The sequence below is a fragment of the Rhodoplanes azumiensis genome (assembly GCF_042682915.1).
GTDB classification, from domain to species: Bacteria; Pseudomonadota; Alphaproteobacteria; order Rhizobiales; family Xanthobacteraceae; genus Rhodoplanes; species Rhodoplanes azumiensis.
In genome coordinates this window covers 335207-390385 of sequence record NZ_JBHUIW010000001.1, presented here as the reverse complement: position 1 = coordinate 390385, position 55179 = coordinate 335207, and the positions used below count along the sequence as shown (strand labels likewise).

Annotated in this window: 57 protein-coding genes (2 of these 57 only partly in view); 50 read left to right on the top strand and 7 right to left on the bottom strand. The window is 69.8% G+C overall.

All coding sequences use genetic code 11. The features are described from left to right. From rpsC to ACFSOX_RS01675, 39 genes are all read left to right on the top strand, one after another. A protein-coding gene (gene rpsC / locus ACFSOX_RS01865; protein WP_378476078.1) for a 30S ribosomal protein S3 crosses the window boundary here: on the top strand, positions 1 to 287 show its end. Its footprint begins 424 nt before the window's first position; the window shows 287 of its 711 coding nt (coding positions 425-711); its start codon lies beyond the left edge, outside the window; its stop codon occupies positions 285 to 287. 38 nt (positions 288 to 325) lie between these two features. Further along, positions 326 to 739 (top strand): 50S ribosomal protein L16, encoded by a 414-nt coding sequence (gene rplP / locus ACFSOX_RS01860; protein ID WP_378476077.1) that lies wholly within the window; start codon positions 326 to 328, stop codon positions 737 to 739. Positions 740 to 753: 14 nt separating this feature from the next. Beyond that, entirely contained in the window at positions 754 to 960 is a 207-nt protein-coding gene (gene rpmC, locus ACFSOX_RS01855) for a 50S ribosomal protein L29 (RefSeq protein ID WP_378476076.1), read from the top strand. Positions 961 to 971: 11 nt separating this feature from the next. Then, entirely contained in the window at positions 972 to 1217 is a 246-nt protein-coding gene (rpsQ, locus tag ACFSOX_RS01850; protein WP_111355873.1) for a 30S ribosomal protein S17, read from the top strand. Positions 1218 to 1256: 39 nt separating this feature from the next. After that, positions 1257 to 1625, top strand: a complete 369-nt coding sequence (gene rplN, locus ACFSOX_RS01845) for a 50S ribosomal protein L14 (RefSeq protein WP_111355871.1) — start codon at positions 1257 to 1259, stop codon at positions 1623 to 1625. Beyond that, positions 1625 to 1942, top strand: a complete 318-nt coding sequence (gene rplX, locus ACFSOX_RS01840; protein ID WP_111355869.1) for a 50S ribosomal protein L24 — start codon at positions 1625 to 1627, stop codon at positions 1940 to 1942. Before rplN ends, rplX begins: the two co-directional genes overlap by 1 nt. Continuing rightward, complete coding sequence (gene rplE / locus ACFSOX_RS01835; RefSeq protein WP_378476075.1) at positions 1935 to 2645, top strand: 50S ribosomal protein L5; 711 nt, start codon at positions 1935 to 1937, stop codon at positions 2643 to 2645. The genes rplX and rplE overlap by 8 nt, the downstream gene beginning before the upstream one ends. Before the next feature lie 44 nt (positions 2646 to 2689). Beyond that, positions 2690 to 2995 (top strand): 30S ribosomal protein S14, encoded by a 306-nt coding sequence (gene rpsN, locus ACFSOX_RS01830; protein ID WP_111355866.1) that lies wholly within the window; start codon positions 2690 to 2692, stop codon positions 2993 to 2995. A gap of 13 nt (positions 2996 to 3008) precedes the next feature. Continuing rightward, entirely contained in the window at positions 3009 to 3401 is a 393-nt protein-coding gene (gene rpsH / locus ACFSOX_RS01825) for a 30S ribosomal protein S8 (RefSeq protein ID WP_378476074.1), read from the top strand. An 11-nt stretch (positions 3402 to 3412) separates the two neighbouring features. Next, positions 3413 to 3946 carry a 50S ribosomal protein L6 gene (gene rplF / locus ACFSOX_RS01820; protein ID WP_378476073.1) on the top strand — a complete coding sequence of 178 codons (534 nt, stop codon included), beginning with the start codon at positions 3413 to 3415 and terminating at the stop codon, positions 3944 to 3946. An 11-nt stretch (positions 3947 to 3957) separates the two neighbouring features. Next, positions 3958 to 4320 carry a 50S ribosomal protein L18 gene (gene rplR / locus ACFSOX_RS01815; protein WP_378476072.1) on the top strand — a complete coding sequence of 121 codons (363 nt, stop codon included), beginning with the start codon at positions 3958 to 3960 and terminating at the stop codon, positions 4318 to 4320. 39 nt (positions 4321 to 4359) lie between these two features. After that, the gene (rpsE, locus tag ACFSOX_RS01810) at positions 4360 to 4914 is read left to right on the top strand and encodes a 30S ribosomal protein S5 (RefSeq protein WP_111355859.1); all 555 of its coding nucleotides are present in this window, start codon (positions 4360 to 4362) and stop codon (positions 4912 to 4914) included. 17 nt (positions 4915 to 4931) lie between these two features. Further along, positions 4932 to 5123, top strand: a complete 192-nt coding sequence (rpmD, locus tag ACFSOX_RS01805) for a 50S ribosomal protein L30 (RefSeq protein ID WP_378476071.1) — start codon at positions 4932 to 4934, stop codon at positions 5121 to 5123. A 94-nt stretch (positions 5124 to 5217) separates the two neighbouring features. Further along, entirely contained in the window at positions 5218 to 5724 is a 507-nt protein-coding gene (rplO, locus tag ACFSOX_RS01800) for a 50S ribosomal protein L15 (protein ID WP_378476070.1), read from the top strand. Positions 5725 to 5786: 62 nt separating this feature from the next. Further along, a complete protein-coding gene (gene secY, locus ACFSOX_RS01795; protein ID WP_378476069.1) occupies positions 5787 to 7118 on the top strand; it encodes a preprotein translocase subunit SecY in 1332 nt (443 codons plus the stop codon). Beyond that, positions 7115 to 7735, top strand: a complete 621-nt coding sequence (locus tag ACFSOX_RS01790) for an adenylate kinase (protein ID WP_378476068.1) — start codon at positions 7115 to 7117, stop codon at positions 7733 to 7735. The genes secY and ACFSOX_RS01790 overlap by 4 nt, the downstream gene beginning before the upstream one ends. A gap of 245 nt (positions 7736 to 7980) precedes the next feature. Then, entirely contained in the window at positions 7981 to 8349 is a 369-nt protein-coding gene (gene rpsM / locus ACFSOX_RS01785) for a 30S ribosomal protein S13 (protein ID WP_111355851.1), read from the top strand. A 69-nt stretch (positions 8350 to 8418) separates the two neighbouring features. Beyond that, the gene (gene rpsK / locus ACFSOX_RS01780; protein ID WP_111355850.1) at positions 8419 to 8808 is read left to right on the top strand and encodes a 30S ribosomal protein S11; all 390 of its coding nucleotides are present in this window, start codon (positions 8419 to 8421) and stop codon (positions 8806 to 8808) included. Between the two features lie 102 nt (positions 8809 to 8910). Continuing rightward, positions 8911 to 9948 (top strand): DNA-directed RNA polymerase subunit alpha, encoded by a 1038-nt coding sequence (locus ACFSOX_RS01775; RefSeq protein WP_111355848.1) that lies wholly within the window; start codon positions 8911 to 8913, stop codon positions 9946 to 9948. A 181-nt stretch (positions 9949 to 10129) separates the two neighbouring features. After that, complete coding sequence (gene rplQ / locus ACFSOX_RS01770) at positions 10130 to 10549, top strand: 50S ribosomal protein L17 (protein WP_378476067.1); 420 nt, start codon at positions 10130 to 10132, stop codon at positions 10547 to 10549. Between the two features lie 224 nt (positions 10550 to 10773). Then, positions 10774 to 11628: a c-type cytochrome gene (locus tag ACFSOX_RS01765; protein ID WP_378476066.1), complete on the top strand. Its 855-nt coding sequence runs from the start codon at positions 10774 to 10776 to the stop codon at positions 11626 to 11628. 245 nt (positions 11629 to 11873) lie between these two features. After that, positions 11874 to 13274 (top strand): Do family serine endopeptidase, encoded by a 1401-nt coding sequence (locus ACFSOX_RS01760; protein WP_378476065.1) that lies wholly within the window; start codon positions 11874 to 11876, stop codon positions 13272 to 13274. Positions 13275 to 13425: 151 nt separating this feature from the next. Further along, entirely contained in the window at positions 13426 to 14763 is a 1338-nt protein-coding gene (locus tag ACFSOX_RS01755; protein ID WP_378476064.1) for a replication-associated recombination protein A, read from the top strand. Between the two features lie 75 nt (positions 14764 to 14838). Beyond that, positions 14839 to 15060, top strand: a complete 222-nt coding sequence (locus tag ACFSOX_RS01750) for a hypothetical protein (RefSeq protein WP_378476063.1) — start codon at positions 14839 to 14841, stop codon at positions 15058 to 15060. Next, positions 15057 to 15356: a type II toxin-antitoxin system RelE/ParE family toxin gene (locus ACFSOX_RS01745; protein ID WP_378476062.1), complete on the top strand. Its 300-nt coding sequence runs from the start codon at positions 15057 to 15059 to the stop codon at positions 15354 to 15356. Before ACFSOX_RS01750 ends, ACFSOX_RS01745 begins: the two co-directional genes overlap by 4 nt. Before the next feature lie 419 nt (positions 15357 to 15775). Further along, a complete protein-coding gene (locus ACFSOX_RS01740; protein WP_378476100.1) occupies positions 15776 to 17119 on the top strand; it encodes an RluA family pseudouridine synthase in 1344 nt (447 codons plus the stop codon). A 306-nt stretch (positions 17120 to 17425) separates the two neighbouring features. Beyond that, complete coding sequence (locus ACFSOX_RS01735) at positions 17426 to 17632, top strand: hypothetical protein (RefSeq protein ID WP_378476061.1); 207 nt, start codon at positions 17426 to 17428, stop codon at positions 17630 to 17632. A gap of 149 nt (positions 17633 to 17781) precedes the next feature. Next, positions 17782 to 18303 (top strand): YeeE/YedE thiosulfate transporter family protein, encoded by a 522-nt coding sequence (locus ACFSOX_RS01730; RefSeq protein ID WP_378476060.1) that lies wholly within the window; start codon positions 17782 to 17784, stop codon positions 18301 to 18303. Between the two features lie 33 nt (positions 18304 to 18336). Next, positions 18337 to 18957 (top strand): YeeE/YedE thiosulfate transporter family protein, encoded by a 621-nt coding sequence (locus ACFSOX_RS01725; RefSeq protein ID WP_378476059.1) that lies wholly within the window; start codon positions 18337 to 18339, stop codon positions 18955 to 18957. 189 nt (positions 18958 to 19146) lie between these two features. Beyond that, entirely contained in the window at positions 19147 to 20118 is a 972-nt protein-coding gene (locus ACFSOX_RS01720; RefSeq protein ID WP_378476058.1) for an HWE histidine kinase domain-containing protein, read from the top strand. Beyond that, a complete protein-coding gene (locus ACFSOX_RS01715; RefSeq protein ID WP_378476057.1) occupies positions 20115 to 20510 on the top strand; it encodes a response regulator in 396 nt (131 codons plus the stop codon). Before ACFSOX_RS01720 ends, ACFSOX_RS01715 begins: the two co-directional genes overlap by 4 nt. A gap of 178 nt (positions 20511 to 20688) precedes the next feature. Further along, on the top strand, positions 20689 to 23538 hold the full coding sequence (locus ACFSOX_RS01710) for a bifunctional transaldolase/phosoglucose isomerase (RefSeq protein WP_378476056.1): 2850 nt from the start codon (positions 20689 to 20691) through the stop codon (positions 23536 to 23538). 156 nt (positions 23539 to 23694) lie between these two features. Then, positions 23695 to 24705 carry a phosphogluconate dehydrogenase (NAD(+)-dependent, decarboxylating) gene (gnd, locus tag ACFSOX_RS01705; protein ID WP_378476055.1) on the top strand — a complete coding sequence of 337 codons (1011 nt, stop codon included), beginning with the start codon at positions 23695 to 23697 and terminating at the stop codon, positions 24703 to 24705. After that, positions 24702 to 26219: a glucose-6-phosphate dehydrogenase gene (zwf, locus tag ACFSOX_RS01700; protein WP_378476054.1), complete on the top strand. Its 1518-nt coding sequence runs from the start codon at positions 24702 to 24704 to the stop codon at positions 26217 to 26219. Before gnd ends, zwf begins: the two co-directional genes overlap by 4 nt. A gap of 333 nt (positions 26220 to 26552) precedes the next feature. Then, complete coding sequence (gene pgl, locus ACFSOX_RS01695; protein ID WP_378476053.1) at positions 26553 to 27299, top strand: 6-phosphogluconolactonase; 747 nt, start codon at positions 26553 to 26555, stop codon at positions 27297 to 27299. After that, complete coding sequence (locus ACFSOX_RS01690; RefSeq protein ID WP_378476052.1) at positions 27296 to 27934, top strand: MBL fold metallo-hydrolase; 639 nt, start codon at positions 27296 to 27298, stop codon at positions 27932 to 27934. Before pgl ends, ACFSOX_RS01690 begins: the two co-directional genes overlap by 4 nt. A gap of 148 nt (positions 27935 to 28082) precedes the next feature. Then, a complete protein-coding gene (locus ACFSOX_RS01685) occupies positions 28083 to 28751 on the top strand; it encodes a protein-L-isoaspartate O-methyltransferase family protein (protein WP_378476051.1) in 669 nt (222 codons plus the stop codon). Positions 28752 to 28907: 156 nt separating this feature from the next. Further along, a complete protein-coding gene (locus tag ACFSOX_RS01680; protein ID WP_378476050.1) occupies positions 28908 to 30305 on the top strand; it encodes a TolC family outer membrane protein in 1398 nt (465 codons plus the stop codon). A gap of 170 nt (positions 30306 to 30475) precedes the next feature. Next, positions 30476 to 31207, top strand: a complete 732-nt coding sequence (locus tag ACFSOX_RS01675; RefSeq protein WP_378476049.1) for a PopZ family protein — start codon at positions 30476 to 30478, stop codon at positions 31205 to 31207. A 42-nt stretch (positions 31208 to 31249) separates the two neighbouring features. Here the strand turns inward: ACFSOX_RS01675 and ACFSOX_RS01670 are convergent, their stop codons facing one another. After that, on the bottom strand, positions 31250 to 32449 hold the full coding sequence (locus ACFSOX_RS01670) for an MFS transporter (RefSeq protein WP_378476048.1): 1200 nt from the start codon (positions 32447 to 32449) through the stop codon (positions 31250 to 31252). A gap of 266 nt (positions 32450 to 32715) precedes the next feature. Here ACFSOX_RS01670 and ACFSOX_RS01665 point away from each other — a divergent pair, with 266 nt between their 5' ends. Together ACFSOX_RS01665 and ACFSOX_RS01660 are read left to right on the top strand one after the other, a co-directional pair. Further along, positions 32716 to 35481, top strand: a complete 2766-nt coding sequence (locus ACFSOX_RS01665) for a valine--tRNA ligase (RefSeq protein ID WP_378476047.1) — start codon at positions 32716 to 32718, stop codon at positions 35479 to 35481. Positions 35482 to 35814: 333 nt separating this feature from the next. Further along, on the top strand, positions 35815 to 36153 hold the full coding sequence (locus ACFSOX_RS01660) for a P-II family nitrogen regulator (protein WP_378476046.1): 339 nt from the start codon (positions 35815 to 35817) through the stop codon (positions 36151 to 36153). A 57-nt stretch (positions 36154 to 36210) separates the two neighbouring features. Here the strand turns inward: ACFSOX_RS01660 and ACFSOX_RS01655 are convergent, their stop codons facing one another. After that, positions 36211 to 36813 carry a DNA-3-methyladenine glycosylase gene (locus tag ACFSOX_RS01655; protein ID WP_378476045.1) on the bottom strand — a complete coding sequence of 201 codons (603 nt, stop codon included), beginning with the start codon at positions 36811 to 36813 and terminating at the stop codon, positions 36211 to 36213. A gap of 335 nt (positions 36814 to 37148) precedes the next feature. Between ACFSOX_RS01655 and ilvD the strand changes: the two genes are divergently transcribed. Together ilvD and ACFSOX_RS01645 are read left to right on the top strand one after the other, a co-directional pair. Continuing rightward, positions 37149 to 38873: a dihydroxy-acid dehydratase gene (gene ilvD, locus ACFSOX_RS01650; protein ID WP_378476044.1), complete on the top strand. Its 1725-nt coding sequence runs from the start codon at positions 37149 to 37151 to the stop codon at positions 38871 to 38873. Continuing rightward, positions 38860 to 39786 (top strand): tetratricopeptide repeat protein, encoded by a 927-nt coding sequence (locus ACFSOX_RS01645; protein ID WP_378476043.1) that lies wholly within the window; start codon positions 38860 to 38862, stop codon positions 39784 to 39786. The genes ilvD and ACFSOX_RS01645 overlap by 14 nt, the downstream gene beginning before the upstream one ends. 8 nt (positions 39787 to 39794) lie before the next feature. Here the strand turns inward: ACFSOX_RS01645 and ACFSOX_RS01640 are convergent, their stop codons facing one another. The 3 genes from ACFSOX_RS01640 to xth all read right to left on the bottom strand — a co-directional run bounded on the left by ACFSOX_RS01640 (position 39795) and on the right by xth (position 41351). Next, on the bottom strand, positions 39795 to 40208 hold the full coding sequence (locus ACFSOX_RS01640; RefSeq protein WP_378476042.1) for a type II toxin-antitoxin system VapC family toxin: 414 nt from the start codon (positions 40206 to 40208) through the stop codon (positions 39795 to 39797). Continuing rightward, positions 40205 to 40453, bottom strand: a complete 249-nt coding sequence (locus ACFSOX_RS01635; RefSeq protein ID WP_378476041.1) for a FitA-like ribbon-helix-helix domain-containing protein — start codon at positions 40451 to 40453, stop codon at positions 40205 to 40207. Before ACFSOX_RS01635 ends, ACFSOX_RS01640 begins: the two co-directional genes overlap by 4 nt. 103 nt (positions 40454 to 40556) lie before the next feature. After that, positions 40557 to 41351: an exodeoxyribonuclease III gene (gene xth / locus ACFSOX_RS01630; protein WP_378476040.1), complete on the bottom strand. Its 795-nt coding sequence runs from the start codon at positions 41349 to 41351 to the stop codon at positions 40557 to 40559. Between the two features lie 315 nt (positions 41352 to 41666). On the opposite strand from xth, the gene ACFSOX_RS01625 reads away from it, so the two are divergent. The 4 genes from ACFSOX_RS01625 to ACFSOX_RS01610 all read left to right on the top strand — a co-directional run bounded on the left by ACFSOX_RS01625 (position 41667) and on the right by ACFSOX_RS01610 (position 48777). Continuing rightward, positions 41667 to 42815 (top strand): efflux RND transporter periplasmic adaptor subunit, encoded by a 1149-nt coding sequence (locus tag ACFSOX_RS01625; RefSeq protein WP_378476039.1) that lies wholly within the window; start codon positions 41667 to 41669, stop codon positions 42813 to 42815. Positions 42816 to 42989: 174 nt separating this feature from the next. After that, the gene (locus ACFSOX_RS01620) at positions 42990 to 46184 is read left to right on the top strand and encodes an efflux RND transporter permease subunit (RefSeq protein ID WP_378476038.1); all 3195 of its coding nucleotides are present in this window, start codon (positions 42990 to 42992) and stop codon (positions 46182 to 46184) included. 95 nt (positions 46185 to 46279) lie between these two features. After that, on the top strand, positions 46280 to 47320 hold the full coding sequence (locus ACFSOX_RS01615; RefSeq protein WP_378476037.1) for a Bug family tripartite tricarboxylate transporter substrate binding protein: 1041 nt from the start codon (positions 46280 to 46282) through the stop codon (positions 47318 to 47320). 224 nt (positions 47321 to 47544) lie between these two features. After that, positions 47545 to 48777 carry a sensor domain-containing diguanylate cyclase gene (locus ACFSOX_RS01610; RefSeq protein WP_378476036.1) on the top strand — a complete coding sequence of 411 codons (1233 nt, stop codon included), beginning with the start codon at positions 47545 to 47547 and terminating at the stop codon, positions 48775 to 48777. Between the two features lie 16 nt (positions 48778 to 48793). Here the strand turns inward: ACFSOX_RS01610 and ACFSOX_RS01605 are convergent, their stop codons facing one another. Both ACFSOX_RS01605 and erpA read right to left on the bottom strand, forming a co-directional pair. Beyond that, positions 48794 to 49804 carry a Bug family tripartite tricarboxylate transporter substrate binding protein gene (locus tag ACFSOX_RS01605; RefSeq protein ID WP_378476035.1) on the bottom strand — a complete coding sequence of 337 codons (1011 nt, stop codon included), beginning with the start codon at positions 49802 to 49804 and terminating at the stop codon, positions 48794 to 48796. A gap of 217 nt (positions 49805 to 50021) precedes the next feature. Beyond that, the gene (gene erpA / locus ACFSOX_RS01600) at positions 50022 to 50378 is read right to left on the bottom strand and encodes an iron-sulfur cluster insertion protein ErpA (RefSeq protein ID WP_378476034.1); all 357 of its coding nucleotides are present in this window, start codon (positions 50376 to 50378) and stop codon (positions 50022 to 50024) included. A gap of 101 nt (positions 50379 to 50479) precedes the next feature. Between erpA and ACFSOX_RS01595 the strand changes: the two genes are divergently transcribed. The 3 genes from ACFSOX_RS01595 to ACFSOX_RS01585 all read left to right on the top strand — a co-directional run. After that, entirely contained in the window at positions 50480 to 51697 is a 1218-nt protein-coding gene (locus ACFSOX_RS01595) for a deoxyguanosinetriphosphate triphosphohydrolase (protein ID WP_378476033.1), read from the top strand. 37 nt (positions 51698 to 51734) lie between these two features. Further along, positions 51735 to 53540, top strand: coding sequence for an arginine--tRNA ligase (argS, locus tag ACFSOX_RS01590; RefSeq protein WP_378476032.1), 1806 nt, complete (start codon positions 51735 to 51737; stop codon positions 53538 to 53540). A gap of 82 nt (positions 53541 to 53622) precedes the next feature. After that, positions 53623 to 55179 carry the 5' portion of an SPOR domain-containing protein gene (locus ACFSOX_RS01585; protein WP_378476031.1) on the top strand. Its footprint extends 189 nt past the window's final position, so only the first 1557 of its 1746 coding nucleotides appear in the window; its start codon is at positions 53623 to 53625; its stop codon lies off the right edge, out of view.

Genomic DNA, 55179 nt, shown 5'->3' with positions numbered 1-55179 from the left:
TGCGTCTCGGTGCCGAAGGCATCCGCATCAACTGCTCCGGCCGTCTCGGCGGCGCCGAGATCGCCCGCATGGAGTGGTACCGCGAGGGTCGCGTGCCGCTGCACACGCTGCGCGCCGACGTCGACTACGGCGTCGCCACGGCGTTCACCACCTACGGCACCTGCGGCGTGAAGGTGTGGATCTTCAAGGGCGAGATCCTCGAGCACGATCCGATGGCGCAGGACAAGCGCGCGGCCGAGGCCGACGCCGGCGGCGGCTCGGGCCGTCCGCGGCGCGACGCGGCGTGACGCGCGGTCGCACAAGGACATAAGAAAGGCGACGATCCATGCTGCAACCAGCGCGCACGAAGTTCCGCAAGGCGCACAAGGGCCGCATCAAAGGTGTTGCGACCAGCGGCACGACCCTGGCGTTCGGCCAGTTCGGCCTCAAGGCGATGGCGCCGGAGCGGATCACGGCCCGCCAGATCGAGGCGGCCCGCCGGGCGATGACGCGCCACATGAAGCGCGCCGGCCGGGTGTGGATCCGGATCTACCCGGACGTGCCGATCTCCAAGAAGCCGCTCGAGGTCCGAATGGGCTCGGGCAAAGGCGCGCCCGAGTACTGGGTGGCGCGCGTGAAGCCCGGCCGCATCCTGTTCGAGGTCGACGGCGTGTCGATCGAGATCGCCCGCGAGGCGCTCACGCTGGCGGCCGCCAAGCTGCCGATCAAGACTCGCTTCATCGAGCGCATCGCCGAGTAGGGAACGGACACGCCATGGCCAAGATCGAAGACTTCCGCACCATGACGGTCGATCAGCTCGACGACGAGCTTCTGAAGCTGAAGAAGGAGCAGTTCAACCTGCGCTTCCAGAAGGCGACGGGTCAGCTCGAGAACACCTCGCGGGTGCGGCAGGTCCGCCGCGACATCGCCCGGATCAAGACGGTGGCGCAGGCGAAGCGCGCAGCCGCCGGTACGAAGTAAGGAGAACGACGATGCCGAAGCGCATGCTGCAGGGTGTCGTGGTGGGCGACAAGCAGGACAAGACCGTCATCGTGCGGGTGGAGCGTCGCTTCACGCACCCGGTGATGAAGAAGACCGTCCGGCGCTCCAAGAAGTACCACGCGCACGACGAGACCAACCAGTACGCCGTGGGCGACACCGTGTGGATCGAGGAGCATCGTCCGATCTCCAAGCTGAAGCGGTGGTCGGTCGTCCAGGGCGAGAAGCGCGCGAAGTAAGGCCGCGCGCTCCATAACGAAAGAACAAGGCGGCTCATCATGATCCAGATGCAGACCAATCTCGATGTGGCGGACAATTCCGGCGCGCGCCGCGTCATGTGCATCAAGGTGCTGGGCGGCTCGAAGCGCAAGTACGCGACCATCGGGGACGTCATCGTGGTGTCCGTGAAGGAGGCGATCCCGCGCGGCCGCGTGAAGAAGGGCGACGTCATGAAGGCGGTCGTCGTCCGTGTGGCGAAGGACATCCGTCGTGCCGACGGCTCGGCCATCCGGTTCGACCGGAACGCGGCCGTCCTGATCAATGCCCAGATGGAGCCGGTCGGCACCCGCATCTTCGGACCGGTGCCGCGCGAGCTCCGCGCCAAGAACCACATGAAGATCATTTCGCTCGCCCCGGAGGTTCTGTGATGGCTGCGAAGATCCGCAAGGGCGACAAGGTCGTCGTTCTCACCGGACGCGACAAGGGCCGCACCGGCGAGGTGATCGAGGTCCGTCCGACCGAGAACCGTGCGCTCGTGCGCGGCGTCAACATGGTCAAGCGGCACCAGCGCCAGTCCGCTCAGCAGGAGGGCGGCATCATCTCCAAGGAGGCGCCCGTGCACCTCTCCAACCTGGCGGTCGCCGATCCGAAGGACGGCAAGCCGACCCGCATCGGATTCAAGATTCTGGCGGACGGCAAGAAGGTCCGTTTCGCGAAGCGTTCGGGAGCCGAGATCAATGGCTGAGGACAAGAAGGACGCCAAGAAGGGCGCCAAGCCGGACGCGAAGGGCGCCAAGGGCGCGCATCCGGCCGCTCCGAATCCGAAGGCCGAGAAGGCCGCCGCCAAGGCCGCCAAGAGCGCCGCCCCGAAGGCGGCCGCGGCCGGCGAGGTCGAGGCGTCGAAGGGCCCGTCGCGTCTGCGGGTTCAGTACGACCAGGTGGTCAAGAAGAAGCTGACCGAGCAGTTCGCCTACAAGAACCAGTTCGAGGTTCCGAAGATCACCAAGATCGTGATCAACATGGGCGTCGGCGAGGGCGTGGCGGACCGCAAGAAGGTCGAGCAGGCGGCCGCCGATCTGGCGTTGATCTCGGGCCAGCGCCCGGTCATCACCAAGGCGCGCAAGTCGATCGCCACCTTCAAGGTCCGCGAGGGGCAGGCGATCGGCTGCAAGGTCACGCTGCGCAAGGATCGGATGTACGAGTTCGTCGACCGGCTCATCAACATCGCGCTGCCGCGCGTGCGGGATTTCCGCGGGCTCAATCCGAAGAGCTTCGACGGCGGCGGCAACTACACGCTCGGGGTGAAGGAGCACATCATCTTCCCCGAGATCGACTACGACAAGGTCGCCGAGGTGTGGGGCATGGACATCACGGTCTGCACCACGGCGCGCAGCGACGCGGAGGGCCGCGCCCTCCTGGCCGCTTTCAATTTCCCGTTCCGGCAGTGAGACGGACCGACAGCCCGTCTCAGACGCGGAGTTAGGAGCATCGAATGGCGAAGAAGAGCTCTGTCGAGAAGAACGAGCACCGGCGCAAGCTCGTCGCCCAGCAGGCGGCGAAGCGGGCCCGGCTGAAGGCCGAGGCCAACGACAAGGACAAGCCGATGGAGGAGCGCTTCGCCGCGACCCTGAAGCTCGCCGAGATGCCGCGCAACGGCTCGAAGACCCGCATCCGCAACCGTTGCGAGGTGACGGGGCGCCCGCGTGCCTATTATCGCAAGCTGAAGATGAGCCGCATCGCGCTGCGCGAGCTCGGTTCCAAGGGCCTGATCCCGGGCCTCCTCAAGTCGAGCTGGTGAGGAGGGCGTCGCCATGAACGATCCGATCGGCGATATGATCACCCGCATCCGCAACGCCCAGATGCGCGCCAAGTCGAAGGTGTCGACCCCCGGCTCGAAGCTGCGCGCGAGCGTGCTCGAGGTTCTCAAGAGCGAGGGCTACATCCGCGACTTCTCGACCACCGAGCACGCCGACGGGCGGACCGAGTTCGAGATCGAGCTGAAGTATTTCGACGGCACCCCGGTGATCCGCGAGATCGCCCGCGTGTCGAAGCCCGGCCGCCGCGTCTACGCCTCCGTCAAGGCGCTGCCGCGGATCAACAACGGCCTCGGTGTCGCCATCGTGTCGACCCCGAAGGGCGTCATGGCCGACCACGCCGCGCGCGACGCGAACGTGGGCGGCGAGATTCTCTGCACCGTGTTCTAAAGGGAGCCGGCATGTCTCGCATCGGCAAGAAGGCGGTGCCGGTCCCCTCCGGAGTGACCGCCAATATCGAAGGCCAGACCGTCAAGGCCAAGGGCCCGAAGGGGGCCCTCCAGCTCGTGCTTCCCGACGAGATCGTCGTGACGATGGAGCAGGGGTCCGTGAAGGTCGATCCGCGCAACGAGACCAAGCGGGCGCGCTCCATGTGGGGCACCTCGCGCACGCTCGTCTCGAACATGTTCACGGGCGTGAGCAAGGGCTTCGAGCAGAAGCTCGAGATCGTCGGCGTCGGCTATCGCGCCGCCGTGCAGGGCAAGAACCTGCAGATCGCCCTCGGCTTCAGCCACGACGTGCTCTATCCGATCCCGGACGGGATCGCGATCGCGACGCCGAAGCCGACCGAGGTCGTGATCAGCGGCATCGACAAGCAGAAGGTCGGGCAGGTGGCGGCCGAGATCCGCGCCTATCGGCCGCCGGAGCCCTACAAGGGCAAGGGCGTCAAGTACGCCGGCGAATACATCTTCCGCAAGGAAGGCAAGAAGAAATAGCGGAGCGCACGATGTCCAGGCTCAATATCAAGACGGCGCGGCGCACCAGCCGCGTCCGCCGGGCCATCAAGGCGGCGGCCGGCGACCGGCTGCGGCTTTCGGTGTTCCGTTCGTCCCAGCATATTTACGCGCAGGTCATCGACGACCTGAAAGGCGTGACCGTGGCGTCCGCCTCGACGCTGGAGAAGGATCTCCGGTCGAGCCTCAAGACCGGGGCCGACAAGGACGCCGCCAAGGTGGTGGGCAAGCTCGTCGCGGAGCGGGCCGTCGCCAAGGGCGTCAAGGACGTGGTCTTCGATCGCGGCGGCTACATCTATCACGGCCGCGTCAAGGCGCTGGCCGACGGCGCCCGCGAGGGCGGGCTGAATTTCTAAGGGCGATGACGGGCGATCGCCCGAGGGAGACGGTTTCACATGGCTCGTGAGCACGGACGCGACCGCGAGGAGCGGGACAGCGAGTTCACCGACAAGCTCGTCCACATCAATCGCGTCGCCAAGGTGGTGAAGGGCGGCCGGCGCTTCGGCTTCGCGGCGCTGGTCGTGGTCGGTGACCAGAAGGGCCGGGTCGGCTTCGGCCACGGCAAGGCCCGCGAGGTGCCGGAGGCGATCCGCAAGGCGACCGACGCGGCCAAGCGCGGCCTCATCCGGGTGCCGTTGCGCGAGGGCCGGACCCTGCACCACGACGTGGCCGGTCGCCACGGCGCCGGCAAGGTGTTCCTGCGTGCCGCGCCTGCGGGCACCGGCATCATCGCGGGCGGCCCGATGCGCGCCGTCTTCGAGACGCTCGGCATGCAGGACGTGGTGGCCAAGTCGCTCGGCTCGTCGAACCCGTACAACATGGTGCGGGCGACCTTCGACGCGCTCAAGCACCAGGACTCGCCGCGCTCCGTCGCCGCCCGGCGCAACATCAAGGTCTCGGCCCTGCAGTCGCGTCGCCGCGAGGGCGCCGACGAGACCGTCACCGACTGACGGCCGGGAGAACCAGCATGGCGAGCGAAACCAAGACCATCAAGGTCGAACAGACCGGCAGCCCGATCCGCCGCCGGCACGACCAGCGCGAGACGCTGATCGGCCTCGGCCTCAATCGGATCGGCCGGGTGTCCGAGCTCGAGGACACCCCGTCGGTGCGCGGCATGATCAACAAGGTCCACCACCTGGTCCGGGTGGTCGAAGAGTGAGTTCGGTCGCGGCCGGGGCGCGTCCCCGGCCGGTCCGGCCGCCCGATGCGGGCGCCGCACGACTTGCGCGACCCCGAAGACTTGAGGAATCGTCATGAAGCTCAACGAGATCGCCGACAAGGCCGGGGCCCGCAAGTCGCGCATGCGCGTCGGTCGCGGCATCGGCTCCGGCAAGGGCAAGACCGGCGGCCGCGGCGGCAAGGGCCAGACCGCGCGCACCGGCGTCGCCATCAAGGGGTTCGAGGGCGGCCAGATGCCGCTGCATCGGCGCCTGCCGAAGCGCGGCTTCAACAACATCTTCGCGCTCGACCTGAACGAGGTGAATCTCGGCCGGGTCCAGCTCGCCGTCGACAAGGGCCGGCTCGACGCGGCCGCCGTGGTCGACGTCGCCGCGCTGGTGAAGGCCGGTGTGCTGCGGCGCGCCCGTGACGGCGTCCGGCTGCTCGGCAACGGCGCCGACACGCTCACCGCGAAGCTCCAGTTCGAGGTCCACGGTGCCACGGCCTCGGCGGTCGCGGCGGTCGAGAAGCTCGGCGGCACCGTCAAGGTGCTGGCGCCGCGCCAAGGGGCCGCTGAATCGACGGGCGAACAGGCCGGCTGATCCCCATATAGCGGGACACGCCGGCCGGTCGCACCGGCAAGGGCGGCAACCGGAGCCTCGACATGGTTTCTGCAGCAGAGCAACTCGCGGCGAACATCAACTTCTCGGCCTTCGCCAAGGCCGAGGAGCTCAAGAAGCGTATCTGGTTCACGCTCGGGGCGCTGCTCGTCTACCGGCTCGGCACCTACATCCCGCTGCCCGGCATCGATCCGGGGCAGTGGGAGCAGATCTTCCGCACCCAGGCGGGCGGCATCCTGGGCATGTTCAACATGTTCGCGGGCGGCGGCATCCACCGGATGGCGATCTTCGCGCTGAACATCATGCCGTACATCTCGGCCTCGATCATCGTCCAGCTCCTGACGACGGTCTCGCCGACGCTCGAGAACCTGAAGAAGGAAGGCGAGCAGGGCCGCAAGGTCATCAACCAGTACACTCGCTACCTCACCGTGATCCTGTCGGTCTTCCAGGCCTACGGCATCTCGGTCGGCCTCGAGGGCGCGGGCTCGGTGGTCACCGATCCGGGCTGGTTCTTCCGCATCTCGACGGTGATCACGCTCACCGGCGGCACCATGTTCCTGATGTGGCTCGGCGAGCAGATCACGGCGCGCGGCATCGGCAACGGCATCTCGCTGATCATCATGGCCGGCATCGTCGCCGAGCTGCCCGGCGCGCTCGTCGGCATGTTCGAGCTCGGGCGTCAGGGTGCCATGTCGACGGGCGTGATCCTCCTGATCATGGTCATGTCGGTCGTCGTGATCGGCTTCATCGTCTTCATGGAGCGGGCCCAGCGCCGGCTGCTGATCCAGTACCCGAAGCGTCAGATCGGCAACCGCATGTTCGAGGGGCAGACCTCGCATCTGCCGCTCAAGCTCAACACCTCGGGCGTCATTCCGCCGATCTTCGCCTCGTCGCTGCTGCTGTTGCCGACCACGGTCGCCAACCTGAACGCGGGGCAGGGGCCGGAGTGGCTGAACATCATCACCACCCAGCTCGGCCACGGTCGTCCGCTGTTCCTCGTGCTGTATATCGGGCTGATCGTCTTCTTCGCCTTCTTCTACACGGCGATCGTGTTCAACCCGACCGAGACGGCCGAGAACCTGAAGAAGCACGGCGGCTTCATCCCGGGCATTCGCCCCGGCGAGCGCACCGCCGAGTACATCGACCACGTCCTGTCGCGCATCACCGTGGTCGGCGCCGCCTATCTGTCGGTCGTCTGCCTGATCCCGGAGATCCTGATCTCCTACGCCTCGGTGCCCTTCTACTTCGGTGGCACCTCGCTCCTGATCGTGGTCAGCGTCACCATGGACACGGTCGCCCAGATCCAGGGCTATCTGCTGGCTCACCAGTACGAAGGCCTGATCAAGAAATCCAAGCTGAGAGGTCGACGTCGATGAGACTGATCCTTCTCGGACCGCCGGGCGCCGGCAAGGGCACCCAAGCCCAGCACCTCGTCGAGGCGTGGAAGATCGTCCAACTCTCGACCGGGGACATGCTGCGCGCCGCCGTCAAGGCGGGCACCCCGGTCGGCCTCAAGGCCAAGGACATCATGGCCCGGGGCGACCTGGTGCCGGACGAGGTGGTGGTCGCCATCGTGGCGGACCGGATCGCCGAGCCCGACGCCGCCAACGGCTTCATACTTGACGGTTTCCCGCGGACCGTTCCGCAGGCCGAGGCGCTGGAGACGATGCTGGCCGAGAAGGGCCTTCAGCTCGACGCCGTGGTCGAGCTGAAGGTCGACGAGAAGGCGCTGCTCGACCGGGTCGAGAAGCGGGTTCGCGAGATGACGGCGCGCGGCGAGCCGCTGCGGGCCGACGACAATGCCGACGCCCTCAAGACCCGGCTGGAGGCTTATCGGTCCCAGACGGCGCCGCTCGCGGCGTATTACGAGGGCAAGGGCAAGCTGCGAACGATCGACGGCATGGCGCCCATCGCGGACGTCAGCAAGGCGATCGACGCGGTGCTGAAGACGGCGGCCGGGGACAGCCGATCCACCCCGGCGGCGGTACGATAGGGCGGGCCGGACGGTCCGGTCCCGGCGGCGGCCGGGCCGGCAGCGTCCGGACACGCGCCGGTTGGCGCGCAGTGGTTGACGGGTTCCGCAGGAATCCTTACATACTGCGTTCCCAGTCGGAAGAACTCATGGACGGCGCCGCGCCCCGGAGGTCGGGGAATGGCGTCGTTTTCGCGCTTATCGGCGGCGCGTGACCGAATCGGAACACACCGGCCGGTGAGCCGGGGGAAGAAGGAGCTGCGGCCTTGGCCCGTATCGCTGGCGTCAATATTCCGACCAACAAGCGCGTGCTGATTGGTCTGCAGTACATCCACGGGATCGGGCCGGCGAAGGCCCAGGAGATCATCGAGAAGGTCGGGATCCCGGTCGAGCGCCGGGTGTCGCAGCTGACCGACAACGAGGTTCTGCAGATCCGCGAGGTGATCGACCGCGACTACCTCGTCGAGGGCGATCTGCGGCGCGAGGTCTCGATGAACATCAAGCGGCTGATGGATCTCGGCTGCTATCGCGGCCTGCGCCATCGGCGCGGCCTGCCGGTGCGCGGCCAGCGCACCCACACCAATGCGCGGACCCGCAAGGGCCCGGCGAAGCCGATCGCCGGCAAGAAGAAGTAAGCGGGACCGTAGGTCTTCAGGGATACTTGACGGGCCGGGCGTCGAGGCCGGGCCGCAGAAGGATCGACAATGGGAAAAGAAGCCACGCGCGTCCGCCGTCGCGAGCGCAAGAACATCGCCTCGGGCGTCGCGCATGTGAACGCCTCGTTCAACAACACGATGATCACCATCACGGATGCCCAGGGCAACGCGATCGCGTGGTCGTCGGCCGGCACGATGGGCTTCAAGGGCTCGCGCAAATCGACCCCCTACGCGGCTCAGATCGCCGCCGAGGACTGCGCCCGCAAGGCCCAGGAGCACGGCATGCGCACCCTCGAGGTCGAGGTCGCCGGTCCCGGCTCGGGCCGCGAGTCGGCGCTCCGTGCGCTGCAGTCGGCGGGCTTCACGATCACCTCGATCCGCGACGTGACGCCGATCCCGCACAACGGCTGCCGGCCGCGCAAGCGACGTCGCGTCTGACATTTCGAACGCTCCGGCGGACCGATTGCGGTCCGCCGCCGCCTTTTTCGTCCCGCGGGCGGAGCGGGACGCGCGGCGTAGATGCCCCCGCGCCACCTACCGATGGGTGATGACGTGACAATTCAGAAGAACTGGCAAGAGCTGATCCGGCCGAACAAGCTGCAGGTCACCCCGGGCGCCGATCCCAAGCGCCTCGCGACCGTCGTCGCCGAGCCGCTCGAGCGCGGTTTCGGCCTCACTCTCGGCAACGCGCTGCGCCGCATCCTGCTGTCCTCGCTGCAGGGCGCGAGCGTGCAATCCGTGCACATCGACGGCGTCCTGCACGAGTTCTCCTCGATCGCCGGCGTGCGCGAGGACGTCACCGACATCGTGCTGAACATCAAGGACATCGCCATCAAGATGCAGGGCGAAGGCCCGAAGCGCATGGTGGTGAAGAAGCAGGGGCCGTCGGTCGTCACGGCCGGCGACATCCAGACCGTCGGCGACGTGGTGATCCTGAACCCCGAGCTGATCCTGTGCCATCTCGACGAGGGCGCCGAGATCCGCATGGAGTTCACGGTCAACACCGGCAAGGGCTACGTCCCGGCCGAGCGCAACCGCCCCGAGGACGCGCCGATCGGCCTGATCCCGGTCGACAGCCTCTACTCGCCGGTCAAGAAGGTCTCCTACAAGGTCGAGAACACCCGCGAGGGCCAGATTCTCGACTACGACAAGCTCACTCTGTCGATCGAGACCAACGGCGCCGTGACGCCCGAGGACGCGCTCGCCTACGCGGCCCGCATCCTGCAGGACCAGCTCAACGTCTTCGTCAACTTCGAGGAGCCGAAGCGGGCCGAGCAGCCGATGCTGCTGGCCGACGACCTCGGCGGCATCCCGCCGGCCTTCCTCAAGAAGGTCGACGAGCTCGAGCTCTCGGTGCGTTCGGCCAACTGCCTGAAGAACGACAACATCGTCTACATCGGCGATCTCGTTCAGAAGACCGAGGCGGAGATGCTCCGCACGCCCAACTTCGGGCGCAAGTCGCTCAACGAGATCAAGGAGGTGCTGGCGCAGATGGGCCTGCATCTCGGTATGGAAGTGCCCGGTTGGCCGCCCGAGAACATCGAGGAGCTCGCCAAGCGCTTCGAGGACCACTACTGAGTGGCTTTTCACCTCTCCCCTGTGGGGAGAGGTCGGACCGCGAAGCGGTCCGGGTGAGGGGGATCCGGCGTCGAAATCCGTCGAGGCCCGTCCCCCCTCACGCTAGCCCTCTCCCCGCAGGGGAGAGGGGATATCTCTGAATTCTGGGCCGGTCGAACGGGCCCAAATAGAGGATACGACCATGCGCCACGGCTCCGCCCACCGGAAGCTCAACCGCACCTCCGAGCATCGGCGCGCCATGTTCGCCAACATGGCGGCGGCGCTGATCAAGCACGAGCAGATCGTCACGACGCTGCCGAAGGCGAAGGATCTGCGTCCGATCGTCGAGAAGCTCGTCACGCTCGGCAAGCGCGGCGACCTCCACGCCCGCCGCCAGGCGATCGCCGAGCTGCGCGACGTCGCGATGGTGAAGAAGCTCTTCGACGTCCTCGGCCCGCGCTACAAGGACCGTCAGGGTGGCTACACCCGCGTCCTCAAGGCCGGCTTCCGCTACGGCGATTCGGCCCCGGTCGCCGTCATCGAGTTCGTCGACCGCGACGTCACGGCGAAGGGCAAGGACTCCGGCCCGACCGCCGAGGCGAGCGAAGCCGAAGCGGCCTGATCATTTTCAAAAGGCGCGGGTCGTCGCGCCTTTCGCCTGGACGAACGGACGCGCCCGGACCTTTGTCCGCGGCGCGTTTTTTCATGCAGGCGCGGTGCGGCGCGCCTTGCTTGGCCTCCGGTTCGCACGGCGGGCCGGAAAGGCATGGACGAACCGTCGCCGATCGCCGAACCTCCCTGCCATGAGCCACGCCAATCGATCATAACGGCAAGGGGAGATCCGCGATGCTCGGACGACAGACGGTGCTCGGGGGGCTGGCCGTCGCCGCGATGGTGGCCGGGACCGCCGGGGCCGCGGCGCAGACCGCCGTCGAGCGCGGCGCCTACCTCGTCAACACGGTGATGACCTGCCACAACTGCCACACGCCGATGGGGGCGAACGGCCCCGACCTGGGGCGGGCCTTCTCGGGCGGCACGCCGGTCTTCGACACGCCGGCCTTTCGGGTGCGCGGCTCGAACATCACCCCGGACAAGCAGAACGGCATCGGCACCTGGAGCGAGGCCGAGATCGAGACGGCGCTGCGCCGGGGTGTGCGGCCGAACGGCGTCCCGCTCGCGCCGCCGATGCCGACCGGCTTCTACGGTGTCCTGACGCCGGCCGACGGCAAGGCGATCGCCGTCTATCTCAAGAGCTTGAAGGCGTCGCCCAACAAGGTCGAGGCCCCCGTCTACAACGCGCCTTTCGAGCGCGAGGTGTTGCCGGGCGCGAACAAGCCGGCCGATCCGGCGAGCTTTTCCGACAAGGTGAAGCTCGGCGAGTACCTCGTCACCATCGGCCACTGCATGGAGTGCCACACGCCGCGGATCGACGGGAAGCTCGACGTCTCCGCGATCGGCGCCGGCCGGCAGGAGTTCGCCGGGCCATGGGGCACGTCGATCGCGCGCAACATCACGTCGCATCCGCAGAAAGGCCTCGCCGCGTGGAGCGACGACGAGATCAAGCGGGCCATCACGCAAGGCGTGTCGCGCGACGGCGCGAAGCTCAAGCCGCCGATGGGCTACGGCTTCTACGCCCGGATGACGCCTGGCGACCTCGACGCCATGGTCGCCTATCTGCGCACCCTGCCGCCGCGGGAGTGAAGGCCGCGTGCTCCGGATGCCGCGTGCCGCGGACAAGGGGTGACAGCCCGCGGGCCTGACGCGTCCGGAGCCGGGGCCGAGGGGCGGCACGACGAGGACATCGCGCTCGTCACCCTGGATCCCGCCTTCCGCTGCGTCGCACCGCGTCCGCAACACGGAGCGGCCCCCGGCGGAGCCGTCGCGGCCCTTCATTTGAGCGGTTCGAGGCTCTATGGTTCGCGGAATTTCGACTTGGGAGTCGCACCATGCCGTCCATCCTGCGTTCGGGTCTCGGATCGCTCGCCGTCGTTCTCGCCGTGCTGGCGGCCGGGCCGGCGGCCGCCCAGGAGGGGCGCGTCCCGACCTCCGTGCAGGAGATGAAGCTCTCCTTCGCCTCGGTGGTGAAGCGGGTGACCCCGGCGGTCGTCAACGTCTACGCGGCCCGCGTGGTCGAGAACCGTCACCCGCTGATGGACGACCCCGTGTTCCGCCGTTTCTTCGGCGGGCGGCCGCAGGAGCAGGTCCAACGCTCGCTCGGCTCCGGCGTCATCGTCGACCCGAGCGGCCTCGTGATGACCAACAATCACGTCATCGAGAACATGGACCAGGTGAAGGTCTCGCTCGCCGACAAGCGCGAGTTCGAGGCCGAGATCGTGTTGAAGGACGCGCGCTCCGATCTCGCGGTGCTGCGTCTGAAGGAGGTCGCCGAGAAATTCCCGGCGATCCCGCTCGGCGACTCCGACGCGCTCGCGGTGGGTGATCTGGTGCTCGCCATCGGCAACCCCTTCGGCGTCGGCCAGACCGTGACGCACGGCATCGTCTCGGCCGTCGCCCGCACCCAGGTCGGTATCACCGACTATCAGTTCTTCATCCAGACCGACGCCGCGATCAATCCCGGCAACTCCGGCGGCGCGCTCGTCGATCTCTCCGGCAAGCTGATCGGCATCAACACCGCGATCTTCTCGCGCTCGGGCGGCTCGCAGGGCATCGGCTTCGCGATCCCCGCCAACATGGTGAAGGTGGTGCTCGCCTCGGCCCAGCACGGCTCGAGCGTGGTGCGCCGGCCGTGGCTCGGCGCCAAGCTGCAGGCCGTCACGGCCGAGATCTCCGAGGCCTTCGGGCTCAAGCGGCCGTCCGGCGCGCTGGTCGGTACCGTCGTCGCCAAGAGCCCGGCGGAACGCGCGGGGCTTCGCACCGGTGACCTGATCGTCGCCATCGACGGCATCGAGGTCGAAGACCCCAACGCCTTCGACTACCGCTTCGCCATGAAGGCCGCGGGCGGCCAAGCCCAGGTCGGCGTGCTGCGCAGCGGCCGCGAGATCCGTGTCGCGATCCCGCTCGAGACGGTGCCGGACGGGCCGCGCGACGCGCGCCCGATCCGGTCGCGGTCGCCGTTCCAGGGCATCACGGCCGCCAACCTGTCGCCGGCGCTCGCCGAGGAGCTGAGGCTCGACGTCACGCTGCAGGGCTGCGCCGTGGTCGAGGTGCAGGAGAACTCCACGGCCCGCGGTCTCGGCTTCCGCAAGGGCGACGTGGTGATCGCTATCAACGGCGAGAAGATCGTGACGAGCCGTGATCTCGAGCGCGCCGCCGGCCAGCAGAACCGCCTCTGGCGCATCACCATCCTGCGCGAGGGCAAGCCGCTCTCGGTGGTGTTCGGCGGGTGATGTGGGCGTCAGCGGGATGACTCCGTCACGCCCGCTCGTCCCCGCGAAGGCGGGAACCCACGGGCGACACGGCACGGAAACCCTGGATGCCTGCCTTCGTGGGGATGAGCGGGCGGTGGGGCCAGCCCACCGCAGATCGTACTGAGGCCCCATGGCCACCCGCGCCAAGAAGCCCGAGTCTCCCTCGCTGTTCGCGGCCGCCGGCCTCGATCACGACGCGCCGCGCCCGCTCGCCGACAAGCTGCGCCCGCAGTCGCTCGCCGCGGTCGTCGGCCAGGATCACCTGCTCGGGCCGGACGGCGCGCTGACCCGGATGATCGAGACACGTTCGCTCGGCTCGCTGGTGTTCTGGGGGCCGCCCGGCACCGGCAAGACCACGGTGGCGCGGCTGCTGGCGCATGCGACGGACCTGGAGTTCGTCCAGATCTCGGCCGTGTTCTCCGGCGTCGCCGACCTCAAGAAGGTGTTCGACGCGGCGCGCGAGCGGCGCGAGACGGGGCAGGGGACGCTCTTGTTCGTCGACGAGGTGCATCGCTTCAACCGCGCCCAGCAGGACTCCTTCCTGCCCGTGATGGAGGACGGCACCGTCGTGCTGGTCGGCGCGACCACCGAGAATCCGTCGTTCGAGCTCAACGCGGCGCTGCTGTCGCGCGCCCGCGTGCTGGTGTTCCGCTCGCTCGACGCGGCGGCGGTCGAGAAGTTGCTGGTGCGGGCCGAGGCCGCGGAGGGCCGCGCCCTCCCGCTCGATGCCGAGGCCCGCGCCGCGCTGATCCGCATGGCCGACGGCGACGGCCGCGCCTCGCTGACGCTCGCGGAAGAAGTCTGGCGGGCCGCCCGAAAGGACGAGGTGTTCGACCTCGCGACCCTCCAGGAGATCGTCCAGCGCCGCGCACCCATCTACGACAAGAGCCAGGACGGCCACTACAACCTGATCTCGGCCCTGCACAAGTCCGTGCGTGGCTCGGATCCGGACGCGGCGCTCTACTGGTTCTGCCGCATGGTCGACGCCGGCGAGGATCCGCTGTTTCTGGCGCGCCGGATCGTCCGCATGGCCGTGGAGGACATCGGCCTCGCCGACCCGCAGGCGCTGGTCGTCGCCAACGCCGCCAAGGACGCCTACGACTTTCTCGGCAGCCCGGAGGGCGAGCTCGCCATCGCCAACGCGGTGATCTACGTCGCTACCGCGCCGAAATCGAATGCCGCCTACAAGGCCTACGGCGCGGCGATGCGGGCGGCCAAGCAAGGCGGCTCGCTGCTGCCGCCCAAGCACATCCTCAACGCGCCGACCAAGCTGATGCAGCAGGAGGGCTACGCCGCGGGCTACGAATACGACCACGACGCCCCGGACGCCTTCTCGGGCCAGGACTACTTCCCCGAGTCGCTCGGCCGCCAGAGCTTCTATCACCCGGTCGAGCGCGGCTTCGAGCGCGACATCCGCAAGCGCCTGGAATGGTGGGCGAAGCTGCGCCGGGAACGGGGCGGGGGGTAGGGACGTATCCTTGGCCGGTCGCCTCGCCCGCGGAGAGGGCCTATATTGGCACTGTTGGATTGGCGGAGCGGTCGGATGAACAAGCGCCTGAGCGAAGCGATCGAGCAGATCAAGGGACTGTCAGAGGAGCGGCAGCAACGGGCCGCGTTTTTGCTGCTCGATTTCCTCGAAGAGGACGATACGCAGTTCTACCTCACGCCGGAGCAGCGTGCCGAAATCGAGGAGGCCTTGTCGGACGACGAGGAGGTCGCGAGCGACGAGGAGGTGAAGGCCTTTTTCGCTCGCCTGATCGGATGAAAATCACCTATACGAAGCGCGCGTTGCGGCATATCGAGGCGATCTACGAATACGCGGCACAGGACGATCCGGTCGCGGCGGGTCGTCTGGTGGAGCGATTTGCTTACTCCGTCACCCGGCTTCGCATCCTCCCTTTTTCAGGGCGGCCGAGCGGAGATGGGCGGAGCCGGCTTCTCTCCGTTCCTGGGCTGTCCTACGTCGTCGTTCATGTCGTTCGTGGCGACACGGTGAGAATTCTCGCCGTGTTTCACACCTCCCGCAACCGGTCGAGACCGCACAAGAGGATAGATCATTGAAGCGGAGCGGCGGACCCCGGCAGCCGGGCGGAAAGCGACAGATCGCCGGACCGCGCGATCACGATCGGGGCGGTTTTTCGCGCACTGGCGGGCCGGGCCGCAGCGGCGGGCCGGGCCGTGGTGCCGGCAAGGGCGGCAAGGGGCCGGGCGGCGGCAAGTTCGGTGGCGAGAAATTCGGCGGCGACAGGCCGGCGGGGCGCTTCGGGGACGAGGCGCCGAAGCGGACGCGCGGGCCGAAGCGCGCCGCCGCCGGGGCCGGCGGAGGCGCCGCCAAGCGCACGCGCGACGAAGGGTTCCGCGGGCCGCGCCGCGACCGCGACGAGGCACGCGAGGCGTCCGGCTACGGCCGGTTCCGCCGCGACGATCGTCCGCTCACCGGCCGCAACAAGAAGGAGCGCGCCGCGCCCGATCGGCGTTTCATCAAGACCGGCAAGCGGCGCGAGGCGGAGCCGGACGAGCGGATTCTCGGCGAGGGGATCGAGGAGCGTCGCGACGATCGCCGTTTCGACGAGCGCCGTTTCGACGACACCCGCTCCGCCGGCGAGCGGCCGCGCGGCGGTCGCGCCCGGCCGGAGCGTCGCGACGATCGAAGCGAGGAGCGAGGCGAGGGGGCTCGACGGCCGCCGCGTGCGCGTCCCCCGGCGGCGCCCCACACCGGGCCGCGCACCCGGCGCGAGCGCGACGATGTCGAGCGTGACGATGTCGAGCGCGACGCGAGCGAGCGCGCCGCCGCGTCTGAGCCGCCGGTCGAGACGAGCGCCCCGCCGCCGACCGCCGTGCAGACCCTCGTGGTGACGGCCGACGAATCCGGCATGCGGGTCGACCGCTTCTTCGAGGCGCATTTCCCGAGTCTGTCGTTCAGTCACATCCAGCGCATCGTCCGCAAGGGCGAGGTGCGGGTGAACGGCAAGCGCGTCGACACCAAGGACCGGCTCGCCGAAGGCCAGAGCGTGCGGGTTCCGCCGTTGCGGCTCGACGGCCCGAAGTCCTCCGGCGCCTCCTCGGAGGCCGACGAGAAGACCCGCGCCTTCCTGAAGTCGATCACCCTCTACGAGGACGCCGACGTCCTCGTGCTCAACAAGCCGATGGGGCTCGCCGTGCAGGGCGGCTCGGGCACGACGCGACACGTCGACGGCATGCTGGAGGCGCTGCGCGATGCACGCGGCCAGCGGCCGCGGCTCGTCCACCGGCTCGACAAGGACACGGCCGGCTGCCTGCTGATCGCCAAGACGCGCTTCGCCGCCTCGACGCTCGCCGGCAGCTTCCGCTCCCGCTCCGCCCGAAAGGTGTACTGGGCGCTGGCCGCCGGCGTGCCGAAGCCGCGGCAGGGCCGCATCTCGACCTTCCTGATCAAGGAGGAGCGCGAGGACGAGAGCGTGATGCGCATCGCCAAGCACGGCGAGGAGGGGGCGAGCCACGCCGTCACCTACTACGCCGTCGTCGAGACGGCGGCGCAGCGCCTCGCCTGGCTGTCGCTCAAGCCGGTGACCGGGCGCACCCATCAGCTCCGCGCCCATCTCGCCCACATCGGCCACCCGATCGTCGGCGATCCGAAGTACTTCTCGATCGAGAACTGGGAGCTGCCGGGCGGCATCCAGAACCGCCTCCATCTGATGGCGCGCCGGCTGGTGATTCCGCATCCGCGCCAGGGCGTCATCGACGTCACGGCGCCGCTGCCGGCCCACATGGTGCAGTCGTTCAACCTGCTCGGCTTCGACGCGACCCGCTACGACCCGATCGAGGACGCACCCGACGAGGACTGACACGGGCGGCATTCCGGCGCGGCGCACGCGGGCCGGCGCTTCGCGCCGCCCGAGCCAAGGGACCGCGCCGCGGCAGGGTTTCCGCCTCGCACCATCAGAGCGGGTGACGAAGGGTGATGCAACCTTGATGCGTGATCTTACGAATCGCAGTCGAACGGACTGTTCACGCGCCAACGAACAATTAACCTGACCCCGTCGGTTCGCGGGCGTGTCGTGACGTTGTGAGGCGTTCCCCGCCGCCGGCTTCCGCTGACGAGTCGACGACAGAAGCGTGCGCGCCCGCCCGGCGCGCACGGGAGGGTTCCCATGCCCGGCTCCCGACGGGACACGACGAACGAGGATGGCGAAGGCACGCCGACCGTGGCGCGCGTGACGCTCGCGGTCGGTCGGCTGCGCCTGTCGACGGAAACCCGTGCCTCGGGCGACGCCGCGCCGCCCCACCTTCGCCTCGGCCGGCGGCCGAATGTGGATCTCGATCCGGATTTGGGCATCAGGCTTCCGCGTCTCCCGTGAGGTCCGCTCCGGCGCCCGCGCCGGGTTCCGCGCGCACTCCGCCTCCGGGTCCGAGCCATCCGGCACGGCGCTCTTGATTTCATAATTGCGAATATGAGAAACTGTCCGGGACGGCGCAGCCGGTGCGCCGCACGCCCGGAGCTTCTCGCATGATCGCGCTCACCGACCGTGCCTGGTCCCCTTATGTCGCCGGGGCCCTCATCGGCCTCCTGCAGATCCCGGCTTTCCTGCTGATCGACACCGCGCTCGGCGCCTCGTCGTCCTTCGTCACGATCGGCGGCACCCTCGCCGGTCTGGTCGATCCGTCGATCCTGAAGATCGACTACGTGGCCAAGCACGTCGCCGCGACGGCGAAGAACTGGTGGCAGGTCGCGCTCGTCGTCGGCGTCGCGATCGGCGCCTTCCTGTCGGCGTTCCTGTCCGGGTCGCTGCGCCGCGGCGTGTCGCCGATCTGGACGCGGGCACTCGGCACGCCGTCGCGGCCGGTGCGCTACGCGGTCGCCTTCGTGGCCGGCTTCCTCATGCTGTTCGGGGCGCGCCTCGCCGACGGCTGCACGTCGGGCCACGGCCTCTCCGGCGTCGCCCAGCTCGCCGTCGGCTCGACCGTGGCGGTTGCCGCCATGTTCGTCGGCGGCATCGCCACCGCGATGCTGCTGCTGCGCCGCATCTGATCCGTCCGGTCGATCCGAGAGGAGGAGAGTTCCATGTCGCTGTTCGTCGCCGTCCCGATCGGTCTCGCCATGGGCGTGGTGTTCGGCTTCCTGCTGGAGAAGGGGCGCGTCTTCGAGCCCGGCATCATCGTCGGGCAGATGCAGTTGCGCAGCTTCGTCATGCTGAAGATGTTCCTCGCCGCGGTCGCCACCGGTGCCGTGGTGCTCGCCGCCCTCAACGGGCTCGGCATCGTCAAGCTGCAGCCCAAGGCGGCGCTCTACGCGGCCGACGTGGTCGGCGGGTTGATCCTCGGCATCGGCATCGCGCTCGCCGGCGCCTGCCCGGGGACGACGCTCGCGCAGATCGGCGCCGGCTATCGCGACGCGATCTTCACCCTGATCGGCGGGCTCGCCGGGGCCGTGACGTTCTCGTATGCCGAGCCGTGGCTGAAGACGACCTTCCTGGGCCAGGGACAGGGCAAGATCACCTTCGCGGACCTGCTCGGTGTTCCTTATTGGAGCGGCGCCCTGGGGTTGGCCGCCACGTTGATCGCGGTGCTGATCGGGCTCGAGCTGTGGCGGCCGTGGCGTGCCGAGATCGGTCGCAACGCCGACGGCGATCTCGACGTTCCGGCGGATCGCCCGGCGCGGCCCCGGATCGTGCCGGCCGAGTAGTCGGCCGGCGGGCCGGCCGCGGCACGGGACGACGGAACCAATCGCCGACTGGTGCGTTGGTGGCGCGGTCATGGTTCCGCCAGGATCGCGCCCCTTGAAGGACACGCAATGGATGCCGCTGTGAGCATGCCCGCCGCGGGCGGTCGAGGATCTGCTGTCGCGTCCGGAAAGCTGAGTTCCTGGAAGGAGATGCTCGACGCGCTCCCGGTCGCCGCCTATCTCTGCGACGGCGCCGGCGCGATCGTCCACTGCAACCGCCGGGCGGCCGAGATGTGGGGCCGCTCGCCGGTCGTGACCGACGACGCTCCGACCGCCTGGCCGGCCCGTCCGGTGCGGGACACCGACCCGGCCCATCATCACCTCGGCCTCGCCGACACGCCGGTGGGTCAGTTCATGCGGACCGGCCAGCCGGTGCGCGACCGCGAGATCGTGCTGGAGCGCTCCGACGGGGGACGTGCCATCGTGCTCGCCAATGTCGAGCCGATCACCGAGGACGGCGCCCTGGTCGGCGCCGTCGGTTGCTTCCAGGACATCACCGAGCGCAAGCGCGCCGACCATCAGCAGCGCGCGCTCCTCAACGAGCTCAATCACCGGGTCAGGAACGCGCTCGCCACCGTGCAGTCCTTCGCCGACCACACGATCCGCAAATGCGGGCTGCCGCGCGAGGCGCAGGACGATTTCGAGGGCCGCCTCGTCGCGCTGAGCCGGGCGCACGACCAGCTCACCCGCGGCCGGTGGGAGCCGATCGATCTCGGAACCATCGTCGCGAGCGCCGTCGCGCCGAGCTGCAACGGCCGTCCGGACCGGCTGCGCGCCGCGGGCGACACCATCCGGTTGGGTGCTCAGGCCGCTCTGACCCTCTCGCTGGTGTTCCACGAGCTCGCCGCCAACGCCGCGAAGCACGGCGCGCTGTCGGTCGCGGCCGGCCACGTGACGGTCTCTTGGAGCGTCGAGGATCGCGGCGAGGTGCCGACCGTCCGGGTCATTTGGGAGGAGCGCGGCGGCCCGCCCGTGACGCAGCCCCCCGCCCAGGCCGGCTTCGGCTCGCGGCTCGTCCGCGAGGGCCTCGCCCGCCAGCTGCACGGCACCGCCGTGCTTGACTGGGATCCCTCCGGACTGCGATGTACGATGGATATTCCATTGTCGTCGACGCCGGGATGATGTCGGACGAAAGCGAAGACCCGTCCTATCCGAGCTTCCGTCGTCTGAGCGTCCTCATCGTGGAGGACGAGGCCATCATCTCGTTCCTCATCGAGGACGTCCTGCGCGAGCTCGGCTGCAAGGTCGTGCGCAACGTCGCCTGCATCGAGGATGCCTTCGCGGCGCTCGACGAGGCGGCCCCGGACGTCGCCGTGCTGGACGTCAATCTCGACGGGGTCGAGGTCTATCCGGTCGCCGAGCGGCTGCGCGCCCGCGGTATTCCCTTCGTCTTCACCACCGGTTACGGGGCCGACGGTCTCGCGCCCGACTGGGCCGACCGGCCGGTCGTCCAGAAGCCGTTCCGCTCCGAAAGCCTCGCCCGGGCGCTCGAAGCCGTGCTCGCGGAAGCGTGACCGCATCTCGCCCGACGGCCTTCGCCGAACCGTGATTCCGAACCGATATGGGCCCGCGAGTCGTTGTGGCGTCCGCCCGAAGGTCTAAGATCGGCCCGAGCTTCGCGCCGGCCCGGCCGGGGCGGACCATTCGTCCGTCGTCGGCCCGCCGGGCATCCGTAAACCGTGGATCTGGATCATGTCCCTTTTGAAAGCGCTGCACGCCCAGGGTCAGGCCGTGTGGCTCGATTTCGTCGCCCGCGGCTTCGTCGAGAAGGGTGACCTCGCCCGCCTGGTGGCCGACGACGGCATCCGCGGCGTCACCTCCAATCCGGCGATCTTCGAGAAGGCGATCGCCGGCTCGTCCGAGTACGACGACGCCATCGCGGCAGCGCTCGCCGACGGTGACCGCAGCGTCGTCGACCTCTACGAGCAACTCGCGATCGCCGACATCCGGAAGGCCGCCGACGTGCTGCGCCCGGTCTACGACGCCACCGGCGGGGCGGACGGCTATGTCAGCCTCGAGGTGTCGCCCTATCTGGCGCTCGACACCGCGGCGACGGTCGCCGAGGCGCGGCGGCTGTGGGCCGATGTCGCGCGTCCCAACCTGATGGTCAAGGTGCCGGGCACGGCGCCGGGCGTGCCGGCGGTGCGCACGCTGATCGGCGAGGGCATCAACGTCAACGTGACGCTCCTGTTCGCGCGCCGCGTCTACGAGGAGGTCGCCGAGGCCTACATGGCCGGGCTCGAGGATTTCGCGGCCAAGGGCGGCGACGTCTCGAAGGTCGCGAGCGTGGCGAGCTTCTTCGTCAGCCGCATCGACAGCGCCGTCGACGCGCAGCTCGAGGCGAAGGCGGCGGCCGCGACCGACCCGGACGAGAAATCGCGCATCGAGGAGCTGCTGGGCGAGATCGCCATCGCCAACGCGAAGCTCGCCTATCGCAGCTACGAGCAGATGATCGAAGGCGCCCGCTGGAAGGCGCTCGCCGCCGAGGGCGCGCGGCCGCAGCGCCTCCTATGGGCCTCGACCGGCACCAAGAACAAGGCCTACAGCGACGTCCTCTACGTCGACGAGCTGATCGGCCCCGACACCGTCAACACGGTGCCGCCGGCGACCCTCGACGCCTTCCGGGATCACGGCACCCCGGCCGCGACCCTGCAGCGCGGCGTCGACGAGGCCGAGGCGGCGCTCGGCGCGCTCGATCGCCTCGGCATCTCGCTCGACGCGATCACGGACCAGCTCGTCACCGAGGGCGTGCAGCTCTTCGCCGACGCCGCCGACAAGCTCCTGGGCGCCGTCGCCCAGAAGCGCGCCCAGGTGCTGGGCGCGCGCATGAACCCGCAAGTGATCACGGCGCCGCGCGACCTCGCCGAGGCGGTGGCGACGGAGACCGAGCGCTGGCGGGCCGGCGGCTTGATCCGCCGTCTGTGGGCCAAGGACGCGAGCGTGTGGACCGGCACCGACGAGGCGAAGTGGCTCGGCTGGCTCACCTGCACGGTCGAGGGCCGGGCGAAGCTCTCCGACTACCAGGCCTTCGCGGCCGACGTGAAAGCCGCCGGCTTCACCGACGTGCTTCTTCTCGGCATGGGTGGCTCCAGCCTCGGGCCGGAGGTGCTGGCCGAGGTGTTCGGGCCGCAGGCCGGCTTCCCGAAGCTGCGCATCCTCGACTCCACCGACCCGGCGCAGGTGCGCGCCACCGAAGCGGCCGTGACGCTCGCCACCACGCTGATCATCGTGTCGAGCAAGTCGGGCTCGACCACCGAGCCGAACGTGATGCTCGCCTACTTCTTCGACCGGCTGAAGCGGACGGTCGGAGACCAGGCCGGCCGCCACGTCGTCGCCGTCACGGATCCGGGCTCGTCGCTGGAGACGGTGGCGAAGCGCGACGGCTTCCGGACGATCTTCCACGGCGAGCCGACGATCGGTGGCCGCTACTCGGTGCTGTCGCCGTTCGGCCTGGTGCCGGCGGCCGCCGCCGGCATCGACGTCGCGGCCTTCCTCGACTCGGCCGACGTGATGGTGCACGCCTGCGGTCCCGACGTGCCGCCCGCCGCCAATCCGGGCGTGCAGCTCGGCCTGCTGCTCGGCCTCGCCGCCAAGGCGGGACGCGACAAGATGACGATGCTGGCCTCGCCGGCGCTCGCCGACTTCGGCGCCTGGACCGAGCAACTCGTCGCCGAGTCGACCGGCAAGAACGGCAAAGCCGTCATCCCGGTCGACGGCGAGCCGCTCGCCTCGGTCGTCTGCTACGGCAAGGACCGGGTGTTCGTCGACCTGCGGCTCGCCTCCGATGCCGCCTCGCCCCACGACGCCGAGATCAAGGCGCTGGAGCAGGCCGGCCATCCGGTGGTGCGGATCACGCTGCGCGACCGCGCCGCGATCGCCCAAGAGTTCTTCCGCTTCGAGATCGCGACCGCGGTCGCCGGCGCCGTGTTGGGCATCAACCCGTTCGACCAGCCCGACGTCGAAGCCTCCAAGATCAAAACCCGCGAGCTCACCGCGGCCTTCGAGGCGACCGGCAAGCTGCCGCCCGAGACGCCGGTGGCGTCGAGCGGATCGTTCGACGTCTTCACCGATCCGAAGAACGCCGAGGCGCTGCGCGCCGCCGGCGCCGGGGCCGATCCGGCGAGCTGGCTGAAGGCGCATCTCGCCCGGGTGAAGCCGGGCGACTACGTCGCGCTGCTGGCTTACGTGGCCCGCAACCCTGCCCATGTCGGAGCCCTGCAGGCGATGCGGCTCGCCGTGCGGGCGCGCAAGACGGTGGCGACCTGCGTCGGCTTCGGGCCGCGCTTCCTGCACTCCACGGGCCAGGCCTACAAGGGCGGCCCGGACACCGGCGTCATCCTGCAGATCACGGCGGACGATCATCCGGATCTCGCGATCCCCGGACAGACCGCGAGCTTCGGCATCGTCAAGGCGGCGCAGGCCCGCGGCGACTTCGGCGTGCTCGCCGAGCGCGGCCGCCGGGCGCTGCGCATCCACATCAAGACCGACGTCGGGGCGGGCCTCTCGGCGCTCGCCGCGGCGGTGGAGCAGGCGCTGAGCTGACGAGGCGTCGCAGCATTTCGCGCCGTCATTCCGGGGCGCGGACCAGAGGTCCGCGAATCCGGAATCCAGCAGCACGGTCCGTGTGTTCGGCCGGGTTCCGGGTCCGATGCTGCGCCTCGGCCCGGAACGATCGACAGGAACAAGTAGGAGCACGCGATGCAGATCGGGATGATCGGGCTCGGGCGGATGGGCGGCAACATCGTGCGCCGGCTCATGCGCGACGGCCATTCGGCCGTCGTGTACGACCGCGATGCGCGCGCCGTCTCGGCGCTGGTGACCGACGGTGCGGTCGGCGCCGGCGACATCGAGGATCTGCTCAGGAAGCTCGAGGCGCCCCGCATCGTCTGGGTGATGCTGCCGGCCGGCCCGATCACCGAGAGCACGATCGAGACGCTGTCGGGGCTGCTCTCCGCCGGCGATGTCGTCATCGACGGCGGCAACACGTTCTGGAAGGACGACATCCGCCGCGCGCGCTGGCTCAAGCAGCGTGGCGTCCACTATGTCGACGTCGGCACCTCGGGCGGCGTGTGGGGGCTCGAGCGCGGCTACTGCATGATGATCGGCGGCGAGAAGGAGGTGGTGAAGCGGCTCGACCCGATCTTCGCCACGCTGGCGCCGGGTGAGGGCGACATCCCGGCGACGCCCGGACGCGCCGACCGCGACGGCCGGCCGGAGCGCGGCTATCTGCACGCGGGCCCCAGCGGCGCCGGTCACTTCGTCAAGATGATCCACAACGGCATCGAGTACGGCCTGATGCAGGCCTATGCCGAGGGCTTCGACATCCTGAAGAACGCCGGTTCCGAGGCGCTGCCCAAGGAGGAGCGGTTCAACTTCGATCTCACAGACATCGCCGAGACGTGGCGGCGCGGCAGCGTGATCACGTCGTGGCTGCTCGACCTCACCGCCTCGGCGCTCACCCGTGACGCCGAGCTCGGCGATTACACGGGCTTCGTCGAGGACTCGGGGGAGGGGCGCTGGACCATCATGGCGGCCGTCGACGAGGCGGTGCCGGCCGACGTGCTCTCCGCCGCGCTCTATGCGCGGTTCAGGTCGCGACGTGATCACACGTTCGGCGAGAAGATCCTCTCGGCGATGCGCCAGGGCTTCGGCGGCCATGTCGAGCCGAAGGCGCCGGCGGGAGCCCCGACCACGAAGGTCGAGGCGTGACGGCGAAGAACGGCGCGCGGATCGTTCCCCCGGCGGATCCGTGCTGCTTCGTCGTGTTCGGTGCGTCGGGCGACCTGACCCATCGGCTCCTGGTGCCGGCCCTCTACAATCTCGCCGCGACGGGCCTGTTGCCCGAGGCGTTCTCCATCGTCGGCGTCGCCCGCGCCGAGATGTCGACCGAGGCCTTCTGCGAAGGGCTTCGCCAGGCGCTGGCGAAGTTCGCGACAAGGAATGTCGAGCCGGACGTGGTCGAGCGGCTGCTCGCCTGCGTCACCTATGTGCAGGGCGGTCCCGAGGACGAGGCGTCGTTCGATCGTCTCGCCGAGACGCTGCGCGCGATCGAGGAGACGCGCGGCACAAGCGGCAACCGGCTCTATTATCTCGCGACGCCGCCGACCGCCTTCGCGCCGATCGCCCGCGCGTTGGGTCGCACCGGGCTCGCCGCGGAAGAGAACGGGGCCTGGCGGCGGCTGATCGTGGAGAAGCCGTTCGGCACCGATCTCGCCTCGGCGCAGGCGCTCAATCGCGAGCTTCTCGCCGTGTTCGAGGAGCATCAGATCTTCCGCATCGACCACTATCTCGGCAAGGAGACGGTGCAGAACATCATGGTGATGCGGTTCGCCAACGGCCTGTTCGAGCCGATCTGGAATCGGGATCACATCGACCAGGTGCAGATCACGGTGGCCGAGACCTTGCCGGTCGGCCGGCGTGGAAAATTCTACGACGCGACCGGTGCGCTGCGGGACATGGTGCCGAACCATCTGTTTCAGCTCCTGTCGCTGGTCGCCATGGAGCCGCCGTCGCGGTTCGATGCGCGCGCGGTGCGCAGCGCCAAGGCCGCCGTGCTGGACGAGATCAAGATCGACACGCCCGAAGAGGCGTTACGCCGCTCGGTCCGCGCCCAGTATCTCGCCGGCAGGGCCGGGCGCGAGACCGTGCCGGACTATCGGGCGACCCCCGACGTCGCGCCCGACAGCACGACCGAGACCTATGTGGCGCTCGGCCTGATGATCGACAACTGGCGCTGGGCCGGCGTGCCGTTCTTTCTACGCACCGGCAAGGCGCTCTGCGCGCGGCGCAGCGAGATCGCGATCAAGTTCAAACAGGCGCCGCTGTCGATGTTCCGCCACATGCCGGTCGAGCACCTGGCCGAGAACTTCCTCGTGGTCGGCATCGCGCCGGAGGAGGGGATCTCGCTGCAGTTCAACGCCAAGGTTCCGGGCCCGTCGGTCGCCATCGACGGCGTCGACATGACGTTTCGTTACAAGGATCACTTCGAGGCGGCGCCGTCGACCGGCTACGAGACGCTGATCTACGACTGCATGATCGGCGACGCGATCCTGTTCCAGCGCGCCGACGGCGTCGAGGCGGGCTGGCGCGCCGTGCAGCCGTTCCTCGATGCGTGGAAAGAGGCCGGCCGCGACGGACTTTCGACCTACACGGCCGGCACCGACGGTCCCGAGGAGGCGCATCGCCTGGTCGGCGACCACGGGCGCCGTTGGCGCCCGATCTGAGGGTGATGTGATTGCGTCGTGACGATGCCGGACAGATCATCATCGATCTCGCCGGGGCTTTCCCCCTCCCTGTCCCTCCCCCACAAGGGGGGAGGGAACGCAAGAGCCGCATGCTCCGAGGCCAGTTTGGTCGGTTTGCTCGCCTGCCCCCGGTCTGCCGTCCGATGCTTCGTTATCAGCTGATCCCTTGTCAGATAAGCCGTCGTCACAGGGGCGTGTGATCATGATCGATGGCGTAGCCGCGCGCCGCAGCCTGCTCCCTCCCCCCTTGTGGGGGAGGGGTGGGGAGGGGGGTAGCCCCTGGCGCGAGCGTTGCGGCTCGGAGGCGCAGGCATGACTCTCCACGACCTCCTCGTCTTCGACTCCCGCGACGCTCTCGTCGCCGCGGCGGCGGAGCGCATCGCCGCGCTTCTGGGAACCATCTCGGGCCGCGGCGCCGTCTGCCTCACCGGCGGCTCGACGATCGTCCCGGTGTACCAGGCCCTCGCGCGAAGGCCGTTGCGTGAGAAAATCCCGGTCGCGCGGATCGATTGGTTCTTCGGCGACGAGCGCTTCGTGCCGGCCGGGCACGCGCTGAGCAACGCCGCGCAGGCGCAGGAGGCGCTGCTCGGTCCGCTCGGCGTGCGCCCCGAGCGCATCCATGCGATGCCGACGCACGCCGCGACACCGCAGGCGGCGGCCGACGCCTACGCGGCGACGCTCGCCGCGTATCACGGCGCCGAGCGGCTGGCGCCGGACCGGCCGCTGTTCGACCTCGTGCTGCTCGGCATGGGCGCCGACGGTCACGTCGCTTCGCTCTTCCCCGGACAGCCCGGCGTGGAGGAGGGTCGGCGCTGGGTCGTCGGTGTCGACGAGGCCGGGCATCCGCCGGCGGTGCCGCGGGTCAGCCTCACCCTGCCGGCGCTTGCGTCGAGCCGCGCCTTGCTGTTCATCGTCGCCGGACCGGACAAGCGTCCGGCGCTGTCGCGCGTCCTCGCCGGCGACGACCTGCCGGCCGCGCGTGTGCGGTCGGCCGGTCCGGTCCTGTGGCTTATGGACCGCGCCGCGGCGCCGACGACGCGCATCGAGGACCGAACATGACCACCCGCGCCCGTGCCGCCATCGTTCCCGTCACGCCGTTCCAGCAGAACTGCACGGTCCTGTGGTGCGAGGCGACCAAGACGGGCGTCGTCGTCGATCCGGGCGGCGATCTCGACCGGATCGAGGCGGCGATCGCCGAGGCCGGCATCGCGGTCGAGGGCATCTGGCTCACCCACGGGCACATCGACCATGCGGGCGGCGCCGCCGAGATGAAGGAACGCCTCGGCGTGCCGATCATCGGCCCGCATCGCGACGACCTGTTCCTGCTGGAGCGCCTCGCCGAGACCGGCCGCGGCTACGGCATCCCGGCCCGCGACATGGTGCCGGACCGGTGGCTCGACGAGGGCGAGACCGTGTCGGTCGGCGAGCTCACGCTCGAGATCCTGCACTGCCCGGGCCATTCGCCCGGCAGCGTCGCCTATGTGGATCGCAGCCAGGGCTTCGCGCTGGTCGGCGACGTGCTGTTCCGCGGCTCGATCGGCCGCACCGACCTGCCGGGCGGCGACTACGACACGTTGATCCGCTCGATCACCGAGAAGCTCCTGCCGCTCGGCGACGACCTCGCCTTCGTGTGCGGCCATGGCCCGACCTCGACGATCGGGCACGAACGGGCGACCAACCCGTTCCTGCGCTGACCACGCGCCGCCGGTCTCGATCGTCTCGGCCCGGGTCGAAAACACCCCGGTCCGTCGCAGCAGGGCAGGGTCGCCTTGCCTTTTCCGGGGGCCTGTTCCACAACACCGCCGTCCGCGTCCGGCCGGGGACGCAAGCGGAGCCGCACCCATGGATTTCGCTGCCGCACGCCACAAGATGGTCGACAACCAGGTGCGACCGAACGGCGTCACCGATCGGAGCCTCGTCACGGCGCTGCTCGAGGTGCCGCGCGAGCACTACGTCCCGTCCGCCAAGGCGCCGATGGCCTACATGGACGGCGACCTGCCGGTGGCCGTCGTCGCCCACGGCAAGCCCGACCGCTGCCTCCTCAAGCCGATGGTGCTCGCCCGGATGATCCAGGCGCTCGAGCTCGCCGAGACCGATCGGGTGCTCGATATCGCCTGCGGCACCGGCTACTCGACGGCGGTGCTGGCCCGTCTCGCCGCCCGCGTGGTCGGGCTGGAGGAGACGCCGGCGCTCGCCGAATCGGCCGCGAAGCTGCTCGCTTCGGCCGGGGTCGAAAACGCGAGCGTGGTCGCCGGACCGCTGGAGGCCGGATGGCCCGCCGACGGCCCCTACGACGCCATTCTGATCAACGGCACGGTCGACAGCGTGCCCCGCGCGCTGCTCGCCCAGCTCGCCGAGGGGGGGCGGCTGATCGCCGTGGTCGGCACCAAGGCGCCCGGCGAGGTGATTCTCTACCGGTCGGTGAATCGCGAGCCCAGCGGTCTCCCGGTGTTCGACGCCGCGGCGCCCGTTCTGCCCGCCTTCGTCACCCCGCCGACCTTTGTTTTCTGACACAAATTTGTCGTAGCCCGGGCTGTGGCGCGATTGCGCCACCGTGCATCTTTTTCGCCGTCGGGGTTCCCACCGCACTGACCGGTTCCTATTCTGATGCCGCTCCGGCGTGATTGGCGTCGGGCGGAAATGCGTGTGGTGAGGTGGAGGTTGGTCATGCAGGTGGCGACGAGGTATCGGCAGCGGCTCGGTGCAGCGGTGATCGCCGCGACACTGACGGCTGGCGTCGGGCCGGCGCTGGCCGACACGCTGCCGGGGGCGCTCGCCCAGGCCTACCAGAACAATCCGCAGCTGAACTCGCAGCGTGCGATCGTGCGCGCCACCGACGAGAACGTCCCGACCGCGCTGTCGGGCTACCGGCCGAGCATCACGGCGTCCGCCAGCGTCGGTCGCCAGTATCAGCGGACCGAGAACCAGCAGGGCGCCCTCACGGTGGTCACCGAAGGGGCCTTCACGCCGCACGGCGTCGGCATCACCGGCACGCAGACGCTGTTCAACGGCTACCAGACCGGCAACCGCGTGCGGCAGGCCGAAGGGCAGGTCTCGGCGGCGCGCGAGACGCTGCGGCTGATCGAGCAGAACGTCCTGCTCAACGGCGCCACCGCCTACATGAATTTGCTGCGCGACACGGCGATCCTCGATCTCCAGCGGCGCAACGTCGAGGTGCTGCAGGAGCAGCTTCGCCAGACCCGCGACCGCTTCGCGGTCGGCGAGGTGACCCGCACCGACGTCGCCCAGTCCGAATCGCGCCTCGCCGCCGGCCGCTCGCAGGTGTCGCAGGCCGAGTCGAACTACACCTCGTCGAAGGCGACCTACCGCCAGGTGATCGGGGTCGAGCCCGGCAAGCTCTCGGCCGCCACCCCGGTCGACCGGCTGTCGCCCGGCACTCTGCCGGCCTCGGTCGACACCGGCCGGGCCCAGAACCCGAGCGTCACGGCGGCGATGTTCGGCATCGACGTCCAGGCCCTGCAGGTGAAGATCAACGAAGGCACGCTGCTGCCGACCCTGACCGCCACCGCGAACGTGCAGCAGAGCTGGGAGGTGAGCCCGACGATCCCGAAGCAGTTCAACGCCTCGGTGATCGGCCAGCTCTCGGTGCCGCTCTACCAGGGCGGCGCCAACTACGCCCAGATTCGCTCGGCCAAGGAGACGCTCGGCCAGAAGCGGCTCGACCTCGAGACGGCGCGCGACCAGGCGCAGGCCAACGTCGTCCAGGCCTGGGGCCAGCTCACCGCCGCCAAGGCGCAGATCGAGGCGACCCAGGCGCAGGTCTCGGCCGCCGAGATCGCCCTCAACGGCGTGCGCGAGGAGGCCCGGGTCGGCCAGCGCACCACGCTCGACGTCCTCAACGCCCAGCAGGAGCTGGTCAACGCGCGCGTCGCGCTGGTCACGGCGCAGCGCGATCGCGTCGTCGCCTCCTACACGCTGCTCGCGGCGGTCGGGCGGCTGTCGCCCGTCGTGCTCGGCCTGCCCACCTCGATTTACGACCCGGTCACGCATTATCATCAGGTCCGCGATGCCTGGGCCGGAACCCGCACGCCCGACGGGCGCTGATCCTCGGAGCACGCAAAGGCCCTATGCGGACGCAGCGACCTGGGCGTAATGTCGTTGGATTGCTTGCAGATGGCGGCATGGCCTTCATACTGCGTCGAAGCTCTGGGGCGATGATTCGACCCCTCTGATCGTCGGCTCGACCGGGACGACCGGAAACGGGAACGGATCGCATGAACCAACCGGCAAAGGCGCAAGAGCCGTCGATGGAGGAGATCCTGGCCTCCATCCGCCGGATCATTGCCGACGACGACACCGCCAAGCCCGCCGCTGCCAAGGCCGAATCCAAGCCCGAGGCCAAGCCCGAAGCGAAGCCCGCGCCGGTCGCCGTCGCGCCGGCGCCTGCTCCGGCCCCTGCCGCGCCCGCCAAGGCGCCCGACGCGTCGAACAGCCAGGACGACATCGACGCGCTGTTCGCGAGCTTCGATTCGACGCCCGAGCCCGAGGAGGAGCCACCACCACCGCCGCCGGAGCCCGAGCCGGTCGCCGTGGCACCTCCGCCGCCGCCCCCGCCGCCGGCCCCGGCCGCGCCACCGGTCGCCCGGGCGCCCGCCGACGATGTGCTGGAGCTCACCGAATCGATGCGCACGGCGCCGCCCGGCCTGCGCAAGGTCGACGGCCGGCCCGACGTGGTGTTCAGCGAGCGCGCCGGCTGGGACGAGGCGCCGCCGCGTCCGGTCGAGGACGGACGCCCGCTGCTGTCGGCCACCACCTCGGCGGCGGTCGATTCGGCCTTCAACACGCTCGCCCACACGGTGCTGGTGCAGAACGCCCGCACGCTGGAGGATCTCGTCCGCGAGATGCTGCGGCCGATGCTCAAGGCGTGGCTCGACGACAATCTTCCGCAGATGGTCGAGCGGCTGGTCCGGGCCGAGATCGAGCGCGTCTCCCGCGGCCGGACCTGACCCGCCCGGGCATCCGGAGCGTCGCTCGCCGCCGCACGGCCATCAGGGGCCTGTCGCGCGGCGCCGCAGCTTCGCCGCGAACCACAGCCCGATCAGCGGCAGCAGCACGGCCGTGACCAGGAACACGGGACGCGCGCCGAAGCGATCGTAGACCGGCGCCCACACGGCGACGCCGAGCGGCTGGCCGAGGAACAGCGACGACGAGAACAGCGCCACGCCGGTGCCGCGGACCTCCGGCGACATCTGCGTCGCATTGGTCTGCAACGTGTTGTGCAGCATGTAGAAGCCGAGCCCGAGCAGCACCACGCCGAGCGGCGCGAGCCACCAGCGCGGCGTCAGCGCGAGAATCGCGTAGGCGAGGCCGAGCGTGGCGCCGCCGCCGATCGACAGGCCGACCTGGCCGAGCCGGCCGACCAGAACCCGCACCGCGCTGGCATAGATCAGCCCGCCGAGCCCGAAGCTGCCGAGCACCACGCCGACCAGCGTGAAGCTCAGCCCGAAGCGGGCGACGAGATCGGCGCCCACATAGGCGAGCCCGCCGAACATCAGTGCTCCCTCGACGAACACGATCAGCATCAAGGTGCGGGCCCAGCGGTTGCGCAGCACGATGCCGTAGCCCGCGATCATGCCGATGCGTGGGCCGTCGTCGGTGCGGACGCGGGTCGCCGGATTGCGGGCAAGCTCGACGGCGAGCGCCAGCGCCGCCACCATGAAGATGCCGCCCAGCACCACGAACACGGCGCGCCAGCCGAAGGCGTCGCCGACGATGCCGCCCGCCGCCTGGCCGAAGAGCTGGCCCATCACTTGGCCGCCGAGATAGCGACCGAGCACCTGCTGGCGCCGCTCGTAGGGCACGGTGTCGCCGATATAGGCCATGCCGAGCGGAATGACGCAGGCCGCAGCGGCGCCGCAGGCGAGCCGCATCGCGGTCAGCCCGGCGAGCGTGCCGGTCAGGGCGCAGGCCAGCACCAGCAGCGAGGCGAGGGTGGCCGCGATCGCCACGGTGCGGAACTTGCCGAAGCGGTCGCCGACCGGCCCGCTGACGAGCTGCAGCGTCCCGTGGACGACCAGATAGGACGACACCACGACCGAGGCCACCCCGACGGTCACGCCGAAGTCGGCGGCGATCTGCGGCAGCACGGTGTCGGCGGCGCGCACCTGCGCCTGGCTGGCGAAGGCGGCGAGCGACAGCACGGCGATCGGGCGGGTGAACGAGGGCGAGGCGGGTGGGGCGGTCGGCACGTGAGGCGTCGGATCCTTGCGAGCCGGCAGCTTACACGATCCGGAGGGGCGCTCCAGGCGCCACGGCCCGGACGCCGCCGAACCGCCGCGGTGGGCGCTCGCTCCGCCGCGTGGTCCGCCCGGGCGGCCGCCGTTCGGCGGCGTTGACAGCGGCGGGTGCGGGGGGTTTGGTGGCGCCCGCCATCTTCCAGGGCGGACCCGCGATCGTCGCCGAACCTCTTGCGGCGCTTCGCGATCGTGCCCCGCCGCGTAAAGAATCCGGACCCATGATCGAGAAAACCTACCAGCCCGCCGCCATCGAGGACCGCATCTCGGCCGCTTGGGAGGCGGCGCAGGCGTTCCGGGCCGGACGGCCGGACCGTGCGAACGCCGCGCCTTACTGCCTCGTTATCCCGCCGCCCAACGTCACCGGCTCGCTCCACATGGGGCACGCCCTCAACAACACGCTGCAGGACGTGCTGGTGCGGTTCGAGCGCATGCGCGGCAAGGACGTGCTGTGGCAGCCCGGCACCGACCACGCCGGCATCGCCACCCAGATGGTGGTCGAGCGCCAGCTCATGCAGCGCAAGGAGCCGTCGCGCCGCGAGATGGGCCGGGAGGCGTTCCTGGATCGCGTCTGGGCCTGGAAGGCCGAGTCGGGCGGCACCATCGTCAACCAGCTTCGCCGCCTCGGCGCCTCGTGCGACTGGTCGCGCGAGCGCTTCACCATGGACGAGGGGCTTTCGCGTGCGGTGCTGAAGGTCTTCGTCAAGCTTTACGAAGAGGGGCTGATCTACAAGGACAAGCGGCTGGTCAACTGGGATCCCAAGCTCCTCACCGCCATCTCGGATCTCGAGGTGCAGCAGGTCGAGGTGAAGGGGAATCTCTGGCACATCCGCTATCCGGTGGAGGGCACGGGCGAGTTCATCACGGTCGCGACGACACGGCCGGAGACCATGCTGGGCGATACCGCCGTCGCGGTGCATCCGACCGACGACCGCTACCGGCACCTGGTCGGCAGGCACGTGATCCTGCCGCTGGTCGGCCGCCGCATCCCGATCGTCGCCGACGAGTATTCGGATCCCGAGAAGGGCACGGGTGCCGTCAAGATCACCCCGGCGCACGACTTCAACGACTTCGAGGTCGGCCGGCGGCACCATCTGCCGCTCGTCAACGTGCTCGACACCGAGGGCCGGCTCGACCTCGCCGAGAACGCGGCGTTCCTCGACAAGGTCGAGATGACCGAGGCGCTGCGCGAGACGATCGCGCTGCACGGGCTCGACCGCTTCGAGGCGCGCAAGACGATCGTCGAGCGGCTGGAGACCGAGGGCCTGCTCGAGAAGATCGAGCCGCACACCCACATGGTGCCGCACGGCGACCGCTCCGGCGTCGTCATCGAGCCGTTCCTCACCGACCAGTGGTACGTCAACGCCAAGGCGCTCGCCGTCCGGGCGCTCGACGCGGTGCGCGACGGCTCCACCGTCTTCGTCCCGAAGACCTGGGAGAAGACCTATTTCGAGTGGATGGAGAACATCCAGCCCTGGTGCATCTCCCGCCAGCTCTGGTGGGGCCACCAGATCCCGGCCTGGTACGGGCCGGACGGCAAGGTGTTCGTCGCCGAGACCGAGGAGGAGGCCGTCTCCCGGGCGCTCGCCTATTACGCCGAGACCGAGGCCATCACGCCCATGGAAGGGCACGACATGGCGCTCGATCCGGAGAGCCGGTCGCCGTTCCTGATCCGCGACGAGGACGTGCTCGACACCTGGTTCTCCTCGGCGCTGTGGCCGTTCTCGACGCTCGGCTGGCCGGACGAGACGAAGGAGCTTTCGCGCTACTACCCGACGAGCGTGCTCGTGACCGGGTTCGACATTATTTTCTTCTGGGTTGCCAGGATGATGATGATGGGACTTCACTTCATGGACGAAGTCCCGTTCAAGACCGTCTACATCCACGCGCTGGTCCGCGACGAGCGCGGCCAGAAGATGTCGAAGTCCAAGGGCAACGTCATCGATCCGCTGGAGATCATCGACGAGTACGGGGCCGACGCGCTGCGCTTCACGCTCGCTGCCATGGCGGCGCAAGGGCGGGACATCAAGCTGGCGAAATCGCGGGTCGAGGGGTACCGAAACTTCGCGACAAAGCTGTGGAATGCCAGCCGCTTCGCCGAGATGAACGGGTGCGTCACGGTTCCGGGCTTCGACCCGCGCGTCGCCACCGAGACGCTCAACAAGTGGATCGGCCACGAGCTCGCCCGTGCCGTCGCCGACACCACGGCGGCGCTCGAAGCCTACAAGTTCAACGAGGCGGCGGGCGCCGTCTACCGCTTCGTCTGGAACGTCTATTGCGACTGGTACCTGGAGCTCGCCAAGCCGGTGCTGCTCGGCGCCGACGGCCCGGCCAAGGACGAGACCCGCGCCATGGTGGCGCATGTGCGCGACGCCATCCTGGCGCTCCTCCACCCGTTCATGCCGTTCGTCACCGAGGAGCTGTGGACCGTCACGGCCGAGGGCGGCCCGGCCCGCGACGGGCTGCTGGCGCTGGCCCGTTGGCCCGCGGCCGAAGGCCTGGAAAATCCGGAGGCCGAGGCCGAAATCGGGTGGGTGATCGACCTCGTGACGGCGATCCGCTCGGTGCGGGCCGAGATGAACGTGCCGCCGGCCACCAAGCTGCCGCTGGTGCTGACCGGGGCGCCGACGACCATCGAGCGGGCACGGCGCTGGGCCGAGGTGATCGAGCGGCTCGCCCGGCTGGAGGGCATCGGCCATGCCGCGGCCGCCCCCAAGGGCGCCGTGCAGCTCGTGGTGCGCGGCGAGGTGGCCGCCATCCCGCTCGCCGGCGTGATCGACATCGCCGCCGAGAAGGCCCGGCTGACCAAGGAGAAGGCCAAAGCCGAGGCGGACATCGCCCGGGTCGACGGCAAGCTCGCCAATGCCGACTTCGTGGCGCGGGCTCCCGAGGAGGTGGTCGAGGGCGAGCGCGAGAAGCGCGAGGAGGCGGTCGCCCGCCGCGACAAGTTCATCGAGGCGCTGGAGCGGCTGAAGGACGCCGGCTGATCCGAGGCCCGTCATCCCGGGGCGGCGGGTCGGCGCCGAGCCCGGGATCTATATCCCCTCTCCGGCGTGATCCACCGACACCGGGCGAATGGGGTCCGGGCCCGCGGACCGTCGGTCCGAGGGACAGGAACGACGGCGATCGTGGCCAACCCGTGCCGGTCGCCGCCGGTGCATGGCAGCAAATCCTCAAATGCGTGGAAATCCGTCTGTTTTGGCGGCGCCGTATCGGTATTTTGCGGTGCACCGACACGCCTTCGGACCGCCGCGCCTTGTTCGGGCGCCGGGGCTTCCCTCCGTCTGTTCGGCGTCCGACCCCGATTTCTGGAGTGCCGCATGAAGCTCGTCACCGCCGTCATCAAACCCTTCAAGCTCGACGATGTCCGCGACGCCCTGACGTCCGCCGGAACCCAGGGCATGACCGTCACCGAGGTCAAGGGTTACGGCCGCCAGCGCGGCCACAAGGAGGTCTACCGCGGCGCCGAGTACGTCGTGGCGTTCCTGCCGAAGATCCGCATCGACGTGGTGGTCGACGACGACCGGGTCGAGCGGGTGATCGAGACGATCCGGGGCGCCGCGCGCACCGACCATATCGGTGACGGCAAGATCTTCGTCACCCCGATCGAGCGGGCGCTGCGCATCCGCACCGGCGAGGTCGACGGCGACGCCCTCTGACGACGCACGGTCGCCACCGCTCGATCGCGCGCCCACGCCGCGGCCGGCGGCGGGCCGTCACGCTCCACGAAACGGCTTGCTGAGGAACGGCGAGCCCTTCAGCCCGTAGCGCCACGGCCGGTCGGCCGCCTTGGTGATGCCGATGCGCGGGCCGGCGACGATCTCGGGCGTGCCCCGGCGGGCCAGCAGCACGAAGGGCGGGGCGTCGAGCGGCGCCCCGTCCAGCGCCCGCGTGATGCCGAGCGCCTCGCACAGGCGCCCCGGCCCGGCGCACAGCAGGCGGTCGTCGGCGACGCCACGGCGCGCCCGCATGGTCTCGATCCCCTCGGTCGGAGCGATCGCCCGGATCAGCACCGCGCTCGCCGAGCCTTCCGGCTCGCACACCGCGTTCACGCACCAGTGGATGCCGTAGGATCGATAGACATAGGCATGCCCCGGCGGGCCGAACATCACGGCGTTGCGCGCCGTGCGGCCGATGTAGCTGTGCGCCGCCGGGTCCGTGTGGTGATAGGCCTCGACCTCGACGATCACGCCGCCGACGCCGTCGACGAGCAGCGTCGCGCCGATCAGGTCGGGCGCCACGCGATGGACGCTGCGATCGAAGAAGCCACGATCGAGCCGCGTCGGCGCGCGGCGAAGAGGCTCGGCGGTCCGCGTCATGGTGAACGAAAGCTCGACGAAATCGGTGGTTTCGGCACGTGCGCCTTGACGGTCCGTCGACCGGTTCCGTGCAGAGTGGAGACGGGACGACGGGCTCTGCCGGTACAGCGAGACGACGACAACGACGCGCGCTCCGCAAGCCGTTTGTGCGTCCGTGACCACAGCGTGTGTCGCTGCAGCAACAGGGGATCAACATTTCCGTGACCGGGCGTGTGTCAAGGCCAAACGCCTATTTTCCGCCACACGCCTCCATGATTTCGAATGGGTCCAGATCGCTGAACTCGGTGCACGAACGTGCCGGTCGCTCGCGGTCTCGACCGGGGACACGACGCGCGATGGACGTTCGGACGGACCTCAAGAGCAGGCTGCCCAGCCGGCACGTGACCGAAGGTTCCGCGCGCGCGCCGCATCGGTCCTACTATTACGCCATGGGCCTCACCAAGCAGCAGATCCATCAGCCCTTCGTCGGCGTGGCCAGCTGCTGGAACGAGGCGGCCCCGTGCAATATCGCGCTGATGCGCCAGGCCCAGGCGGTGAAGAAGGGCGTCGCGGCGAACGGCGGCACGCCGCGCGAGTTCTGCACCATCACGGTGACGGACGGCATCGCCATGGGCCACGAGGGCATGAAGTCCTCGCTGCCGTCCCGCGAGGTGATCGCCGACTCGGTCGAGCTGACCATGCGGGGCCACGCCTACGACGCGCTGGTCGGGCTCGCCGGCTGCGACAAGTCGCTCCCCGGCATGATGATGGCGATGTGCCGGCTGAACGTGCCGTCGATCTTCATCTACGGCGGCTCGATCCTGCCCGGTAGCTTCAGGGGCCGGCCCGTCACGGTCCAGGACGTCTTCGAGGCGGTCGGCCGGCACTCGGTCGGCGACCTCTCCGACGGCGACCTCGACGAGCTCGAGCAGGTCGCGTGCCCGTCGGCCGGCGCCTGCGGGGCGCAGTTCACGGCCAACACCATGGCGACCGTCTCCGAGGCGATCGGCCTGGCGCTGCCGTACTCGGCCGGCGCGCCGGCGCCTTACGAGATCCGCGACCGCTTCTGCATGACGGCCGGCGAGCAGATCGTCGAGCTGATCCGCCGCAACATCCGGCCGCGCGACATCGTCACCCGCGAGGCGTTGGAGAACGCCGCCGCGGCCGTCGCCGCCACCGGGGGCTCGACCAACGCGGCCCTGCATCTGCCGGCGATCGCCAACGAGTGCGGCATCACCTTCGACCTGTTCGACGTCGCCGCGGTGTTCAAGCGCACCCCCTACATCGCCGACCTGAAGCCGGGCGGCCGCTACGTCGCCAAGGATCTGTTCGAGGTCGGCGGCGTCCCGCTGATCCTGAAGACGCTGCTCGACCACGGCTTCCTGCACGGCGACTGCATGACCGTGACGGGCCGCACCATGGCCCAGAACCTCGCCGCGGTGGCTTGGAACAAGGCCCAGGACGTCGTCCTGCCGGCCAATCGTCCGTTGCTGCCGACCGGCGGCGTCGTCGGACTGAAGGGCAACCTCGCCCCGGACGGCGCGATCGTGAAGATCGCCGGCCTGGAGAGCCTCACCTTCACCGGCCCGGCGCGCTGCTTCGACGGCGAGGAGGCCTGCTTCGAGGCGGTGAAGAAGCGGCGCTACAAGGAGGGCGACGTCCTCGTCATCCGCCACGAGGGTCCGCAAGGCGGTCCCGGCATGCGCGAGATGCTGGCCACCACGGCGGCCCTCTACGGGCAGGGCACCGGTGGCAAGGTGGCGCTGATCACCGACGGCCGCTTCTCCGGCGCCACCCGCGGCTTCTGCGTCGGCCATGTCGGGCCGGAGGCGGCGGTCGGCGGGCCGATCGGCCTTCTGCGCGACGGCGACATCATCGAGATCGACGCCGAGGCCGGCACCCTGAACGTGAAGCTCTCCAAGGCCGAGCTCGATGCCCGCCGGGCCGAGTTCAAGCCGAAGCGGACGACGGCGACGTCGGGTTACTTGTGGAAATACGCCCAGCAGGTGGGATCGGCGCGAACCGGCGCCGTCACGCATCCGGGCGCCGTAGCCGAGAAGAAGTGCTATGCGGACGTCTAGGCGGATCGGCATTCTGGTCGCAGTCGGCTTGGCCCTCGGGCTGGGCAGCGCGGTCGCGTTCGATGCCTCGCGCGGCCCGGTGGGGCCGGTGACCCCGGTCGGGCCGGTCGGGCCCGTGCAGGTGGCGCCGGCCGTCAGCATCGACCTGTTTCCCCGCGGTGCCGCCATTCTGGCGCCTGGCACGCTGCAGGCCGCCCCGACGCTGCGCAACCTCACCCCGGTCGAGGCGTTCCGCTCGGGCGCCCAGGCGTTGCGCGCCGGCGACACCAAGAACGGCCTGTCGTCGCTCGAATACGCGGCCGCCAGCGGCCACCCGATCGCCCAGTGGAAGCTCGGCCGGATGTATGCCGAGGGCGACGGCGTCAAGCAGGACGACGTGCGCGCCTTCGAGTATTTCCGCGAGGTCGCCGACGCCTATGCGGACGAGAGCCCCGGCACGCCGCGCGCCCGCTTCGTCGCCAACGCCTTCGTGGCGCTCGGCAACTACTATCTCGACGGCATCCCGAACTCGGTCGTGAAGTCCGATCCGGACCGCGCCCGCGAGATGTTCACCTACGCGGCCTCCTATTTCGGCGACCCGGACGCCCAGTATCACCTCGGCCGCATGTATCTCGAAGGATACGGCGGCGTGAAGGACGCCCGCCAAGCGGCCCGGTGGCTGCAGCTCGCCGCCAACAAGGGCCAGTACCAGGCCCAGGCGATGCTCGGCGCCATGCTGTTCAAGGGCGAGGCGGTGCCGCGCCAGGGCGCCAAGGGCCTGATGTGGTTGACGCTCGCCCGCGACGCCGCGACCCCGCAGGAGGCGTGGATCACCGACCTGCACGCCGCCGCCTTCAAGACCGCCACCGAGGCGGAGCGGGCCAAGGCGCTCGCCCATCTCGAGCACTGGCTGCGCGGCGGGCGGAAGGAGTAGGGGCGGGGTCAGGTCGTCGGCAGGAAGAGCGAGGCGTACCGGGTCGGCTTGCAGACACGCCGAAGCCGCTCGTCGAAGCTGACCAGCTTGGCTTTCCTCTGCTCGGCCAGAGCCACGTAGAAGCAGTCGTAGATCGAATGCCCGAGCCTGATGGCGATCGACAACGCTCGCTCGGTCAGCGCGGAGCAGGGGATCAGCTCGTCGAAACCCGACGGTGCCGTAGCGAGCATCTCCTGGGCCAAACCCGCATCGAGCCCTTCGAACTTCCAGAGCTTCCAGACCACGCTCGCGATCTCGGCGATGACGAGGTCGGGCGCGATCAGGCGATTCTCACCGTTGCCGAGGATGCGGTCGGCGTCGTCGGAGCGCGCAAGTCGAAGCAGCCGATGCGCCGCGATGCTCGCATCGACGACCAGGATCACGCCAAGTCCTCGTCGCGCCCCGATCGGACCAGTGCCTCGACATCGACATGGCGGAGGTCGGGCAATTTCTCGCGAAGGCGCCGCGTGTGCTCGAGCCTTTCCTCGGGAGACCACGGTGCTTCCGGCGCTGCCGCGGCGAGTACCTCGCGCAGCTCCTGCTCGAGCGAGCGGCCGTTGAGCGCGGCGCGGCGCTCGAGGCGCGCGATGACGGCATCGTCGAGGTTGCGGATCCGGATCTCGCCCATTGCGTCCCCCGGTTGCGTGGCCGGGTTAATATAGCAGATCGGAGGTGCCGACGGATGCAAGCACTCCACGGCGCTGGCGACCCGCGGGGCGCCGCCTCCCCCCTCATGCCGCCTCGAGCGCGAGGTCGCACCACACGGGCACGTGGTCGGAAGGCTTGTCCCAGCCGCGCACGTGCTTGTCGATGCCGGCGGCGGAGAGGCGGTCGGCTGCCTGCGGCGACAGCAGCAGATGATCGATTCGCAGGCCGAGATTCTTCTGCCAGCAGCCGGCCTGGTAGTCCCAGAATGTATACAACCCTGGTGCGTCGGAGCCGGCCCGGATCGCGTCGGTGAAGCCGAGCGCCTTCAGGGCCGAGAACTTGTCGCGCGTCTGCGGCAGGAACAGCGCGTCACCGGCCCACGCCTCCGGATTGGGGACGTCGATCGCGGTCGGCAGGACGTTGTAGTCGCCGGCCATCACGAACGGCTCCTCGAGCGACAGCCGGTCGCGCGCATAGGCGGCGAGCCGGTCCATCCAGCGCAGCTTGTAGGGGTATTTTTCCGTGCCCACCGGATTGCCGTTGGGCAGGTAGAGGCAGGCGACCCGAACCACGCCGCCTCCGCCGGTCGAGACGACGCCTTCGATGAAGCGGGCGTGGTCGTCGTCGGGATCGCCCGGCAGGCCCGGCGTCACCTCGTCGAACGGCCGGCGTGACAGCAGCGCGACACCGTTGAACGTCTTCTGGCCGTGCACCGCGACGTTCCAGCCGGCGGCCTCGATGGGCTCGCGTGGAAACGCGTCGTCGACGCACTTGATCTCCTGCAGGCAGACGATGTCGGGCTGCCGTTCCTGTAGCCAGGACAGCAGATGATCGAGCCGCTGCTTCACCGAGTTCACGTTCCACGTCGCGATCCGCATCGTTTTCTCCTGCGTCCCGCACTTGCGATACAAGGCGCGCCGGCCCGATTACAATTTCGCAATCTTCATACCGGATGGCTGCTTCGATTTTTGCGGTATGCTAATTGCTCGTCGGTGACAATGCCGACGCCGCCGGCCACTCGTTCGAGGCACCCCCTTGGCCCCGTCACGGACCGCGCTCGTCTTCATCGAGACGTCGATCGTCGGACCGATGTTCGACGGCGGGGTGATCATCGCGGCGTCGTCGCGGCGCAACACGATCCGGCACGGCGGACGGCGGCCGTGTCGCACGGCAACTGAACAGACGGGCAGACCATGATCCGACGTCGGGCGCTCTGGGTTGTGGTGGGTGTGCTCGCACTCGCGGGCAGTGCCTTCGCCGTGCAGCGGCTCGGCGCCGAGAAGTCGGCGAGCCAGACGGCGCGCGCTGCCGCCGGGCCGCGGGCCGTCGCGGTCGAGACCGCGGTGTCGGTCCGCAAGAAGAGCCCCGTGACGGTCGAGGCGCTCGGCTCGGTGACGCCGCTCGCCAGCGTCGCTGTGCGCACCCGCATCGACAGCGAGATCGTCGGCATCCATTTCGAGGACGGCGCCGTGGTGAAGAAGGGCGACCTCCTGGTCACGCTCGACAGCCGCGCCCTCGAAGCCCAGATCCGGCAGGCGGAGGCGCAGCTCGCCCGCGACAAGGCCCAGCTCGAAGGCGCCGAGCGCGACCTGCGGCGCTACACCGAGCTGGTCGCCCGCGCCGCCACGCCGCAGACCAATCTCGACAACGCCAAGACCCAGGCCGACGTCTACCGGGCCGCGATCCTTGCGAGCCAGGCCACCATCGACCACCTCAAGGTGCAGCTCGGCTTCACCACGATCCGGGCGCCGATCTCCGGCCGCACGAGCCAGGCGAACGTGAAGATCGGCAACCAAGTGCGCACCGCCGACCTGACGCCGATCGCGACCATCAACCAGACCGCGCCCGTCTACGTCTCCTTCACGGTGCCGCAGCGCCTGCTGCCGCAGATCCGCTCCGCGCTGACCAACGAGGACGCCGTCGTCGAGGCCGTCATCCCGGGCGAGACGCGGCGCGCCCGCGGCCAGATCGCCATGATCGAGAACGCGGTGGACGCGGCGACCGGCATGGCGACGATCCGGGCGACGATGCCCAACGCCGACGAGCTGCTGTGGCCCGGGACGCTGGTCACGGCGCGCCTCACGCTGCGCGTCGAGGACGCCGTGACGGTGCCGTCGACCGCCGTGCAGGTCAGCCAGCAGGGCAGCTTCGTCTACGTGGTGAAGGACGGCGTCGCCAAGGTGCAGCCCGTCACGGTGCTGCGCGCGAGCGGCCCCGAGACGGTCGTCGAGACCGGCTTGTCGGGCGGCGAGGCGGTGGTGACGGCCGGCCATCTCCAGCTCACCGACGGCGCCCGCGTCACGGTGCGGGGCGAGCAACCGCCCCGCAAGGCCGGAGCGTGATCGTGCCGGCCACGGTGGAGATGTAGGGTGGGCAAAGCGAAGCGTGCCCACCGCGCCGGCTCGCCGGCACCACGAAGAGCGCCGCGGGCTCGACCGCGTGGGCACGGCGCGCCGAGCGCGCGCCTTTGCCCACCCTACGCGCCGCGCGCCGAAACGAGGTAGGAGACGGCCGCCGTGACGATCTCGGAGACCTGCATCCGCCGCCCGGTGCTGACGACGCTGATCACCGCGTCGATGATCGTGTTCGGCATCTTCGCCTATCGGCTCCTGGCGGTCGCGGCGCTGCCGACCGTCGACTATCCGACCATCGCCATCACGGCGACGCTGCCGGGCGCCAGCCCCGAGACCATGGCGGCCTCGGTCGCCTCGCCGATCGAGCGCCAGCTCTCGACCATCTCGGGCATCTCGTCGATGACCTCGATGTCGTCGCTCGGGACGACGCAGATCACCATCCAGTTCGATCTCGGCCGTGACATCGACGGCGCCGCGCTCGACGTGCAGACGGCGCTCTCGGTGGCCCAACGGCGGCTGCCGATCGAAATGACGACGCCGCCGAGCTTCCGCAAGGTCAATCCCGGCGACTTCCCGATCCTCTACATCAGCCTCGTCTCGTCGACGCTGCCGCTCTCCACCGTCAACGACTACGGCGAGATCACGCTCGCCCAGCAGATCTCGCAGATCCCGGGCGTCGCCCAGGTTCTGGTCTACGGCGCGCAGCGTTTCGCCGTGCGGGTGCAGGTCGACCCGGTCGCCGCGGCGGCCCGCAACATCTCGCTGGAAGACATCCGCAACGTCGTCGCCAAGACGAACTCCAACACGCCGGTCGGCACCATCTCGGGAACCGACCGGAACGTGACGCTGACCGCGACCGCCGCGATGACCAAGGCGGCCGATTACCAAAAGGTCGTCGTCGCGTTCCGCAACGGCACGCCGGTCAAGCTGGAGGATGTGGCGCGCGTCGTCGACTCGGTCGAGAACGACCGCATCGCGAGCTACTTCAACAACGAGCGCGCGATCGTGCTGGCCATCCAGCGCCAGCCCGCCGCCAACACGGTGGCCGTGGTCGACGCGGTGCGCGAGCGGTTGCCCGGCTACCGGGCGCAGATCCCGGCGGCGATCCGCATGGAGGTGCTGAACGACCGCTCGGTCTCGATCCGCGAGGCCGTCTACGACGTTCAAGAGACGCTGGCGATCGCCATCGGCCTCGTCGTGCTCGTGATCTTCCTGTTCCTGCGCACCTTGCCGGCCACCGTCATCCCGGCGCTGGCGGTGCCGATCTCGCTGATCGGCACCTTCGCGGTGATGTACGCGCTCGGCTTCTCGATCAACAACATGACCATGCTGGCCCTGACCCTGTCGGTCGGCTTCGTGGTCGACGACGCGATCGTCATGCTCGAGAACATCGTGCGCCACATCGAGGGCGGCATGCGGCCGTTCGAGGCGGCCCTGAAAGGCGCCCGCGAGATCGGCTTCACCATCGTGTCGATCACGTTCTCGCTGATCGCCGTGTTCATCCCGGTGCTGCTGATGGGCGGCCTCGTCGGCCGCGTGTTCCGCGAGTTCGCCGTCACCATCGCGGTGGCGATCCTGATTTCCGGCTTCGTCTCGCTGACGCTGACTCCGATGCTGTGCGCCCGCGTGCTGCGCGGTCATCACGGCGGTGAGCAGAAGCCGAACCCGGTGCTGCGGCTGTTCGAGCGGGCCTTCGAGGGCATGCTGCGCGCCTACGAGGCGACGCTCGACCTCGTGCTGCGCCACAAGCCGCTGGTGCTGGCCGCGACCGCCGCCACCATGATCGGCACGGTCTGGCTCTACATCGTCATCCCCAAGGGCTTCTTCCCGATCGAGGACACCGGCTTCATCGCGGCGACCGTGGAAGGCCCCGCCGACATCTCGTTCAAGGCGATGACCGAGCGCCAGCGCAAGATCGCCGAGATCGTCCGCGCCGATCCGGCCGTCGCCTACGTCAACTCGACCGTGGGGGTCGGCGGCCCCAACCCGACGCCGAACTACGGCCGCATGTTCATCGCGCTCAAGCCGAAGAAGGAGCGCGGCGAGAACGCCACCGCCGTGATCCAGCGGTTGCGCCGCGAGACCGGCAAGGTCGTCGGCATGGCGACCTATTTCCAGAACGTCCAGAACATCAACATCACGGGCCGCATCTCCAAGAGCGAGTATCAGTACACGCTGCAGTCGAGCGACACGGCCGAGCTGTATCGGATCGCACCGGAGCTGCGCGAGAAGATCGCGGCGCTGCCGGGGCTGCGCGACGTCACCACGGATCTCTACATCTCCAACCCGCAGATGACGGTCGAGATCGACCGCGAGCGCGCCGCCTTCTACGGCATCTCGGTCGATCAGGTCCGGCAGGAGCTGTTCAACGCCTTCGGCACCCGCCAGGTCGCGACCATCTACACGCCGTCCAACGACTATCAGGTGATCCTCGAAAGCCTGCCCGAGTTCCAGGCCGATCCGTCCGGGCTCGAGCGCATCTTCCTCAAGACCAACGTCAGCGGAGCGACCGGCAACACGCTCACGCCCGGCGGCGGCGTCACCGGCAACACCGCGGCGAACGGCCCGTCGATCCCGCTCTCGGCCGTCACCCGCATCGTCCCGACCGTCGGCCCGCTGCAGGTCAACCACCAGGGCCAGCAGCCGGCCGTGACGATCTCGTTCAATCTCATGCCCGGCCTCTCGCTCGGCCAAGCTGTCGACGCGATCCGCGAGATCGAGCGCGAATCGAACTTGCCGGCCTCGATCGCCACCGGCTTCCAGGGCTCGGCCCAAGTGTTCCAGGAGTCGCTGCGCGGGCAGGGCGTCCTGGTGCTCGCCGCCGTGTTCGCCGCCTATGTGGTGCTCGGCATCCTGTACGAGAGCTTCATCCATCCGATCACCATCATCTCGGGCCTGCCGTCGGCCGGCGTCGGCGCGCTCTTGATCCTGATGGCGTTCGACATGGAATTGTCGGTGATCGCCATGATCGGCATCGTCATGCTGGTCGGCATCGTCAAGAAGAACGCCATCATGATGATCGACTTCGCGATCGAGCGGCGGCGCGTCGGGCTCGGCGCCGAGGCGGCGATGCGGGAAGCCTGTTTGTTGCGCTTCCGGCCGATCATGATGACCACCTTCGCGGCGATCTTCGGCGCGCTGCCGATCGCGCTCGGCACCGGCGCGGGCGCCGAGCTGCGCCAGCCGCTCGGCGTCGCCGTGGTCGGCGGGTTGATCTTCTCGCAGCTCCTCACGCTCTACATCACGCCGGTGATCTACATCTATCTCGACAAGGTCGATCGCCGCCTGAAGAAGCGTCTGGAGCCGCAGGTCGCATCTGTGCGCGAGGGCGAGCGCGCCCCGGTCGCGGCCGAGTAGGGCGGGCGGGGCAGGGAGCCGCGGCGGGCGCTGCGGCTCTCGGTTGGCACGCGAGTTGCCCGTTCGGAGTCCAAACCGGACCCGGAAGGACGACCATGACACTGCCTCGCTTCGCCCCCGCTTTCGCACGTTCCTTCGTGCCTGCCGTGATCGGCCTCGTCGCCGCGACGGCGACGCTCGCGCCGTTGCCGGCTGCCGCCGAGACCCCGGCCGTGGCCCCGGCCGTGGCCCCGGCCGTGTCTTGGCCGACCAAGCCGGTGCGTGTGGTGATCCCGTTCGGCGCCGGCAGCGCCACCGACGTGGTGCCGCGCGTCGTGCTGGAGCAGCTCTCCGCCCGCATGGGCCAGACTTTCGTGGTCGAGAACCGCGGCGGCGCCGGCGGCACGCTCGGCTCGGCCGCGGTCGCCAAGGCCGAGCCCGACGGCTACACGCTCCTCGCCAACTCCTCGGCCCACACCATCACCCCGGCGCTCTATCCGAACCTCGGCTACGACGTGACCCGGGACTTCGTCGCGCTCGGCGTCATCGGCAGCGTGCCCAATGTGCTCATCGTCGCGCCGTCGTCGGGACTGAACACGGTGCAGGACTTCGTCGCCGCGGCCAAGGCGAAGCCCGGGGAGTTCACCTTCGCCTCGGTCGGCATCGGCTCGGCCGTGCATCTCTCGGCCGAGCGGTTCCGGGCGAGCGCCGGTTACGAGGCGGTCCACATCCCGTTCAAGGGCGGCGCCGAGGCGCTCACCGAGGTGATCGCCGGCCGCGTCACCTACTATTTCTGCCCGATCTCGACGGCGCTGCCGCACATCAGGGCCGGCCGCCTGAAGGCGCTCGCGGTGTCGAGCCCGACGCGCGCCGCCGCGCTCCCCGACGTGCCGACCACGCTCGAAGCCGGCTTCCCGAACTCCGACTACACGGTGTGGATCGGGTTCTTCGCCCCGGCGAAGACGAACCCCGCGATCGTCACGACCTTCCATCGCGAGCTCACGGCGGCGCTCGAAAGCCCGGTCCTGAAGGCGAGGCTCACCGACATCGGCGTCGAGCCGCTGCCCGTCACCCCGGCCGAGTTCGAGACGCGCGTCAAGGAAGAGGTCGGCACCTACGCGGCCTTCGCCAAGTCGATCGGCATGAAGATCAATTGAGGTCGGAGCGGCCGCGATGTGCCTCCGCGGAGGAGGCGCCGCGGCTGCCGTGGCGGCGTGTTCGGCCCGGATTCAGACTGTGCGACAAGAGGAATCCACCGTCTGGGATTAGTCCATCAGGCGTAATTCTTCCTTAAGATTTGTCATCGACGGTAGTGCCATCAGACCTTCTCTCTTGCCGCTCGCCGACGTGTCCGCCGCCATTCATGGCCAGGATCTGTCCGATGCACGCCGAGACGACCCTCGCCGGCCCGATCCAGACCCAAGCCGCGGTGTATGCAGCGGCGTGGGTGCGGCAGCTTCGGCGCGGACGCCCGGTTCCCAAGCTGCTGCCCGAGGTCACTGGAGCGCTGGCGTCGCTGGCCCGCGAGCTCGATCTGCTCGCCGACCAGATCGGCCGGCGCGAGCGCGAGTTCGAACGGCTGTTCGACCTCGTCCACTCGGTCGACCAGGGGGTCGGCCTCGACGACGTGCTCAACCGCATCTTCGACTGGTTCGTCGACATCATTCCCTACCACCGCATCGGCTGCGCCTTCGTCTCGACGGACGGCGCTCACCTCACGGCCCATTGGGCGCGTTCGGTGCTCGGCGAGGTGCAGATCTCGGCCGGCTACTCGCAGCCGCTCGCCGGCTCGAGCCTCGGCGCGGTCCTGGCCCGGGGCGAGCCGCGCATCATCAACGATCTCGAGCAGTATCTGGCGGACCATCCGGACTCGGACTCGACGCGTCGGATCGTCCGTGAAGGTGGCCGGTCCAGCTTCACCTGTCCGCTCATCGTCGGCGAGCGCCCGATCGGCGTCCTGTTCTTCACCAGCCGGGAGAAGGAAACCTATCGCGAAGTCCACCAGGCGATCTTTCGTCAGATCGCCGCGCAGGTGTCGATCGTCATCGAGAAGAGCCGCCTTTATCAGGACATCGTCGATCATAATCGGCGCCTGCAGGAGGAGCGTGGTCGGCTCGCCGAGAAGGCGATCCGCGATCCGCTCACCGGCGCGCTCAATCGCGGCGCCATCATGGATCGCCTCGCCGATGCGTTGCGCACCGCCGCCGGACGCGGCGACATGGTCGGCATCGTCATGGCCGACATCGATCGCTTCAAGTCGATCAACGACCAGTGCGGCCATGCCGCCGGTGATGCCGCGCTGATCGAGTTCACCCGCCGGACGGCGGCGGCGCTGCGGGACGACGACTTGATCGGCCGCTACGGTGGCGAGGAGTTCCTGCTGGTGCTGCCCGGGATCGGAGCGGAGGCGGTCCGCGCCGTGGCCGAGCGCCTGCGCCGGACCGTCGCGGCGACCCCGTTCGACCTCGGCGGTGTGATGCGCACCGTGACGGCGAGCTTCGGCGTGGTCGCGGCGAGGGCGGACGATGGCCCGGCGGCCGCGCTGGTGGCGGCCGCGGACCGCGCCCTCTACGTCGCCAAGAACAGCGGCCGCGACAAGGTCGTGGCCGGCTGAGCGCCGGCGTCCTGCGTCACCGCGGCAGCGCGTCGATGCGCAACGCCCCGGGGGCGATCAGCAGCGCCGTCCATTTGGCGACGTCGGCGTCGATGTAGCGGGCGAATGCCGTGGGCGAGGTAGGCTGCGGCGTCGTGCCGAGCGCCGCCAGACGGTCGCGAAGGTCGGGGCGTCGGAGCAGGGTGCCGACATCGTCCGCGATGCGCGCGACGAGCGCATCCGGCGTGCCGCGCGGGGCGAGCAACCCGAACCAGCCGACCGACTCGAAGCCCGGCAGGCCGGATTCGGCGATCGTCGGGATCGCCGGGAACGTCGGCGAGCGCGTCCGGCCGGTCGTCGCCACGGCGAGCAGGCGGCCGTCCTCCACGGTGTCGCGGATGGTCGGGGGCGGCGCGAACAGGAGGTCGAGCCGGCCGTCCAGCAGCTCCTGCATGGCGGCGCCGGTGCCGAGCAGCGGGACATGCTCGAGCAGCACGCCCGCCTGCTGCTGGAAGAGAACCCCGGTGAGATGCGAGGCGGCGCCCGATCCGGACGAGCCGTAGCGTAAGGGGAAGCCGGCGACCTCGCGGTCGCGGGCGAGGCGGATCAGCGATCGGACCGTGGTGGCCCGCACGCCGGGGTGCAGCGTGAGCACATAGGGCGGGGCGGCGACCAGCGCGATCGGGGCGAAATGATCGGTGACGCGGAACTCGGACACGAGCCCACCGTCGACACCGCTCGCGGCCGCCATCAGGGTTCCGGTCGATCCCATCAGCAGCGTGCGGCCGTCGGCCGGCGACCGCCGCACGGTGCGGGCCGCAACTCCGCCGGCCGCGCCGGGGATGTTCTCGCTGACGACGCTGCGCCGCCAGAGATCGGCGAGCCGGCCGGCGAGCAGCCGCGCCAGGATGTCGGAGCCGCCGCCGGCGACCGCCGGCACGATGATCCGCACCGGCCCGGCCGGCAGCTCGTCGGCACGACCGGGCGCCACGGCGACGGCGGTCGCTGCCCCGATCAGGGCCGAGCAAACGCGGCGCCGGTCCAGCATGGCGGAGTCTGAGGTTAAGGCGCGTCGAAACCGGCGCGCCGTGGCTGATGACGATGGGTTACGGAGGGAGTCGCCAACATCTGGTAAAGCGGCAGCGTTGAAGAGGGCGCTGCGGGCGCACGGCAGCGCTGCGAGGCCTGCAGTGGCGCGGCGGTGGCTGGCGAAAGAACGGTGTCGGCCGGTGGTCGGCGCCGCGAGGCGGCGCGTGCGCCGGCGGTCAGATCGAGAAGCTCGTCCCGCAGCCGCAGGAGGCGGCGGCGACCGGGTTCTTGATCTTGAAGGCGGCGCCGATCAGGTCGTCGACATAGTCGATCTGGGCGCCGGCCATGTACTGTTGCGACACCGGATCGATCAGCACGGTGGCGCCGTCGCGGGCCAGCACGAGGTCGTCCTCCGCCTTCTCGCGGTCGAGATCGAACTTGTACTGGAAGCCGGAGCAGCCGCCGCCTTCGACACTGACCCGCAGCATCGCACCGGCCGGCTCGGATGCGAGAATCTCGCCGATGCGCCGGACGGCGCTGTCGGTCAGGGTGATGTCCGCGAGCGTCACGTCGGTGGACACGGCATCGGTCATCGGGAAGCCCTTCGCAGTTGACGGAAATTGCGGGGTCCGGCCCAAAAAAGGTAAGTGCTGCCCCGGCACGGGTCAATGTGCCGCGAGCGGGGAAGGCCGTCATGGCGGTTCAGGATGCATGCGCGCGGGCGCGGTTCGCGGCCGACGCCAAAGCGGGCCGGGGACGGCTCCATCCGGAGCCGCCGAGCCCGGGCCGCAGCGATTTCCGGCGCGACTGCGACCGGGTGATCCACTCGACCGCCTTCCGGCGCCTCGCCCACAAGACGCAGGTGTTCGTCTATCACGAGGGAGATCACTTCCGCACCCGGCTCACCCATACGCTCGAGGTGACCCAGGTGGCGCGCTCGATCGCCCGCCAGCTCGGCCTCGACGAGGATCTCGCCGAGGCCTGCGCGCTCGCCCACGACCTCGGCCATCCGCCGTTCGGCCATGCCGGCGAGCGGGCGCTCGACCGTTGCCTCGCCGCGCATGGCGGCTTCGACCACAACGCCCAGACCCTCGCCGTCGTGACGCGGCTGGAGCGCCGCTACCCGGCCTTCGACGGACTCAACCTGACGTGGGAGACGCTGGAGGGTCTGGTGAAGCACAACGGCCCGCTGGTCGGCCCGCGAGTCCGCCGAAAGCCGGGGGACGACGTGTGTGCCGCAGCATCGGAACTGCCGTCGGTGATTCGCGCCTATGATGCGCTGCACGATCTCGATCTGGCGAGCTTTCCCAGCCTCGAAGCCCAGGTCGGCGCCATCGCGGACGATATCGCTTACGATGCCCACGACATCGACGACGGCTTGCGGGCCGGCCTGTTCACGCTCGACGAGCTGTCCCGGGTCGAATGTGTTGCGCACATCGTGGGAGACATTTGTGCGGAGCACAAGAACATCGACCCCGCCCGTCTCGTCCACGAGCTGGTTCGCCGCATCATCACGGTGATGATCGTCGACGTGATCACCGAGACGCGGTTGCGCGTCGCGGCGCTCGATCCGACCTCGGTGGCGGAGGTCCGCGCCGCCGAATCACCGCTGGTTGCATTCTCGGCTCCCATGGCGGCCGCCGACAAGGCCATAAAGGCCTTCCTGTGGACCCACATGTACCGGCATCCCCGCGTCATGCAGGTGATGACGGCGGCCGAGGGCGTGCTGGCCGACCTGTTCGGCCGCTACGTCGCCGACCCCGACCTCCTGCCGGCCGAGTGGCGCCACGACCTGCCGGACGAGCCAGGAGCGCGGGCGCGCCGGATCGCCGACTTCATCGCCGGGATGACCGATCGTTACGCGATCGCCGAGCATCGCCGGCTTTTTGACTCGACCCCGCAATTGCGTTAGGCCGCGGCCCGCAGCTCCGCCCCGGGACAGAACCAAAATGCTTGATAGGACGAAAGAAACCAGCCACGTCTTCGCCGCCGTCCTGGCCCGGGTGCAGGCGGCGCTCGACGCCCTCGTCGCGAAGGGCGCGCTGCCGGCCGGGCTCGATCGCGGCCGCGTGCTGGTCGAGCCGCCCCGCGATGCGAGCCACGGCGACCTCGCCACCAATGCCGCCATGGTGCTGGCCAAGGACGCCGGGCAGAAGCCGCGCGATCTCGCCGAGGCGATCGCCGAACAGCTCCGGGGCGACGATTGGGTCCAGTCGGTCGACGTCGCCGGTCCCGGCTTCATCAACATGACGCTGAAGCCCCAGGTCTGGCGCGCCGCGCTCAAGGCGGTCCTGTTGGCCGGCGCCGACTACGCGCGCGGCGTCCCGGGCGGGGCGCCCGTCAATGTCGAGTACGTCTCGGCCAATCCGACCGGCCCGATGCATGTCGGCCACTGCCGCGGCGCCGTGTTCGGCGACGCGCTCGCCAACCTGCTCGAATTCGTCGGACGGCGGGTGACGCGCGAGTACTACATCAACGACGCCGGCGCCCAGGTCGACGTGCTCGGCCGCTCGGCCTATCTGCGCTACCTGGAGGCGCTCGGCGACGAGATCGGAACCATCCCGGACGGCCTCTATCCGGGCGACTATCTGGTGCCGGTCGGCCAGGCGCTGGCACGCCGGTTCGGGGCGGACCTCAAGGACAAGCCCGAGGCCGAGTGGCTGCCGGTGGTCCGCAAGACCGCGATCGACATGATGATGGCGATGATCCGCGACGATCTCGCCGCCCTCAACGTCCGCCACGACGTGTTCTTTTCGGAGCGATCGCTGATCGAGGGCGCGACCGACCAGGTCGGCGCCACCATCGCGGCGCTGCGGGCCGAGGGGAAGGTCTACGAGGGCCGGCTGCCGCCCCCCAAGGGGGCGCCGCCCGAGGACTGGGAGGATCGCGAGCAGACGCTGTTCCGGGCGACCGACTTCGGCGACGACATCGACCGGCCGCTGAAGAAGTCGGACGGCTCTTACACCTACTTCGCGTCCGACATCGCCTATCACAAGAACAAGGTGCAGCGCGGCTTCGACGACCTCATCGATGTGTGGGGCGCCGACCACGGCGGCTACATCAAGCGCATGCAGGCGGCCGTCAAGGCGGTGAGCAAGGGCCGCGCCGCGCTGGACGTCAAGATCGTTCAGCTCGTGAAGCTGTTGCGGGCCGGGCAGCCGGTCAAGATGTCGAAGCGGGCCGGGGACTTCGTGACGCTTCGTGAAGTCGTGGACGAGGTCGGCAAGGACGCCGTCCGCTTCATGATGCTGTACCGCAAGAACGACGCCGTGCTCGATTTCGATCTCGCCAAGGTGATCGAGCAGTCGCGCGACAACCCGGTCTTCTACGTCCAGTACGGCCACGCCCGCGGCCGCTCGATCTTCCGCAACGCCCGCGACACGCTGCCCGACATGCCGGAGGACTGGAAGGGGCCGGCGGCGCTGACGCTGTGGCTCGCCGGCGCGCCGCTCGACCGGCTCGACGATCCCGGCGAGATCGCGCTGATGCGCAGCATCGCCCAGTTCCCGCGGCTCGTGGAGGCGGCGGCGGCGGCGCACGAGCCACACCGAATCGCCTTCTACCTGTACGATCTGGCGAGCGACTTCCACGCCCAGTACACGCGCGGTGGCAAGGACTCGCCACATTTACGGTTCATTATCCAGGATGATCCAACACTGACGTCGGCCCGTCTCGCGCTCGTTCAAGGTGTGATCACGGTGCTCTCCGTGGGGCTAGGTCTGCTCGGGGTCGAAGCGCCTGACGAGATGCGGTGACCCTCGCCGGCGCGCACGGATTGCGGTGATCCGGCCGCGTCCGCAGTGAAAGAGTGGCGCCGCGACCGGTGAGCTTTCTGGCATGGCGGAAGACCGATATCGGCGAACCGACGGTCCTGGCGCGACGGCTGCCCGTGCGGCTCCGCGCACCGATCCCGCGACCGATCCACTGGTCGAGCTGGCTCGGCTGATCGGCCAGAACGAGCCCGTCGCCTACGAGCCGTCGAGCCGCATGTCGCGCATGCGCGACGGGATCACGCGGGACGGCGCCCCCGATCGGTTGACCCGGGACGGCGTCGAGAGCCGCATCGAGCGCGGCCCCGCGCCGTCGTTCCGTCGTAGCGAGCCGATCGCATCGGTCGCCGTCGAGCCGCCGCAGCCCGATCCGGTGCCCTACGAGCCGGGCTATCCGGAGCCGCGCTTCGGCCGGTCGCCCTCCGATTACGCCCGCGGCGGCGGCGAGCCGCGTTATGCCGATCCGTCGCTCGACGCCGACGCCCGCCATCCCGACCAGCGCTACAGCGGCTACACCGAGCCGCCGCCGCCGCGTGCGGCGGCCGCCGATCCGCGCCGCGGCGATCCGCCGGCCTGGCTGACCGCCCGCGCCGAGGTTCCGCCGGAGCCGCGGGCCGCCGACACCGGGTGGCGCGCGCCGCGATCACGCGATGCGGCCCCGCCGCCGGCACCGTCCGTGCCGGCCGCCGAGCCGGCCTGGGACGCCGGCTATGCCGATCCGCACGGCCGCCCCCGCGACGCCGGCTACGCGGCGGCCGAGCCGATGTTCACGGGTCAGCCGGAGCCGCTCGCGATGACCCGCGAGGACGCGCTGGAGTACGACCCGCGCTACGCCCCGGCCGCCGACGGTGCCTTCGAGGCCGGCGAGACCTACGACCCGGCTCGCGACCCGGCTCGCGACCCGACCCGTGATCACGACTATTACGGCGCGGCCTATGACGGCCGCTACGCGGCCGAGGACGACGCACGCGCCGAGCCGCCGTCGCGCCGCCGCGGCTTCATGGTCGCCGCCGCCATCCTGGCGGTCGCCGTGGTCGGCACCGCCGGCGCCTATGGCTGGCGCAGCATGAAGGGCGGCCCGTCGGAGGCCGGCGGCCCGCCGGTGGTCCGGGCCGACACCTCGCCCAAGAAGATCGCCTCGGCGGTCCAGGGCGGCGACAAGCAGATCTACGAGCGCGTCGGCGGCGGTCAGAACGAGCGGCTGGTGCCGCGCGAGGAGCAGCCCGTCGCGGTCCGCGACATGTCGGGCGACGCGACGTCCAACCTGCCGCCGCAGGTCAGCGCCCCGGCGACCGTGCCGTCGGCCTCGCCCGGCGACCCCAAGCGCATTCGCACCGTGACGATCCGGCCGGAGAGCGAGGCCAACCAAGGCCGGCCGCCGGCCGCCACCCCGGTGGCGCCGGCCCGTCCGGCCGCCGCGGCGCCGGCCGCGCCGGCTCAACCGCGCCCGGCCGCTCCGGCCGGCAACGCGCCGATGGCGATCACGCCGCAGGCCGCACCCGCCGCGCCGGCGCCCGCCGCCCGCACCGCGATGACGACGCCGGCCCCGACCGCCCTCGAAAGCGGCGGCTACGTCGTCCAGCTCTCCGCCCAGAAGACGCCCGAGGAGGCGCGCGCCTCGTTC

Coding starts and splice junctions, on each gene's coding strand:
- rplP (WP_378476077.1), top strand. CDS start 326: ATGCTGCAACCAGCGCGCACGAAGTTCCGCAAGGCGCACAAGGGCCGC.
- rpmC (WP_378476076.1), top strand. CDS start 754: ATGGCCAAGATCGAAGACTTCCGCACCATGACGGTCGATCAGCTCGAC.
- rpsQ (WP_111355873.1), top strand. CDS start 972: ATGCCGAAGCGCATGCTGCAGGGTGTCGTGGTGGGCGACAAGCAGGAC.
- rplN (WP_111355871.1), top strand. CDS start 1,257: ATGATCCAGATGCAGACCAATCTCGATGTGGCGGACAATTCCGGCGCG.
- rplX (WP_111355869.1), top strand. CDS start 1,625: ATGGCTGCGAAGATCCGCAAGGGCGACAAGGTCGTCGTTCTCACCGGA.
- rplE (WP_378476075.1), top strand. CDS start 1,935: ATGGCTGAGGACAAGAAGGACGCCAAGAAGGGCGCCAAGCCGGACGCG.
- rpsN (WP_111355866.1), top strand. CDS start 2,690: ATGGCGAAGAAGAGCTCTGTCGAGAAGAACGAGCACCGGCGCAAGCTC.
- rpsH (WP_378476074.1), top strand. CDS start 3,009: ATGAACGATCCGATCGGCGATATGATCACCCGCATCCGCAACGCCCAG.
- rplF (WP_378476073.1), top strand. CDS start 3,413: ATGTCTCGCATCGGCAAGAAGGCGGTGCCGGTCCCCTCCGGAGTGACC.
- rplR (WP_378476072.1), top strand. CDS start 3,958: ATGTCCAGGCTCAATATCAAGACGGCGCGGCGCACCAGCCGCGTCCGC.
- rpsE (WP_111355859.1), top strand. CDS start 4,360: ATGGCTCGTGAGCACGGACGCGACCGCGAGGAGCGGGACAGCGAGTTC.
- rpmD (WP_378476071.1), top strand. CDS start 4,932: ATGGCGAGCGAAACCAAGACCATCAAGGTCGAACAGACCGGCAGCCCG.
- rplO (WP_378476070.1), top strand. CDS start 5,218: ATGAAGCTCAACGAGATCGCCGACAAGGCCGGGGCCCGCAAGTCGCGC.
- secY (WP_378476069.1), top strand. CDS start 5,787: ATGGTTTCTGCAGCAGAGCAACTCGCGGCGAACATCAACTTCTCGGCC.
- ACFSOX_RS01790 (WP_378476068.1), top strand. CDS start 7,115: ATGAGACTGATCCTTCTCGGACCGCCGGGCGCCGGCAAGGGCACCCAA.
- rpsK (WP_111355850.1), top strand. CDS start 8,419: ATGGGAAAAGAAGCCACGCGCGTCCGCCGTCGCGAGCGCAAGAACATC.
- ACFSOX_RS01775 (WP_111355848.1), top strand. CDS start 8,911: ATGGGTGATGACGTGACAATTCAGAAGAACTGGCAAGAGCTGATCCGG.
- rplQ (WP_378476067.1), top strand. CDS start 10,130: ATGCGCCACGGCTCCGCCCACCGGAAGCTCAACCGCACCTCCGAGCAT.
- ACFSOX_RS01765 (WP_378476066.1), top strand. CDS start 10,774: ATGCTCGGACGACAGACGGTGCTCGGGGGGCTGGCCGTCGCCGCGATG.
- ACFSOX_RS01760 (WP_378476065.1), top strand. CDS start 11,874: ATGCCGTCCATCCTGCGTTCGGGTCTCGGATCGCTCGCCGTCGTTCTC.
- ACFSOX_RS01755 (WP_378476064.1), top strand. CDS start 13,426: ATGGCCACCCGCGCCAAGAAGCCCGAGTCTCCCTCGCTGTTCGCGGCC.
- ACFSOX_RS01750 (WP_378476063.1), top strand. CDS start 14,839: ATGAACAAGCGCCTGAGCGAAGCGATCGAGCAGATCAAGGGACTGTCA.
- ACFSOX_RS01745 (WP_378476062.1), top strand. CDS start 15,057: ATGAAAATCACCTATACGAAGCGCGCGTTGCGGCATATCGAGGCGATC.
- ACFSOX_RS01735 (WP_378476061.1), top strand. CDS start 17,426: ATGCCCGGCTCCCGACGGGACACGACGAACGAGGATGGCGAAGGCACG.
- ACFSOX_RS01730 (WP_378476060.1), top strand. CDS start 17,782: ATGATCGCGCTCACCGACCGTGCCTGGTCCCCTTATGTCGCCGGGGCC.
- ACFSOX_RS01725 (WP_378476059.1), top strand. CDS start 18,337: ATGTCGCTGTTCGTCGCCGTCCCGATCGGTCTCGCCATGGGCGTGGTG.
- ACFSOX_RS01720 (WP_378476058.1), top strand. CDS start 19,147: ATGCTCGACGCGCTCCCGGTCGCCGCCTATCTCTGCGACGGCGCCGGC.
- ACFSOX_RS01715 (WP_378476057.1), top strand. CDS start 20,115: ATGATGTCGGACGAAAGCGAAGACCCGTCCTATCCGAGCTTCCGTCGT.
- ACFSOX_RS01710 (WP_378476056.1), top strand. CDS start 20,689: ATGTCCCTTTTGAAAGCGCTGCACGCCCAGGGTCAGGCCGTGTGGCTC.
- gnd (WP_378476055.1), top strand. CDS start 23,695: ATGCAGATCGGGATGATCGGGCTCGGGCGGATGGGCGGCAACATCGTG.
- pgl (WP_378476053.1), top strand. CDS start 26,553: ATGACTCTCCACGACCTCCTCGTCTTCGACTCCCGCGACGCTCTCGTC.
- ACFSOX_RS01690 (WP_378476052.1), top strand. CDS start 27,296: ATGACCACCCGCGCCCGTGCCGCCATCGTTCCCGTCACGCCGTTCCAG.
- ACFSOX_RS01685 (WP_378476051.1), top strand. CDS start 28,083: ATGGATTTCGCTGCCGCACGCCACAAGATGGTCGACAACCAGGTGCGA.
- ACFSOX_RS01680 (WP_378476050.1), top strand. CDS start 28,908: ATGCAGGTGGCGACGAGGTATCGGCAGCGGCTCGGTGCAGCGGTGATC.
- ACFSOX_RS01675 (WP_378476049.1), top strand. CDS start 30,476: ATGAACCAACCGGCAAAGGCGCAAGAGCCGTCGATGGAGGAGATCCTG.
- ACFSOX_RS01665 (WP_378476047.1), top strand. CDS start 32,716: ATGATCGAGAAAACCTACCAGCCCGCCGCCATCGAGGACCGCATCTCG.
- ACFSOX_RS01660 (WP_378476046.1), top strand. CDS start 35,815: ATGAAGCTCGTCACCGCCGTCATCAAACCCTTCAAGCTCGACGATGTC.
- ACFSOX_RS01655 (WP_378476045.1), bottom strand. CDS start 36,813: ATGACGCGGACCGCCGAGCCTCTTCGCCGCGCGCCGACGCGGCTCGAT.
- ilvD (WP_378476044.1), top strand. CDS start 37,149: ATGGACGTTCGGACGGACCTCAAGAGCAGGCTGCCCAGCCGGCACGTG.
- ACFSOX_RS01645 (WP_378476043.1), top strand. CDS start 38,860: ATGCGGACGTCTAGGCGGATCGGCATTCTGGTCGCAGTCGGCTTGGCC.
- ACFSOX_RS01635 (WP_378476041.1), bottom strand. CDS start 40,453: ATGGGCGAGATCCGGATCCGCAACCTCGACGATGCCGTCATCGCGCGC.
- xth (WP_378476040.1), bottom strand. CDS start 41,351: ATGCGGATCGCGACGTGGAACGTGAACTCGGTGAAGCAGCGGCTCGAT.
- ACFSOX_RS01625 (WP_378476039.1), top strand. CDS start 41,667: ATGATCCGACGTCGGGCGCTCTGGGTTGTGGTGGGTGTGCTCGCACTC.
- ACFSOX_RS01615 (WP_378476037.1), top strand. CDS start 46,280: ATGACACTGCCTCGCTTCGCCCCCGCTTTCGCACGTTCCTTCGTGCCT.
- ACFSOX_RS01610 (WP_378476036.1), top strand. CDS start 47,545: ATGCACGCCGAGACGACCCTCGCCGGCCCGATCCAGACCCAAGCCGCG.
- ACFSOX_RS01605 (WP_378476035.1), bottom strand. CDS start 49,804: ATGCTGGACCGGCGCCGCGTTTGCTCGGCCCTGATCGGGGCAGCGACC.
- erpA (WP_378476034.1), bottom strand. CDS start 50,378: ATGACCGATGCCGTGTCCACCGACGTGACGCTCGCGGACATCACCCTG.
- ACFSOX_RS01595 (WP_378476033.1), top strand. CDS start 50,480: ATGGCGGTTCAGGATGCATGCGCGCGGGCGCGGTTCGCGGCCGACGCC.
- argS (WP_378476032.1), top strand. CDS start 51,735: ATGCTTGATAGGACGAAAGAAACCAGCCACGTCTTCGCCGCCGTCCTG.